This is a genomic window from Chromobacterium sp. CCUG 76385, assembly GCF_059916625.1.
The window spans coordinates 113,106-154,437 of sequence record NZ_JAUCGU010000006.1 but is presented as its reverse complement, the minus strand read 5'-3'; the positions used below and the strand labels follow the sequence as shown (position 1 = coordinate 154,437).

The window sequence follows — 41,332 nt, the reverse complement described above, 5'->3', positions numbered from 1 at the left end:
GACTGGGTATCCATCATCACGCTCCTGGTGAGAGGCTTACTTCAGTGTAGTTACCAACTTGTAATTGGGACATAGCCTTTTGAAAGCCTTCGCACGTGGTAAATAAAAAACCTAGCCAGCTTGATTGGTAAATTCCTGCATTGACTTTGTTATTTTTTGATAGATGCCCATCTTTCCTCCATTTCTCTGAAAGACGAGAATAGTTTTTGAACATTAAGTCGGCCGCGCAATAGTAATGAGCATAAAGCGCAAGGACAGGGTCATGATCACGATGTGGTAGCTGGTTGTTATTGAAAATAATATTCTTGTCAATTTTTAGAGATCGGCTAGCTCCTTTTAAATAGTAAAGAATATAACCGGAATAACTTAATTCACCTGATTCGACAGCAGCCATAAAAACTTTTTCAAGCTCGTTCTCATTTTTAAATCCATATTCAATCATTTTTTTTTGGGCGAAATTGGCAAGTCGCCATATGTCGAATCCCCCAACTTCACCTAGTGAACCAAAGTCGAAATCAACAGATCCCGAGGGCAGGTGCACTGTACATCCGTAGCCATGCTTGAAGTATTTGGTACCGTCTTCAAGCTCGCCGTGTACTGGGATTTTGTATTCAACCCAGTCTTTGTTAGTTAATGGAATTTCTATGCCTGATTTTAATAAAAGAATAACGGCATTTAAAACGCTTTCTTGGTAGTCTGATATTAGCCTTGATAGTTTTTTATCCATAATTATTTAATTTAAGCGAAGTTGTGGAGTGTGCTGTCGGATGTTTAATGTTGTATGCGCTAAAATAAAATAATGAACTATACTATTAGTAGTTAATATGGAGGGTAAGTCAGTGGCAAAAGAATCTTTAGTTGGGCTGGTAGTTTTCGGTCTTTTGTTTGTCGCCTTTGTGATCTACGCAGGCAGCCACCGACAGCAAGACCACCAGCCACTGCGCAAAGCAAAGCGTGCTAGGGAATAGTATCTGAGTAGTATCCTTCGCCGGAATGGCCTATGACAATAGCGTTGCCGGTTGCTCTTGATGCGGGACCTGCCGTGGGTCCGTTTCTGCCATGATCTCGCCAGGCTTAACCCTTGCCACCTCTTCCATCCTTGGTTAGCTTTGAGTACAAGCACTTGGTTGATTTCACGGAGGCACCGATGCCAACAGAGTCCTTGGTAGCGCTTGTGGTGGTCGTTCTCGGCTTTGCTGCTCTAGCCGCCTATGCCGGCCACCAACGTAAAACCCACCACAAGCCCCGTCAGCCCAAGCACTGAGCGCTATGTTTGCAAGTCCGTTCTCCGGTAGAAATACTGCCGGCAGCCGTCTACTGTCGGCCCGGTTATGGGCTGGACGGAGAGCTTTGCAAGCAGCGCCTTCGGTGATGTCTTGGTGTCTCGCGCCAGTGTGCTGAGCGCCACATATTGCCGTTCAAAATCCGCAACGGCTTCGGCCGTGATCCAGAGTTGGGTCTGATTGCGGAGGGTCGATGCCAGCAATTGGCGTTGCACCAGGTGGTATGCCACCTGTTCCTTGATGCCCAACTGTTTTGCCGCCTCTGGAATTGTCAGCAAGCCCGCGTGCTCGATCCGATAGGCCGACGACCAGTCATCCAGAGTTCGCTTGTCGAGGAGGGTGTGCCCGAGCTTGCTTGCTGTAGGATCACCTTCCACAAGCAACACCTCGCGTTTCATGATGGCACGCAGCAGCGCGGTAAAGCACGGCCCGTCAATCCGCATGGTTTTCAGGGCGTTGCTCAGCGTAATGGTTGGCTGGGTTGGTGAAGGCGCAATGCCCCGTATCTGGCAACGCGTCACCAGCACCCGCAGGGAATCCAACGCAAACCGCCAGGTGCTTGCACCGTGGTCGCCAGGGGCAAACTGAGGGAGCAATGCATGTACGGCAACCAGCTGCCAGATTCGGATTTTGCTGAGTCCGAGATATTTGGCGGTCGCTTCCAGGGTAAGGCCTTCGCTTAGCTCCATCCTGACCAGGGGTAACTGTGCTTCGGGAATCGACCAGAATTGTCGTCCGCTTCTGCTGGTGACGATGTTGGCCTGCAACCAGCCGGCAGCATGCAGCCGTTTCAGTTCGGCTGGCGTCACCCGTAGCTTAAGGCAGGCCTCCTGAATGGTGATGCAGTTGCCTTGCCCATGTAGTCCCGTTTGCCAATGATTGCGCAGGGTAATGGGGCCTTCCCAATGCTGTTTCAAGTAGACCTCGAATGCTTCGCGCAGGAAGTCAAACTCGGGCGAGTCCAGTTCCACGTACAGCCAGTGATAGAGGCGGCCGAAGCTGCGCCGTAGGCTGAACGAGCTGGGGGAGGAAGTCTTGATCTTGTCGAGCCAAGGGTGAAAGTTGTCGGGCCAGTTTTCCAGCAAAGAACCGAGCTTGTGGCTGACGGCTGCCAATACCGACACGCGATGCAGCTGCGCCAGTTGCCCGGTTTTCTGTCCTTGTGCCCTCAGTTCGATATTGGCGATAAGCTGGATCAGTCTCGCCCAGCCTTGTGGCGTAATCGACAGGGATATTTGGTTTTCACGCTCGACCGAGCATTGAAACGTGCTTTGAACCATCTTGATGGCTTCGGATGCCTCAAAGACTTTCTCGGTTAGCGACTGTCCGCAGTGGTGGCAGTGACCACTCAGAACTTGTCCGGCAGATAGCACAGCCCCGCATTCCGGGCAGGCATCCAGCAGCAGGTTGCAGTGGTAGGGACAGATGCAGTACAGGCGAATGCTCCAGCGCGCATTCAGATGGGGCTCACTGCGCAAGCAGACGGGACACCATCGGGTCGTGGCGTAATTGATGGCCAGATCGCGCTGACCCGGTGCTTGCGCATCCGCAGGCCGCACACGCATGGGCCAAGGCAAATACAGTCTTTGCCATTCCTCCTGAGACAAATGTAGCAAGGCCCGTAGTCGGGCAGGTTGTTCGGTCAGCGATGTCAGTTGGCGTAGCAGCGGATTGAACGAGTCATAGCCATTGGCCCAGGCAAGGCGAGTCAGGAAGCTGATACCGGATTCACCTGGATAGGGACGCACACGAATCGGCAGGCGGAGTTTCTGGTTTGTCCGACGGTGATTTGGGAACTGTCGCTCAGCCGTGACTTGATAGCGCAACATGCTGATTCTCCTTTGCATCGGTGGTGAATACCTGCTGGGCAAAATGTTCGAGGCTTGAGCGACACAGCAGGCCAAGCCAGCGATCCAGCTCCCGGACCAGTACCGTTGGCGAGCCATCATTACCGGGTAAGTCGGATAAGGTGGCGAAGAGAGGCAGGGCTGGCTGAATGCCGTCGGCCAGCCATTGGTTCAGCAGCTGTAACCGTAGACGGATGTGTTGCTGATCCTGGTCATGTGCATGTCGGCGTTTGAGCCAGGACGGGGATGCTTTCGGCAGAACCGCAGGCAGTGGGCGATGTTGCCATTGGCTCCATAGCCGGCGTAGTTGCTGCTGGTATACCTGAGCCGGGATGGCTGGGTTCAGCGTGATCCGGTCATGATTGAGCGGCGTTGGGCAGCGTAGTAATGGCGTGATATAGCGCGCCATGAGCCGGGTGTGGCCCAGGTCACGCCGAGAGATCCAGCGCGAGATGGCCAGCGGCTTGCTTTCCGAGTTCAGGTAGATGAACGCACCCCTTGGTTGGGCGTAGGTTGCCAGAATGCTGCGTGCCAGCCATTCCCTAAGTTGTGGCAGCGGCTGGGACAGTACTTCCAGATGCAACTGAGGACCACGCGGTTTCTCTTTGGCCCGCTGAAGTCGACTTACCAACTGGCTGGCAAAGTGCAGCCATGCCAGGTATGCGGATAGACGCTCAGGATGTTGCTGGGCGCGTCGGATAATTACCTCGGACAATCGGTAGTTGAGCACGGTAGGTTCCGCCGTGTCGTCATCCAATAGGCTCCGCCGACAAAGGCAGTGCCAGTCCCTGTCCAAGGCTGCCCAATACAGAGCGCGGCCACAGAGGCAGTACTCCCGTAGCCGGGTGCGATGTCGAGGGCAGACCGTCACCCAAGGCAAAGCCCAGTAGCCCGCATGATGGCCTCGCTCAACTAGGCATCGTGGGCAGAGTCGAGGCGATGAGGTACTCCGGCTGCGCCAAGGCTCTGGGATAGCTGATTTGAGCTTGCGCTGAGCTTGCAGCCACGCGGGGTCGCTTGGCAGATCAAAGAACTGACCCATCAGGTCGTCGCGAGCGAGCCGACGCGGGTTGTCGGAAAGCGCCCGTATGAGCCATGGCGGTGTGCGGTGGCCATGAAGGCTAAACAGCCGATGGAGAAAACCGCCGATGCTTTCATCCATGGCTGGCCGAGGGCGAATAGGCAGGGCGGAACGCTTAAACATGAGCCGGTCTCCCCCGTGTCTGGGCTCGGAGCGCGCCCTGTTCAAAGGGCTCGGCCTGACGGTCAAGGCGACGGAAAACGAAGTCGCGACTGAATGGATTGAGCGCGCCTGTGCCTTGCGGCCAAATCTCGGCTTCAAAGGCTTGTGCCAGCTCCTGCTTACGGATTTCGTTCAGGGACTGCTCGAAGGCCAAGCGGATCGCGCTGATCAACAACTTTTTCAGGTAGGCCACGCGGCCATCGGTGGCGAAGTACACCCGGCATGCCAGGCTTTCCCAGCTTTCCGAACCGATGGAAAACGGAATCGGCATGCAGCTGGCCAGGGTGTAGAACAGGTCCAGGCATTCCTGCTCGACGCTTTTATCCGGGTTCTGCCCCAGCTCCATGCGCATCTGCCGGGAAAAGCGGCGGCGCAACTGCTCGTTGACCCGAAGCAGGTTCTCCACGCGAGGCAGTCCCAGCAAGACGGTCGGGACTTGCAGGTTATCCATCAGGCTTTTGATCCAGTCACCGACGAGATACTGGGTTGGCGACTGCCCTCTGTCCTGAATGTGGTTGGCTTCGTCAATCAGCAGCAATTCGACACCAACGCCTTTGGCTAAGCGTGCGACGCGAGCGGTCTTGGCAGAGCCTGTCCCCTGGCCGGGCTGGAGATCGCCCAGCCGGGTCAGCATGGCTTCCGCCACGCCGCCGATGGTGGCCGCTGGAGGAATCGAGACATACAGCACCGGCTGCACATCGCGTTCGGGCAGAACGACACGCGGGTACTTCTGGCAGATGAGCTGACAAAGCGTGGTCTTACCGGTGCCGGATTCCCCGGTAATCAGCAGGTTCTGGATCATTGCGCCGGAGCGATACAGCTGTAGGGCGCGCTCGACTTCCTCGAATGCCGACATGAAGGGTGGGAAGTTCAGGTGTTCCTGACTGAACTGGCTGAGCGCCATGAATTCCTGATGGATCATTTCCAGTCCTTTCGCGATGGGAGCTTGAAGGAAGGAATCAGCTTCGGTGCCAGTGGCGACTCCGGGTTGGCGATAGGCTGCTGCGATTTGAGTTGCCGTTTGGGTTTGGGCGCGGACATGCGAGCTTCAGGCTGGTTGCTGTTTGCTCCCGAGAGCCGGGCGGCACGTTTGCGTTTACCGAGCTTGCGGCTTTGCACCAGCGCATCGACCTCCTGCATCAATTGATGACGTGCTTCCGCCAGCCGCTGGGGATTAGCAGCCTTCTTGCCTTGTTCCCTGAGCATCTTGCGAATGGTCTTGTGCTGGAACTCGGTGAGCCCCTTGGCGTAATCAGGATCGGCAGCACTAATAGTGAGTGGGTGTTCGGCGTTGGGCGGCCAAGCCAGAATGGAGCCTAGGTCACTGGGGTCGTACACCACCCGTATAGGCGTACCACTTCCCCAGGTTCGAAGAATTGGCTCCAGTTCAGGCCCTGCGTAACGGATACCCATCAGGAACAGCCCTTCCTGATTCAGCTTGCGAATTTCAGCTTTGCCTATGCGGGTGCGCAGGTCTTCCAGGGTTCCTGGCAACTGTGGCGTCATGCGTTGCAGACCGTCATGCCATTTGGCCCATGGTGTCGTACCGATGCCCCGATGCACGGTCTGGGCATACACATCCAATAGCCACTTTTCGAAGAGGTGGGTAAATTCACCGAGCGTCAGGACAGCATGCTTCTGTGGGTCGTAGTCCCCGCGCTCGGTGAAGCGCGCCAGACTGGTGCCGGGCATTTGGTGCGTGAAGTAGTAATTGACGGTCTTGAGAAAGCGTTCGATGACGCCTTTGAAACGAGGCTGACGTTTGGGACAAAATTGCAGCCCGATACCAAGGTCCAGCGCGATGGCTTCCAGGGTCGTGCCAAGAAACTCCAGCCCATTGTCGCAGACCAGTTCTTGCATCACTCCATAGCAAGGCCAACGATGTTCGACAAGAACACCTTGGACTACTTGTTTTGCTGGTTTCTTTGGCAGGATGGCATGGCGCAAAGCTCCAACTACCGCCTCCACGGAAGGCGGGCCAAAGCTGATGAAGTATCCGACCGGGAAGCGGCTGTATACATCAATCAGAATGGTCAGGGTTGGGCGACCAAGGGGTAATTGGTAAAAGTCATCGATCAGGAACAAGTCGAGAGGGGTGTGATCCACTTCAACCCGTTGCAGGATGTGCTCTACGACAGGGCCATTTTTGAAGATGCGGAAGCGTCGATCAGCTGCATTCTTGCCATATTTCAGCGCTGTGAGATCGTAGGCATCAATCCTTCTGAACATGCGGTAGATGGTGCGTCGTGAAGGCATGACTAAGCGGTTCTCGTTAAACCGGAGCCGGTTTTCCTGAGCGACCTTCATTTGCAACCGATCATATACATTCCCTCCTGTCGCAGCAGGAGTGGATGCAAAGGCTTCCTGTGCGGCCTCGGAAAAGAGCTCCAGCAGCTTGTCAGGCTGGCGCAGTGCGTGGGTGCCGCGCAGGTCATAACGGGGGATCAGCGCGCGTATATCCTGTGCATTACGAAACCGGCTCAGCCAGCGGTAGACCGCTGAAGGGGAGGGTGGCTTCGGATCACCCAGTTGCTGGGCAATCTGCGTAATCATGGGGGCTAGGCCTTGTGGGGTCAGAACATAGCTGCCCTGTTCTTCCAGGCCTTCCAGATACGCCAGGCGGCGCTTGGCTTCCTGTTGCAGATGAGAGGGTAAGTCCGCCAGAGGGCGACTGTATTTACGTATCGGTTCCTTGGCGGATGCCTGCTCGGGTACGGTGATCTGCCCTTCACCATATGCAGACAACAGTTCATCAAATGCGCAGATGCGGGTATGCCCATCCGTTTCCCTGCGCACGATGGCTTGTTGCTGTGGCGTCAGGCGCTCGATGATGTGGGGGACACCATTCCATTCAAAAGCCATATTTTGGCGCAATGCGAAACCACTCATGATCGCTCTCCATGCTCAGGGTAACCGGGGTGTCGAAATTGATGGGCTCAGACAGGTCGCATTGCAGCCAGCCATCCAGTAACAAGCCGAATGGCTCCACACCATGCATAGTTAGCGCATGGCTTGCTGCATCTAGCGTCATGGGGAAATCGCCGGCCAACGACTCCATCGCGGTGCGGCTTTGCATGAACGACATGACGCGCTTGGAGGCGTGCTGATAAATCCATTTCAGGTTGTCGAGTTGGGGCTGCTGCCGAAGGTCTACTTCACTCAAGACCAGGAAGGCTTGGCCCGTTCGTTCCAGCTCTGCCGCGACACAATCAAGCTTGTGACGCATATCAGGTTGCTGAAGGCTGCGGGTTGGCTTGATTTCAACCAGTACGCGCCGACCGTCGTGAAGGTCGAGGACGAAATCCGGTGTATAGCGCCGAAGCTTGTTACCATCAGGGAAGTAGATGCGCTTGGGCTGCTCCGCGAAGCTTTCAATCAGCGGGGATGTCTCGAACAGGTAGATGGCATCCCGCTCAAGCAAGCCTTCGTAATGCACCAGGCGGCCGGTTTTACGGCTGGGAAACTTGCCGCGCATGATCCCGCCTGTAGAGCGGATCACTTCGCGGGAACGCTGGTGGGCCAGGCCACCAGGGGAACGACTCAGTAACTGCCGTTTGAGTGAAATTGCAGGCATGACTGCTCCTCCTACGTGGGCAAGGGGCTGCAACGGCCACTTACCCACCGGAAAGGGTCGAATATCACCAATTTCGGGCGTACAAATACCCTGCCGCAGCGTTTATCAAGCTGCGGATCGGCATGATGTGTGGGGGTGTGGCTTGACCTAGGCGGGAGGAGTGCAGATACTTTGGGTGTCGAATTCCTGGTATCTACAGATTCCAGACCCTTTGCGAACGGGCCAAGCCGTAAGGTTTGTCCCGTTTACATTTCTGCCTCCTCTCTTTTGCGACGCTTGAGACGCCGCACCGGTTCCGGCATGGGTTCTTCCTGAATCTTCATCGCCAATATTTCCCGAATCACTCGAATCTGCGCGGGTTGTAGCTTGGGCAGGCTTTGCTGCAAGTCGGCAACCAGCTGATACACCTCTTGTGGTGCATCCGTGTCGATAACCAGCTTGCGCTGCGATGCCGTTACAGCGGCAGACAGGCGCGCTTGATCTTCTGGCGGGAGATCTAGCGCCTTGATCAGCTTGGTGATGAATTCAGGTTGGGGAGCCCTTTGATGCCGACCTCAAGCGAAGAAACATAGCTCTGCTCATAGCCGATCAGTTCTGCGAGATCGCCTTGTCGGATGCCATAGCGCATCCGTAATTCATGCAGCATGTGGGCAAAGGGGCTCATTTTTACCGCAGGGGGAAAGAGGAATTTCTAACAGGCTAGATGTGGCTGATAGGGGTGTCAAACATCAGGGGTGCGCGGAAAAACAGAATGAAATCAAAATGGTACCAGCAGATTATCTATCAGGCTGGTCGCGCCGGACTCTCCGGGGGAGGGGGGAGTTTTGCTGTGAATCTGAGTGAAAATGCAACACGCAGACAATGCGTCCTCATCTGACACAACCCAGTACATGACTGTAGTCGATTCGTCTTGCTCTTGACTGTGTTGCAGTGATCCAACGTTTGCTCCATGAGCTAGGTGGTGTGCAGCCAGGTCTGAGAATCAAGCGTGATCATTTTATCAAGTGATATCTTCATGAACTTGACGGGCATGCCTTTGGAATTTAGAATGAATATGCTTCTTAGCTGAGTTCCTAGCTTTAAAGCAATTCTGGAACTCTATGCCGGGTGTATAGCCAGGCTGGTAAAAATTGATATACATTGCGGGCGATTTTAAGCATAAATCGCCTAGCGGCGATTTATGCTTAAAATCGCCAGCACTTGTGTAAGAAGCTCATGACTAACCAAATAAAAAATGCCCCGTCTAAGGCGCTTGAGCAACTTCTGGAAATAGCTCGTCATACTTTCAGAAGTGGCCACTTATATTGGCCTAAAAAGGAACCGCACATTACATTTGTCTGCGGTAAGGCTCCAGACCTTCCTGACTCGTTGCGAACATCTTTCCTTGAGTTTAATCGCACTTTATCTCCACAAGATCAGCTGACACCAATCTTGGCAGAGGCAACATTTAAAAGCCTAATTCAACTGGATAGACAGTCGCCACATAATTTAGCGACTTTGGAAAAGTTAATAGCCGATATTGCTGACAGTGTCATTGTATTCCTTGAGAGCCCTGGGGCTATTGCAGAGCTCGGCTATTTTTCTGCTTTCGAAGAAATTTGCTCAAAAACAATTGTTATCATTGAGGATGCACACCAATGGCCTTCTTTTATTAGCACAGGGCCGGCTGCAACCTGTACAGCATTGACACGTTATCAACCAGGAAAGGTTGTTATTAACAAAACAAATCCGACTCCTGCCTTTCAGCAAGTTCATGCCTTAGTTCAGCCGCACATCAAAGAAAAATCCACACGAACATCATTTGAAGAAATAACAAATTTCAAATCACTGAATACCAGAAGTCAATTTTTTCTTCTTCGTGAGTTAATTTATTGCTTCTCGCCCCTATGCGGGGAAGATATGTATTTTCTTATCAAATCTTTGTTTGGTGTATTTGACAAAACAAAACTTCTTAGATCCTTTGCCGTATTGCAAGCCATAGAAAATGGCATTCAGAAGGATGAGTCCGGGCTTTTTTATATTGCAACCGGCTTTGGAACTCTACTTGATTACGATTCTAACGCACTCAAAGCCACTGTTCTGATGTTTTATGAGAAGCATATGCGTGAAAGATACCCTAGTGGAGGCGCGGCATGAATCTCATAAAGGTAATGGCTGACAAATTTGGATTATCGCCTGATTTTGTTCAAAAAACAATATCGTTTGCCCCTCGATCATATAAGAGATTTGAAATTTCAAAAAAAAATGGACAAAAGAGGACAGTATATCAGCCAGCGAGAAAAGTTAAGCTTTTACAATCTTTTGTATCAGATGAAATAATTAAACGTTTTCCGCTTCACCCTGCCGTGTTCTCTTACAGAGAAGGACTGTCAATACGAGATAACGCGGAACAGCATCGGAGAAACAATTATTTACTTCGCCTTGATTTTAGGAATTTTTTCGAATCAATCGAAATTAAGGACGTAATACAATTTTTCATATGTAACGTAAAGAATGCACCATTCGTGTTATCACATGACGATATTCTTCTTTTATCCCAGCTGTGCTGCTTTAGGGCTGATGATGGTAAATTGAGGGTTGTCATAGGCGCTCCATCTTCCCCCTCAATTGCAAATGCTATACTTTATGATTTTGACGTGGAAGTTTTTGATCACTGCAAAAGTCAGGGGATTATCTACACTAGATATGCCGATGATTTATATTTTTCCACAAATCATCAAAACTTGTTGTCAAAAATTCCTGAGTTTGTCTCTAGAGTTTTGAGCCAGACTTCATCTCCACGACTCATGATTAACGAGAAAAAAACTTACCATACATCGAAAAAACATAGGCGAATTGTTACTGGACTTACGATTACATCCGAAAATAGAATCTCCATTGGAAGAGATCGTAAACGAGAAATCAGAACGTTAGTTTTTAAGTGTATATCCAATTCGATTGATATTGATAAGAAAGAGTATTTGCGAGGGTTGTTGTCGTACGTGTCAAGCGTTGATCCTGATTTTTTCTTTTCTTTGCTAAGAAAATTTGGAGAGGATGCCATCTACTCCATTCAAAAAAATCAGCCCCAGAGCGATAGAAACGTCTTAAGTACTGAGGAGAGTGATTCCGGAGAGTTCCCGTTCTGACGATGCCCCGGATTTACTGAGTGGATCAAGCCGCTCTTGATATGGTTTGATATTTAGCCAGTAGAGCTCACGATCTTGCGTTTTTCAATAGAAATTATGACTGGTAAAATAGCCAAGTAAACACTTGGGCAATTTTCATAATTTTCATAAAACTAGGCGTGCAAGAAACTCTGATTAAATCAGCCGTTACTCTACGCAAAATGGATAGATCGCTTCGGCTAAATAATAGCTTCTCCATCAATCGAAAAAACCCACCGATATGTTCCTCGGTGGGTTTTTCATTATCTGTGTCAGCATTTTTTCACTAACCTGACACAAATTTCACTTTGAGTGTCACCCTACATGTAGGTGGATGAATAACTTGAGAAACCTTAGCCTTTCCAAACAAGGCTTTACGGTCAGCATGGCCGCATAAGATGGGAATACACGACGCGTAAGCTAAGAAATTTTCTCGTAGCCTCTCCAAGAAGTGCCGCGGAGGTAGCAGAAAGTCAGGCCGTCCCATCAGCATGCGTGGTCACCATCTACGGAAAGCCACCCGAAAACTGCCTACTAGATAAGGCGATTTTAGCCTGTTTTCCCTGATGGGAGTAATCAATCTAAGACGATTCAGTATTGCCTGACGGCCGGGAGCGATGAGGTGTTTTGCCATCCTCTACCTGAGGCAAGTTCAGACGCGTACATCACTTCAGTAATTTCGCCAGTTGGGAGGACCGCAGCGCGGGCAAACCCTGACGGGAAGGGCTGAACGAGATAGTGGGGGCCTTCGAAAAACGAAAGAGGCCCCCGCCCGACGTTGGCGGCCCCACCAGCATCAGGCCAGTTGCTGTGCCATCTCTTGGATGATGACATGGACTATTGTACGGACCAGCCGCTCCTCGCCGTTAAGCCGGGCGGACAATTCCGCGCTGCGTTGCCTTAGCTGGGCGTTCTCGGTCATCATCTCATCGTACAGCTGCCTGGCCTGCTCGACGATTTGACCTTGCAGATTGTTCAGCACCGTTTCGGCAACCTTAGTAGGCAAGCCCAACTTCACGCCGGCGGCGACCAACACTCTCCTACTCATCTGCTCGAGCCGCACCACGCCTTCATCCAGCGGCCATGCCATTTCCCGGTATTTCCAATTCGTCCCCCCTCCATCGCGAACCGCAGCGGTCTCGTACACGGCCTCGGACAGCAGGTCGTAGGTCGGCGTCAGGTCAATGCCGGTACTGGTCATGAAAAAACTCAGGTTCTTCAGGTGAGCGTCGGTGTTGCCGACCAGCACGTTGAATACCAGCCACTCGAATAGCTTAAGGCGCGCCTGAGCCATAGAACGACAGCGTCCGGCGAAGGAGTCTAGCCGCTCAAGGCTGCCTTGACTGTATTTGTAGACGGCCGCCAGATTGTCGAGCTGACAGGCATCTATAATGTGCAGACGCTGCCAGACCCCGTTCTTTTCCACGCGGTCGAAGCGCTCAACTAGGTAGACCGGCAACGGCGTGTAGTGTCGGTAGACCGCTGGCACCTTCATTTGAGTGTTGCGCAGCCGGCGTGCCAGACTCATCACGAACCACTCATTGATGACCGAGTGCGGGTAGGCCGGATGCTCGTGGTTCGGTTTGAGGATGTGCGTCGACATGGATGCACCCTCCGGCTCGTACAACACCCCGTCCTCGTACACTACTGCCAACTTGTTCTGGGCGCCGGCCAGCGACATCCGTTTTGGGGCCTCGTGGGTGAGCGGCAGCCGCGGCAAGTCCTCGATGCGCCGCGCCAAATTGACATCGTCCAACAGGCGACGCTCGCCGCCTACCGGGACAGCAGCTCCCATTGGCAACAGCGTCAACGAGCCGGCCGACTCCTCACCGTAGTGTTCGAGCAGGCCGAACGCATCGCCGACCGTCACGTTAGCATCTCTTGCCAGCGCCTCGCGGTGCGCCGCCTCCGGCAGCAGGTTGTCGAAGTACCACTGCACCGGACGGTGAGTCGCGCCATCGAGCAGTTGTTCCTCCTGGAGCGGCAGGTGCGGGCTGAGCGGAAATGCCGAGTCCAGGTGGAGCCAGCTCGGGTCGTACTGGAACGCCCATACATTGCCGGCCTCGACCAAGCGGCCGACCGCCTGGTGGTTGATGTGGACCATCAATTGTCGGGCTTGCAGTTGCATTACGACCCCTTCTTGTGCGGTGTCTTCAAATTCGACTTCGGAAATGTCGGGCCTGCTGCCGTCGCACCGCTAAGCTGGTTCGAGTAGTACTTGTCCCATCCCAGCTCAGGTTCCAAATCCAGAGGGGCGCTCTTCCGGAGTTTGTTGTTTCCTCCAGTATCCGCTTTCAAGTCCAGCGCCAATTTCCGGTCGGTAAACGATTCAAACGTCTTCTTCTGGGACTTCCGGTTTTTTTGCTCGCGCCGGGCCAGTTCCTCCTCGACCCCTTCAGGGAGGTCGACGATGACATTGATACCGAGCGCATTGAGGACCCCGAACAGCTTGCCCCACTGCATGGTGTCCGCACCGTTCTCGAGCCGTCCCATGAAGTTCTCGCTAACACCGAGCATCTCGGCAAGCAGGTCCTGCCGCATAGCTTGGTGTTTGCGGGTCGCGCGCACCAATTCGCCAAGCTGGTTGGGGGAGTCGAGCTTAAATTTCATGAGAGCCTCCCAAGATGTAACTACGAAATTCCTTAACAGACGAAGGATTATATCTACGTGCTGGAGCGTTGCTGATGTTTTCCGTTTCCTGTGAAGGATTATAGCCTAACCCCGTGAGAGGGAGAAAACTTTCCTGAGTCTGTGGAGGATTGCAGGGGGGACGGGATGGAGAAGGAACTTTTCCTGCGTAGGAAGAGGATTTTCCTCCTCAGCAGGTGTGGAGGGAGATTTTCCTTAGTCTATGGCGGATAAGACAGTATGAGGCCATCTACACTACATCTGGTGTTATTGGCTCCGGGAAACAGGCATTCAATATTCTTATGTGCTGTGGATACAATCTGTAGGGTAGTGCTTGAGCGTACACATCGAGCGTGCACGCCCCCGCCCTGAGCCACATCTCGACCATCGGCATCGAGATACCGTCTCATTTCACACTTGGCTTGACCGCCACGGTCAGCCTTTATTCCATTGGCAATGTATCTGACCTGCAAATCATCGCAACAGTCTACCATGCGAAAACTTAGAGCCCACCGCCCACGCCGACTCGTCGTTGTACTGCCGCGGCCAGCACAACTTAGCTTTCGCACGCAGTAATGCTGTACCCCATGGCCCGATACCCAGCCTGTCGCTTGTCCCACATACGGACAAGTACAGGATGCCCGGCATCTACAAAATCAATGATGCGTACATCCGTCTTGGTGGCGTGTTCCCGATGCAGGCGCCCAGCGTACTGCTGCAGCGTGCCCTTCCAAGAGACTGGCATTGCTAGAACCAAGGTATCAAGCGGTGGGTGGTCAAAGCCCTCGCCAACCAGCTTGCCCGTAGCCAGCAGGACACGGGGTGCGTCAGAGGGCAAACCATCTAGCTCTGCCACCATCGCCGTACGCTGTTTGCGCGACATACGCCCGTGGAGCACAAACAGGGACGAAATCTGTGGCTGCAACACCGATTGAAGCAAATCCAGGTGGTCTGTTCGCTCGGTCAATATGAGAACTTTCCGTCCCAGCCTGAAAGACTCGACAACCTCATTGGCAATCAGCTGCGTGCGTCCCACATTGGCTGCCAAATGACGGAATACATCCTGAATACCGGCCTCCAGCGGGACCTCGATTGCCTGGGAAATATACCGAGGACCCACCTCAAGAACATGGGGGGCGCTAGCCGGCCGTTCTGCGGTATAACGTATCGGCCCGCATTGCATAAAAATAATCGGTTGCTGACCATCCCGACGTATCGGTGTCGCGGTAAGACCGAGCACATATTTGGCCCGGACTCGCTTCAAGAGTAAATCGAAGGAGACCGCACCGATGTGATGACACTCGTCGACAATCACCTGTCCATAGTTCTCAATGAGGGCGCTGACCTCACCTTTGCGGGAGAGTGACTGCATCACCGCGATGTCGATTTTGCCGGTTGGCTTGGCTTTGCCACCGCCAATGCATCCAACCAGGCCTTTACTTGCCCCCAAGAAGGCTTGCAACCGCTCTTGCCATTGCTTGAGCAGCTCGGTCCGATGAACCAGTATCAGCGTATTTACCCCTCGCCGGGCAATCATCGCCGCTGCCGTCACTGTTTTCCCAAAGGCCGTCGGGGCGCATAACACGCCCACGTCGTGATGCAGCATCGTGGCAATGGCCGCTTCTTGGTCGAGGCGCAAGGTGCCACCGAAGTCAACACTGATGGCCTCCCCAGGGTAACGCTCATCTTCCGTCACGGGCTTAATGTTGTTGGCCGCCAAGAGTTCAAGCGCCGCATCCAGGCACCCCCTTGGCAGCCCAATGTGCATGGGGAAATTTTCCGCACATCCAATAAGGCGTGGCTTATCCCAAACCGGTAAGCGCATTGCCTGAGCCTTGTAAAACTCCGGGTTCTGAAATGCCGCCAAACGAATGAGCCGGTTCGCCAATGCCTGGGGCAGTTCTTTTTTGTCAAAGTAGACTAGATTCGCCAGCGTCACCCGGAGCGTTTCCGGCATCCGGCCCGGAATCTTCGTCTTACTGGGCGCTGGTTTTTTCCATGGAACGCCGTGGTCTTCTTCCTCGATGACAGTCACATCCAAAGGATGGCCATCACCGGTGGCCGTCACGATGACTGACTCAATGTGCGCAACCGGCATTCGCGTGACCTCGGCCAGAAACGCCCACTGGTCCGGATATGGCTGGAACGCATCATCGACGAAGACGCTTCCGTTGTTTTCCCTCGCCTTCTTCTGCAACGGAAGGGCAATCAGATTGCCAAAGCCACCCTTGGGCATGGTGTCCTGATTGGGAAATAAACGGTCATAGGAGGAGAGCTTCAGCTGCCGGGTACGGGAGCACGTATGGCTCAGAATGGCAGTTCCCAAGCGACGCGCGTCGCGGGCATCGACTTTCTGGGTAAAGAAAATCCACACATGGGCGCCATTGCCAGAGCGAGAAATTTCCATGGCGGCCGGAACACCCAGCAACCTGCAGGATTGCAGAAATGCTTGCGCATCCTCACGCCACTCCTGCTCGTCAAAGTCCACCGCGAGAAAGTGGCAGGTGTCATCCGCCAATAAAGGATAGACGCCGACTGTGAGCGCACCCGACAGGTGAGCGTAGATAACAGAGTCGGTCACCGGCATGAGCAGGCGATGCTCGCACTCGGAGCACTTCACCCTTGGTTTCTGGCAGATACCTGCTTGCCACTCGTTGCCACACGCAGGAGAGTATCCTGACTTACCGGTGGTCTTACTCTCCCACCGCATCGGATAAACATCCGTTCGTCCCTGGAACAAACTGCGGAACAGAGCGACTTTTTCAGCGGTTGAAAAACGAAGCGGGTCGCTCTGTTTTGCCTCGGCGGGAACCGGCTCTGTCGGCCGCACACGCCACTCAATACCATGTGCTTCGAGCAGTGCAATCAGACGGGCATTCTCGACTTGGAGCGCGGCAAGCGCATCCCGTTGGTTATTTGCCATGAGTTGGACGCTATGTGGCCGTAGCCCAATCAGAAAAGGCTATCGACATTAGTTAGCCCGCCCCCCAGAGAACGGGAACAACAAATCTCCCCATCCGGCTAACTCGCCCCAAGGCTAAAGTCCCCCTCGCTGCGCAGGCGCTGGTAAATCGCAGTAATATCCCGGCGCAGGTTCAGTCCCAGCCACGCCACGTTTTCCAACAAGCCATCACAAACCCAGCGCCCTTGTAGCGGAAACAGCCCCGCCTTCATCACTACCCCGGTTTCACCGTTTGCCACCACGCGCAACCGGTCGGTCAAACCCAGTACGCCATAGGCGATGCTACCGTCCTCCGCAATCAGTACCGAATAGCTGCGGGTGTCCTTCAGGTATACCCAGCGACCGATTTTCAGCGCCTCGATAGCATCCAACATCTCGTCATCCGCCTGTGTGAGAGTGGCACGGTAGCGCGCCAGCAAGGTACGGTCTGCTTCGTAGCGCACTCGACCCAGCACCAACCACTGCGAAGGCGGTTTGCCATGTTTTTCCTCATCGCTCACCAGCGTACCTAAGAAAGCCATATAGGTATCGATGAAACGTCCAGCACTGGACGGGTCAATCAGCATAACGCGCTCCCTGCTGATAACTAGAAAATCTAAGTGAATTGAGCTGCGGCTTCTTTGCCATAGGAGGGTAAGTTTAGCAAATCAAGTCCGCCTAGCGCTCAACCTGCTCACCATGGTCTGTTTGGCTGCTGAGGAACGTCAGTCGGGCGAGACCAGGGCAATTCAGTTTCGCCTCAGCTGTCTGATTCCTGCAGGACTGCCTCGTCAAGCCAAGTAGCTCTGTCTGAAAAGTGTTCTATTCCACTCGGAACTGTCTGAAATTTGTCGGATTCTGACTACGGCGCCAAGGAAGGAGTTGGTCAAATATCGGCACGTAGCGGTCAGATAGTCATCCTGGCTTCTTGACTTTGCTGGCCCGCTGACGGGGGGAGGCCGTCCGCGTCAACATGAGGGGATTGATACTCGGGACGGGAGCAATCGTCTCGAACCACGACTCCCGCCCCAAGACGCGAACAACCTGAATAAGCGTTCGTAGCGACGAACCACAGCCGGCCTCCAGATTCCGCAACGTACGCACGCTGATACCCGCACGCTCGGCAAGAGTTGCCTGGTCGAGGTTCCGATGTATGCGAAGGGTCTTCAATCGTTCTCCCAACTCCACCTCCATTTCGCTCACCGTTTGATGCCTTTGCGCGTTGCTCGTCGCCATACATGCCTCCAGAAAACCATCCGCAACAACCGGCAATATTATTCCTCTTATCCTCAGAAATCACCAATAAGAGGCTATTTTTTGCCGGTTATTGCGAAGGGCGGTGAACGTAGCCCATGGCAATGTTCCTGGCACACCGACCTCTTTCACACGGCGTTCCGGGATTCGTATTTCATGCCCTCTACGATGCCTATACTCTGATGCAAGAACCTGCATGCTGCCCGCCGCGCGAAAGCCGCCAGGCAGAAGGGCCGCCCCATCCAGTCGATGGGCTTCGGTGATGTGGCGATTGCCGCCGGCGCGGACGAGGTGCTAACCACCAACGCGACGGGGAAACCGGGCTCTGGGGGGAAGTTCTGAGACGCCCGACGCGCTGGCGAAGACAGAGGCGCGGAACGAAAGTCTGTCGGGCGAGGCCGGCTCCATACCGTAGTACATGGGTGGCGGCTGAGTGAAGGCGCATCCCAGGCAAATCTGCCAGGGAGGGCTGGGCTCAGCCTCTCCACCCGTAGGTAAGCTGAAAAGTGTGCACCTGTTTGTCTGGCTGAGCCCTTCAGGCAGGCAAGAGGATAGAGAAACCATTCAGGTCAGTCAGTGGGGGCTCCGATTTTCGGACGTCCACAATTGGCTCCATGCTCTCATTGAGCCGGGTAGGCGGATACAAACAGGTCCTGGCCAGCCCTTGCACCAATGACCGCAAGCCTTCCCAGGTCAGCAATACGAATCAACCCACCACGGGAAGCCCCATCGGGCAGAGGCCGCGCTCCAACCAGCTCTATACCGGGCAGCAGCTTCGACAACGCCGACGACTTTGTGCCCATGCCGCGCGCCAGGTCCGCCAGAGGAACATAGGTTTGCCGGAACGTCAGCAGCTGGTGCGGCAGCACGACCCGACACGGCCGTCCTCGCAGCAAAATGGACTCGGACTCCAGTAGGCCCTCATCAATCCAGTAAGCAATGCTCTCCCACTTCCAGCCGGTGAACTTCGAAAGCTGCTGAATCGACATCCCCGCTTCGAGCAAGGGGGTTCCGAAATACACGGCCACGTCGCACCGGCGGAATACCATATCGCCGAGCCGACGACCGCACGCAATAGCCTTCACCCTGCCATCAGCAACGGCCTGCATCACGGTCTGGATAGCCTGCTTGTCGCCCATGCGTCTGCTGGTCAGTCCCGCCCACGTGAGCGTTTCGTCCTCGCCGACGGCATCGGACTCCGCCGACTCACGAACGCGGGTGACCAGGTTCGAGATGGAGCAAGACTCTACCAGCCCGCCTTTCAGAAGGTCTTGGCACCAGTTCACATCGGCGCGAATCACACCAGCCGCTATCATGTGCTCAAGCACCGATTCCGGCACACCAGCCAGTTCGCAGGCCTGTGCGCCGCTCACCCATTCGCTGCGTCGTTGCTGGATACGTTCAACCTCGGAGCGGGGAAGTTCATAAACCAAGCCGCGGGTCCCCATGCGACGCGTCCGGTAACCGCATTCCCCAGTCTGGATGGCCTTGTGTAACCGGGAAATACTGACACCAATCGCTTTGGCAGCATCAGGTGCACGCAAGTAGTCTGTCACGTCCTCCGCCATGGTTTTCGCCGAGTCGAGTCCGAGGATGCCATCGAATCGCTCAGCAGCGACTTCGATGATGACCTGGAGGAAGGGCTCGAGTGCCGTACCCTGACAGAGTTTTCTTAGGCCGATGTACCATGGGCCAAGCAATGTATTGAGTGTTCGGGCATCCTGCTTGCCGGCCGCGATTCGACGTTCTACATGTGCCTGGAAACCTGTTGGCCAGTCAGCAAGCAGCGTGTCGAGAGGGGCGAGGAAATCAACCGCTTCAGTAATGGACTTTGGAAGCGCAGCACTTCGATGGAAAGTCGGGTGTGCCAGGTCAGCGGACAAGCAGAGCGTCCCCACAACCTGCCCCAGCGTAATGAGGTCAACCCCGCGCAGTCCAGGCTCGACACTCCCCGCGTGTTTACCCCCGCTGGCAATCAGCGTCGACAGCCAGTGCTGCGCTCGGGTGGATGCCACGCGAGGCAGCATCTGCAGGTCATGACCACATCCACACCGGTCGATATGGTCGCGATGCGGCGACAGCAATTCGCCACAGTCATCGCATTGGTCGACAAGTCGGATACGATGGTAAGAACAGGCGGTGACATAGGCGTGCTCCCAGTCATGCCGCAGATAGGCATCCTCCGCCAGGCAGGCCGGGCAGACAGCGTCGGCCTGGGTCCGATGCAAACGCCCCCAGCTTCGGCAGCCTGCATCCTGCTGGCTCGCAAAATGCGCCCACTCGTTCTCGAGCCCAAGCTGTCCCGCCACAAAATCAGCATGCCCCAGCAACGCACTGCGGCTGCGTTGTACACCAGCAAGCCCGGCCAGCTCGCGCCAACCCGCTAATACGTTAGCGGCAGCAAGCCGCCGGTAATAGCCCAGCCCCGATTCATCTTCCCGGGGTGCATACGTCACAACCAGACTCATTGGACACCTCGGAGCGGTTCAGGGATGAGTGGCACCGCCAGGTCGTTGTCGTTCATCACCTGCACAAAGGCTTGATGGAGAGCGGCTGGCGCGACGTCACCCTGCAAAACCTCGGGGTTCTTGAATGCGGGGAAGTGGCGGGAACCCGCCGCTTCGATGGCATTGGCGGCGGCCTGGCAATCAGCGAAAGTCAGCGACCGCGGCGACTCATACGCCATCTGACTGGCCAGCTCCTGCATCCATCGACTCACCACACCAATCAGGCCACCACTGAGCAGGTAGCACTGATAAGTCAGTACGGGCCCCGGCAGGTCAATCGGATAGCCGGATTCGCGAAACAGGTTGGCATAGGTTGCCACGCAGCTATGAAACGCCTTCATGTGCTCTGGAATGCGGGAGTCGTAAGGCAAAAGCCGACGCGGCGCCGACGTCCGCATACGCAATTGCTCGTTGTGCTCGAACAAACGCTCGAGGCGGGGCACACCGAACAGAAACAGCGTCAGGTTGAGGGCATCGGCCAGCGTCTTGAGCCAGTCACCCGCCGCACGGGGGGGCACGCGAGCACCGGGCTCCACCAAGTGGCTCGCTTCTTCAAAAATGACAACGCGCGTACCCGCCAGTTTCAACTGGTCCAGCATGCGGTTTCCCATGGCGCCCGACGTGATACTGCGCTGCACTGGTAAGCCGAGGGCGGTGAGCACGCAGGAAGGCAGCAGCAGGGGTGAGACTGGGGTGGGCACCGGCACGACCAGCACAGGAACATGGCGACGACCATTTACCTTCGTTTCTGGGAAAGGCCGGCTGAGCGCATTAATGAGCATCGACTTGCCGACGCGCGATGGCCCCACCACCCGCTCGATACGGCTTGCCGCGCCATCCATGGCGTCCTCGATACGCTGCCTGAGCGGCTTGAAATGCTCGAGGAACTGCGGGTGCGGCAGTTCGCAGGTTTCGATAGCGATGCGCAGTTGCTTGGCGGGTGTGGTCATAGCAGTCCTCCACTGTCACGAGCGAGAACCGGCAACAGCTCCACATCGTCAAGCAACGGTACTACCGGCGGTGTGGCGGCGGGCGCTGGCGGGGTGTCTGATGGCCAGTCGGCGCTGCGCGCGGCTACGGTTGGCGGGGGCATAGGGCCTGGCTGCTTGGATGCACGCGTCACGGCACGCGCGTGCTTTTCCCGTTGGGCCGTTTCGCGGTTGCGTTCATGCTTGCTGGTTTTTTTGCGTTTGGGCGCCAGTGAGTCCGCGACCACCTGCTCGTGCAATGCGTCCTCGAACTTCTGGGCCTGCGGGGCGAGCTCGAGGCTAGACTTCTGGAGTTTCAAACGCTCCGTGGCCTCGCGCATCGACCAGGCGGGCGTTTCAGGTCGGACGTGCTCGTTGACCAGCGTGACCAGCGGCCGCTCATCGCCATCATCCACGTAGACGTAACGAAAGTCGTCCGGGTCGTAGAGCACGTGCACCACTTGCCCTTCGCCATGGCGGTGAATCAATGCGGGCAAGCCGTCGCCCTTGTAGTTCATACCCTCCACCGTGATGCCGGTCTTTCGACTCAGCGTGCGTTCCGTGTGTTCGTAGAGTGCCGACAGCCATTCCGCGCGCGACGGCGGCAGGGAAATCGCGTAGCAGGACGATTCGAAATGTTGCCAGCGCTTGGCCGGAGTCTCTCCTTTGACGGCGGATTCCGTGAGGACCACCTCCCAGGTCAAACGGTCGAGTGGCTGGTGAATCCATTTTTCGTACAACCAGCGCACAATCCAGCGCTCGAGCTCCTCGAGCGTCATGAGTCGGTCTCCCAGCGCGATGGGGTCGCGCTGCCCATCTTTTCCTTCGAAGCGCGTGCAGCCCGCTAAGGCCTCCAAAGCGTTCTTGAGCGATAGATTCAGACGATCGATGAAGGGCTTCTCCTGCCCGGCGCGGGCGCGACAATGTCTGACGTCGACCCCGAGCAGCTCCAGCTTTTCGATGCGCCAGGTTTTGGTTTCGGCCCCGTTGTCGAAGACGAGAAGACCGGGTGTGCCGCACGCTGCCCAGATGCAGTCGATACCGAGGGCGGCCAAGTATGTGAGCCTGACGGGCGCCATGTACATCTCCGCACAGGCCAGCGAGTCGGTGTCGGTGGGCGCACCCACAACCAGCCTCCACCCCATGGGATGGCCCGTGCAGCAATCAATCGCATGCACCAGCCAGACCTGGCTGCTGAAACCGCTCGGGGTCTGGATGACAAAGGGCAGATGAAGCGCATCCTGCTCCACCCGCTCAAAGGGCATTTCGACTCGGATGCGCTGTTTCGCAATGGCGGTTCCCGCTATGGCCTGGCTTGGCAGCATCCGGTCGTCGTCGGGGTTCGCTTGGACAAAACGCCGGATGGTGTTCCTGACGAACTTCTGGCTAATCTTTGGACAATCCAGTGGGACAAGACTACCCCGTACCGCCCGATTGACCATGTTGGTCAAGGTTTCGAGTGACCAGCGCGATTGCGGGACCAGATAGTGCAACTCCGCCAGCGTGCAAATCGTGTTGATGACTTCCTGGGAGTAGCGCGGCGAGCGGTTGCCCTTGTTTCGGTCACCGCGCAGCACGGGCAAACCGGCCAACTCGCGTTGGCGGTAGCGGTACATCGTCGACTGCGGAGGAAAGGGCTCCGACTGCGGCCCCGCTTCATCGCGATACGCTTCGGCTGCGTAGTGGTACGCCGCCGCAAAGCTCACGCCTAGCTGCTTCTGGATGCCACGGATACGCCGCATTGCCTCCTTGATGACATGGATTTTGTCGTGAAGCTTCGTGTCACTGTGTTGGGCTGCCTGGCTGAAGCGTGGTTTGCCCGCACGCAACAGCGTGAGCTTGCCTGCGTAGAGGTCCGCCGTGAGCGTTGCCACTTCCACATAGCGGTCCGCACGCTTGGCGGCATCGAAGACTTTGACACAGCCGTCACGCGGGCGCGGGTCGAGCACCTCAAGATAGGCGTCGAGGTTCATCGGAGGCGCCAGCCGGTCATTCTGAAAGAGGGTATGCATCATCGTTCCACCTCCTCCAATAAACACAGATGGCTCAGGTCACCCTGCGCGAGCGAGACCTCGAGCGTGCCGCAGATGGGGAAATGGGCCACGTCCGCCGTCAGCAGACCGCTGACCAGCAAGACCGGCATCAGGCTGGGCAATAGCTGGAGGTCTTCGCACAGGGTACGCACGGTGACCGGCCCCGCTTCACAGCGGTCTCTCACGCGTTCGACCAGCTCAGCGGTAAGGTAGGTATGACGTTGATGCGTTGCCTGCTTGAGGAGCCGCACGTTCATCCTCAGCGGATGGGCGGTGTTCGCCGGCATGACCCAGGTGCGCAGCGGGTAGCTATTGGCCGTGAGAATCGGGCGGGCGCGCTCGATTTTCTCCCAGTACGCTTCGTCCCCCTCAAAGCCTTCCAGCTTGACCTCAACTGCATAGCGCAGCCCGTCTTGCCAGTCGACGCTGAAATCGGGGGTGTAGAGTTTCGGGCCTGGCAGTTCGCGATACGCGTGCCAGGCCGCGCTTCGGGCGGCTTTAGTCAGCAGCAGACGTTCGTCAATCAGGTCGACACAGAAGGGTTGTGGCTGAAAGCCGCGAACGCGTGGGTCAATCTCAAGCAGATGCGAAACGAAACGCTCAGCCTCCAGCTCGACGTTGATGTGCCCGTTCGCCTTCTGGGTGTACGTCCCCAGCTTGGCTTTGCCGTAGGTGGGGGCCTGATGGCGGACGCCCGTGTTGGCATCATTCACCCGGCCGCGACGTCCATAGGACGCGGGTGTGCGGCTCATGATGCACCTCCGCAGGAGGCACGGCATGACAGAACGCTCTGGCCACGAGTCCTGGCATGTGCAATGGCGCTTGCAGAAGAAGGGCCGTGCGGGAAATCTGTAGAGGGGTTTTTGCTCAACATCAGGCTGTCAATAGAACGATAAACCGCGCAGCTTATCTGAGTGTTTTCAGTAAAAATAGAGGCGTTTTTGCCGACGTTACAAGCAATAAAGTGAGAAGTTGTTGATTTAACAGAGGGAGATTCGGCGGAAATTTTTTTCGCGTTACGCGCATGTAACGTTAGCGTTACAAGGTGTAGTGATGGCGTCGCACGGAGTGGAGAACCCATGCTGCAGCACTCGAGACGATGCGTGTTATAGCGGGGAATCGCATGGCAGACCGGCGAGCCAGCAAGACGAACTCTGCCAGGTTTGTCGCGGTGACGAGCAGGGGAATATTCAGCGACCAGGCCCAAGCGCCACGCTTGGCTGTTGGTGACACCTGGCAGTTCAGGACACGCGGCGCTCGCATCTCGCCAGAAAAAAGCGTAAACAACCCCCTCCGGTTTGGACCGGATTTCGCAAGACTGCCGCCTACTGCAGACAACCCGTCCCATGGCCAGCCCCCGCATCGTACCCTCTCATAAATAGGGCACGACCGCGTTGGCGGCTCACATCAGCAAAGACAGGTTCACTCTCAAAACTGCAGGTCAGCGTTGCACTGACGTCTATCAACCGTAGGCGATGGAGTGGGGGTTTTCAAGGTCGGCGGGGAATTGATATACGAATAGGCATTGAGAACCACCACTGTCTCGGTACATTCAGTTGCTGTGACTGCTTGACACCGGCAACAAATGCGCGCACTAAAATTTAACTTAGCGTCAGTAGTGCTTCTATTAGGTCGCAGGACATCAACCAGAAGGACGCACGCGTCCTCGCCAAGCACTGGAAGCAATACATACAACGCCGTAAATAACATAGCGTAGTCAATGCTCGCGCCATCATCGAAGCGGCGTGCTCAGCTTCACGCGGCTGCGGCGTGCCCCTCCGTTGTTCGTCGGGTCAGTACTAGGACTCTTTCCTGCACAAAGCTATAGCGACCTTTTGAACAGCTAAGGCTAGGAGTTCCCCCATAGTTTCATGTTCCCAAATGCGGATTACGCACCAACCTTGCTCGAACAGTAGAGAATCAACACGATGGTCCCTTTCAACGTTTTGCTGAATTTTCCTTGACCAAAAATCACTGTGCAAATTTGGTGGTTTATAGTGCTGCGGACATCCATGCCAAAAACATCCATCGACAAATACTGCTAGCTTGGCTCCGGGAAATAGGATGTCGGGTCTACCGGGAAGCGGTCTATTTGTCTTTAGCCTATAGCGAAACCCCGCCCTCCAAAGTGCGCGTCGCAATCTCAATTCTGGTTCTGTTCCACTTGTCCGCACCGCAGCCATCTGAGCAGACTTTTCTGGAGATTCGGCCTTTGGAGTGCGCATTTACAATAGGCTTTATAGAATAATTATCGGATATTTTTAAGTGGCCTAACCACTGTTTGCGCCAATGAGATGCGTTAGGCTCATCGCTAGCTCAGGTGCCGCAGCAAGTAGTAGATTGGTTTCGCCTTCGCCAGACTTTAGCGCTCTTGTTAGCTCTGGAAGGTTGATGGGTTTAATCCGAAGCAGAGTTTGCTCCCCTTCCGCATCACTCCATATAACTGTTCGAGCAGTTTCAGCGGGTGGTGGGGCATCTGGAGAAACTATCGGGGCAACAATGATTGCATAAGGCGGTCGTGCCATTCGGTATTTGGTCTGAAGTCGGCTTTGGTAAAAAAACAGTTGGTAAAGGTCTTCGTTAGTAACTCTGTCTTTATAAGCAATTCGACCATCCTCTTGTGCCTTCATATAGCGGGGTTTGAACTTTGCATCTATTACTGCAACTGGGCAGTCATTCAGCCAGAGGGTTATATCCGGTTCAATATCTCTGTATGTTTCGCCCTGTCCGTTGATGAACGCCCCAGAGTCGACACTCTTAAATTTTGCAAAAAGGCCAATGGATTCAAGAGGCTTGAGGAGTCGAAGTATTAATTGTTCAAAAAGACCAGGAAGGGAAAACTCGAAATGAACAGTTCTAATGTCCCCAGAAGTAAAAGTATCCGGTAGTCCTACACCTAATACCAGTGCACGAGATAGTGCCACCACTGAGTCGTAGTGCTCTGTAAGCCGGTTTCGGAGACGGGCTGCTAAATTGAAGTCATCTGGCGTCACCTGTCGTGGCGTCACCAGACTCCTCCAGACAAACACTTGATTTTCTATTCGCTCACGAAGGAAAGTTTGTTCGAGTAAGCGCCGCGCTACCACAAGTCCAGCATAAACTATTTGGTTGTGGACAACATCGGTTGTGAGTCTATTGACGCGACAAGTGATACCCTGAGCGGGGTGCTCGCCAAAGGATTTAGTCCAGTGTGCTCGTCCAGCCAAAACGTGGCGACGCTGCTCCTCAATTATATATCCGCGAGAAACATATACTCTAAGAACTCGTTCAGCTTCATCGAGAAGGCTTGCGGCAAGTCCAATTAAGAAGGCATCGGGAGCCGTGTTGTCCCCTTCCGATGAGCCACCAGTATCAGAAAGCACAACTCTTCTATGAAGGTCACCTCCAAGGGCAACATAGAGTAATGAGAGAAATTCGGCTGTTGCCATCGGCGGGGGAGAAATTAGAACCACCCCACGAACAACTGTTCTACCTACTGTAAGCCGGCGATTTCGCCGAACAACTATTCCTTTTTCTGAGTCATCAAGAATATCGGCAAAACGTCCGAGACGCCTCATGTCATCATTGCTAAGGTGAGATAACCTTAATCCGTGGATTAAGACACCTGTGTCCTCCAGAACAACTTGCATCGCTCTGCCTAGCCACCTACGGTTGCACCCGCAACCGTTATTTTCAAGAATTGGCTCAGCCGTAGCAAGAATTCCTCCTTTGTATTCCAGGCAGCCCGACCCGTAGAATCAACTAGAGAACCCAAAATCTTTTGCATCCGCGCACGGTCGAGATAACAGTATTCTTGAACCAGCGGAATAATGTCGAAACGGAATTTCTCTGCTAGGCAGGCAACTTCGTCTTCACTATTGTTAGGTATCCCCAATAGCGCATGACCTATCGCCCGGTCTGGTTCAACCCCCGCCATCAGTAAGCACTGATTCAATTTTTCAAGTAATTCTGATATTTTTATACCGCCCACTTCTTCTTTCCACTTTTCAATCCGACTAAATATTGTATGGTCGGCTGGAAATTCGATGAAGGCGAAACGCCTACGGAGAGCTACATCTAGCAGGCTTACACTTTTGTCTGCCGAGTTCATGCTTCCCAAGAAAAATAAGTTTTCTGGAATTGCGAAGTCGGCTTTTGGTGATTGAGCAAGCCGGCATGGGCGGCCACGCTTGTCTGGTTCAATGTAGGTAATTAGCTCCCCAAAAATACGTGCGACATCTCCGCGATTTATTTCATCAATAACCATTAAGACTGAGCGCCCCTGGTCTCTTATTTTTACTGCTTCGTCTGCGGCGTGAATTAGCGCCCCCTTTTGCAGGGTAAAGGTGCTCGGCGAATCCTCTAAGGGGCGAAAACCTTGGATAAAATCTTCGTATCCAAATGCAGGATGAAAGGTTACCGGAATAACTGAATCAATCCCATTTTGGTTTGCCCATGCATCAGCAATAGAAAATAACGTATGACTTTTTCCTGTCCCTGGGGGGGCATACAGTATGACGTTCTTCCTGTCCAAGAGGGTTGCTAGAACTTCTGACTCAAGGGTTGATAATTCATCAATAGCTGTTCCACCAACAAGAATCCCGCTTACGGCAACAACTGGGACCTCTAACGGCAGGTCTGATGCCATTGGCTGTAAAAAATGATTCCAGTCATTCTCGGGTTCAAATATTTTTGGGTTATCTATAACAAATCTATAGCGACGTTGCAGAACGGGGTCAAGAGAAGAGGATAGTGCAATTGCGTACGCACCGCGACTTGACGAACCGGAAGGCTTGTACTCAAATAGTCCTGTTTGAAAAAAGGCCTTATTTAAAATAGTATTTAAATTGTCGCGCCCAATCTCAAATTCATCTTCCAAGTCCCCAAGCAACGAGCGAGAGGATGTTTCATGCGCCAGACCGGCGGCACGATTAGCCAAAATAGTGCTAAATAACTCAGTTGAACTTTTTTCCCAGTTATTGTCATCGTCAAATAAATGGCATAACTCTAAGTACGATAAGAACCGATTATCTCTAGGAAGGGCAGCTAACGCAGCAAGGAGACCGAGAAGCAGAGTAAAAAAGGAAAAAGATATCCCCTGCTCCTTGGCATATCTGTTTGCTCCAGTATCAGTCCCATTGGGCACAACATATAGCCAAAGTGTTCTCGTGACGAGCCATTGCCAGGCATCTTCTGGGCTCTGTGAATAAAGACTAAGATATCGTTTTCCAACTTCAGTGACTACTGCGAAGTTATTTTCTCTCTTGACGATTCCTGTAAATGACATTAGGTCTCGTATGATGTTGTAGCGTCCGTTGTCCGCAGATTTCAATTGTTGAAGGTCAACATTTTCTAGAAGCGCTGCGTCCAGCACTTCTTTGGCTGCACTGGCGGATTCGGCGGTAGTCTTCTTAAGAAAGTTCCTCCCGACAGTAAACGATTTGAGTAGTTGTCCCACGATTCATACCCCGGCTTTATGAAGTGCTGCGAATACTGCTTCTGCAACGGCAAAGGCCATCCCTGGAGGTACAGCATTCCCAATCTGTCGACGTGTTGCGGCTCTATTGCCTTCAAAAATGAACCAATCTGGAAAACCCTGAAGGCGTGCCCCCTCACGATGAGTAATTGACCGATGACGGAATGGATGGCCAAATTCACCGCGTGTGAAGCTATCAAGCCCTCCAGTTATTGTGCGTGCGGGAAGAAACCAATCCATTCGACCAAACACATCACGATGTCCGCGATAGTCACCCGCATGGCAAGGTAATTGAAGCTTACGCGGGATAGACAACCTGCCTCCCCCCATATCGACATAAGAGATTCGTTGGCGATTCTGTGGGCTCTCAGCTGAAACCATATGGTTTCCTACAACAGTTTCTGACATATTGGTCGATGTCAGGTCTGGTAGCCCCGTAAGCATCTCACCCACCGTCAGCCAACGTTGAGGTGTAATAGGTAGCGGTCCTTCATAGTGCGACGAAACATCAGGAGCGAGGAAAACCATGAGGACTCGGCGCCTCAATTGAGCTGTACCAAAGTCTGCGGCGTTCAATACATGCCTATGCGGAACAAGCCCTAGAGACTCCATTCTAAAGATAAACTGCCGAAGCACCTTGATGCCTCTGGGTAGTTCAAGGTCAGTCACGTTCTCAAGTACAACTGCAACAGGAGGATGTGGCAGATTTTCTATGAAATCTGCGAAGCGAAAGACAAGGTGGTTCCGTGGGTCATCTGCGTTCCCTTTTCGTTGGTGTGAGAACCCCTGACAGGGAGGGCCTCCAACTACTATAAGTTTCTTATTTTTCGCCAAATCGGCCGCATGCGAAGCTAACGACGGGTCCGCCACATCGGCCACGCTTGCTACGGGAAAAATGTTCCGGTTGTAAGTTCGAACAGCGTCCTGCTCAATATCGAACGCGAAGGCAGGACCTAGTCCTGAACGTGTGAAACCGAGAGAGAAACCTCCAGCGCCGCAAAATGCATCAATGACAGCAAACCTTGCGTCCATTTTGGTCGAGTTTACTGTTTCGTCTTTCTGCCATTCGACGGACAAAGTGTGCCTTGAATTCGGTGGATTTAAGTGATTCAAAACGCTTGCTGCAACAAATCGAGCGAAGAGCGGAGGTACGGCTTCCCCAACCTGGCGATACTGCTGTGTGGGCGGTCCGCAAAATACGTAATTGTGTGGGAATCCTTGCAATAGTGCCGCTTCACGGACTGTGATGTTTCTATGTTGTTCGGGGTGCAGAAAGCGGCCAGAACTAGGACTTCTGCTTTTAGCTGTGATGGTAACGCTTGGGGTATCCCAGCGAAGCCGCCCGTACACGTCTGTAAAACCGGGAGTTGGGCTATTATCAAGACGTCGATGCGCAGCAAGCTTCAAAGACTCCGGAATAGCCCGGCGGTCACCACCATCGGCGGGGATTTGGGAAAATAAACTAATTAAACGCTCAGTATGTGCAGGTGCGCGATGATTTTCATCGTCTAGGTCTACCTCGCCAGCCTGCAATGGCGGGAGATGTGAAATCGCTTCCCTGACCGTTCTTGCGGTGGCACTTGAAAAAATAGGGGCGGGCAATTGAATCGCACCATTAAGCGAGCCAAGAATAATTGCTCGCTTACGCCTTTGAGGCACCCCATACATGCTCATGTCAACAATGCTTTCCTCTAGTACATACCCAGCACTCCGAAGGCGCGAAGCGCTTGCTTGGTAGTAATGGGAAAAACGTCCAGACAGTATTTCTGGTACATTTTCCATCACAACCACATCCGGTTGATACTTGAGGACGAGTGAGACAAAGGCGTCAAGCAAGTTGTTGCGCGTATCGTCACGGTCATCGCCTTTTCTTAGTGCGCTGAAACCTTGACACGGAGCGCAGCCGATGAAAAGAAGCGGACGTAATCGAGGACCAGAAAGTTCCGGAAAGGTTAGCTCGAGAATAGTGGTGTCTTGAGGCAATGCACCAATGTCGGCTCGGAGTGTACGGCCACGAATATTTTTTTCATACGTTCTAAGCGCTGCGTCATCTTTATCTACCCCCCCCTAAAACCCTGAAGGCAACATGGCTTTGCCGGGTTGTAGCGAACCCCGCACTCATGCCTCCGCAACCGGAGAAAAAATCTATCACGTCAACAACCTGTGGCTCAGGTAGCTGCTTCTCATACGCCCCGTTTTTGTCACTTTGTGTTTCCAGTGGAACACTGAAAGCTTGTGACGAATCAGCAGCTTCGAAGAGTTCCTTTTGCTCATGTGCGACGGAGGCATTGAGGATGACTTGACTATTCATATGTAATTCAAAGTGATGCAATGATATTTAGTTTAGTGCTTTTTGCTGACGAACCCATTCGTCAATATCAACCTTCTTGAAGCGCCAGAATCGACCTATCTTATGTCCAGGTAGCTGCCTCGAAGACAACCAGGTGTAGATGGTGTCTTTGCTTACGCCCAAGTATGTCGCGATGTCGTCAACCGATTGCCAGCGGTCATCCACCAGTGTGTGCTCTGCTGCCACTATCCAACTCCAAGCCAGGCATTCATTTGGATGGGCAAGTCTAGCACTTGGATTGGGTCATCTCAACGAAGATGGGTCTTGTTAGGCAGGTTTAGGCTGAGTTAGGGCTATTGTTACTTGATTGAGCTGGGCTTAGTTGGGTTGGAGCCGGTTCGACAAGGTAGGGAAGCTCGCAACCGTACGCAGGGTGGAATCGAAAGGTGGCTTCGATTAATAAAACAAGAATCAGCCGTTCCCCGTGGCAGCTCTTCTTCAGATAGGAAAACTGGGGCGCGGCCAGGTGTAGCCCCGTCGGCGTACCTCCTTCTAACAGTGTCCAAAATTGCGCGCGAGTACCATGAAAGCCCTGCTGTCGGGAAATACGCCCCAGCGTTTCTGTCAATACAATAGGCGACCTGAGGGGAAATAGTCCGAGACTAGCAAAGATAAGGGCCTGTAAACAGCTGGGTTTACAGGCCCTCGGAACTCCAGCCACACGTCCTTCTGTGCTACCAATCAATCTAGGCTATCACAGAGTTGTAACTTATAAATTTTTCAATTTATATGTCTCTTTTTCTCAGCTTATGCGTCTATCTACACTACAATTTTAAACATCTATATTGCGTGCGATCAAGGCGTTTCCTTCAATGAACTGCCTGCGCGGCTCCACCTCGTCGCCCATCAGGGTGGTGAACACGTCGTCGGCGCCCATCACGTCTTCGATGCGCACCTTCAAGAGGCGGCGCACGGCCGGGTCCATGGTGGTTTCCCACAGCTGTTCCGGGTTCATCTCGCCCAGGCCTTTGTAGCGCTGGATGTTCATGCCCTTTTTCACTTCGGCCAGCAGCCAGTCCAGCGCTTCGCCAAACTCGTTGACTGGTTTGACGGTTTCGCCGCGCTTGACGTGGGCGCCTTCGCGCAGCAGGCCGCCCAGCAGGCTGCCGGTTTTCTTCAGCTCCGCGTAGTCGCCGCTGTCCAGGAAGTTTTGGTCCAGCACCGTTACCAGCACGTTGCCGTGCAGCTTGCGGATGATCTTGATCAGGTGGCCGTCGTTCTTTTCGTCGCGCAGCAGCTGCAGGTCTATGGTTTCCGCCGGCAGGTGCTTGGAGAGTTCCGCCACGGTGTGGTCGGCTTGCTGTTGGCTTTCAAGCGACAGCGGGCCGGTTTTGAGCATGGCTTCCAGCACCAGCGGGTCGATCACGCGGCTTTCGCGTTCCATCACGGCGCGGGCCAGCAGGAACTGGCGGGCGATTTCGCCTAGGGTTTCGCCGGACAGCGGGGCGGCGCCTTCGGCCGGGATCAGTTCGGCTTTTTCCAGCGCCAGCTGCAGCAGGTATTGGTTCAGTTCGCCGTCGTCTTTCAGATAGCGTTCCTGCTTGCCGTGCTTGGCCTTGTACAGCGGCGGCTGGGCGATGTAGATGTGGCCGCGCTCTACCAGCTCGGTCATCTGGCGGTAGAAGAAGGTGAGCAGCAGGGTGCGGATGTGCGCGCCGTCCACGTCGGCGTCGGTCATGATGATGATGCGGTGGTAGCGCAGCTTGTCCGGGTTGTATTCGTCCTTGCCGATGCCGCAGCCCATGGCGGTGATCAGGGTGGCCACTTCCTGGCTTTGCAGCATTTTGTCGAAGCGGGCGCGTTCCACGTTGAGGATCTTGCCCTTCAGCGGCAGGATGGCCTGGAATTTGCGGTCGCGGCCTTGCTTGGCGGAGCCGCCGGCGGAGTCACCCTCCACCAGGTACAGTTCGCACAGGCTGGGGTCTTTTTCCTGGCAGTCCGCCAGTTTGCCGGGCAGGCCCAGGCCGTCCATCACGCCCTTGCGGCGGGTGATTTCGCGGGCTTTGCGCGCGGCTTCGCGGGCGCGGGCGGCTTCCACGATCTTGCCGCAGATGATCTTGGCGTCGTTGGGGTTTTCCAGCAGATAGGTTTTCAGCGCTTCGCTGATCACTTCGTTGACTACCGGGCCGATTTCGCCGGATACCAGTTTGTCCTTGGTCTGGCTGGAGAACTTGGGGTCCGGCAGCTTGACCGACAGCACGCAGGTGAGGCCTTCGCGCATGTCATCGCCGGTGGTGTCCACCTTGGCCTTCTTGGCCACTTCGCTCTCTTCGATAAACTGGTTCAGCGTGCGCGTCATCACCTGGCGCAGCGCGGTCATGTGGGTGCCGCCGTCGCGCTGGGGGATGTTGTTGGTGAAGCACTGGACGTTTTCCTGGTAGGAGTCGTTCCACTGCATGGCCACTTCCACGCTCATGCCGTCTTTTTCGCCAAAACCGTAAAACACCTTGGGGTGCAGTACGTTCTTGTTGCGGTTCATGTATTCCACAAAGCCGGCCACGCCGCCGGAGAAGGCGAAGTTTTCTTCCTTGCCGGTGCGTTTGTCCAGCAGCTGGATGCCCACGCCCTGGTTCAGGAAGGAGAGTTCGCGGATGCGCTTGGCCAGGATGTCAAAGTGGTATTCGATGTGGCCGAAGGTGTCCACGCTGGCAAAGAAGGTGACTTCCGTGCCGCGATGGCTGGTATGGCCGGTGACGGTGAGCGGGGCCACGGCGTCGCCGCGGCGGAATTCCATCTCGTGCACCTTGCCGTCGCGCCAGATCTTGAGCTTCAGCCAGTCGGACAGCGCGTTGACCACGGATACGCCCACGCCGTGCAGGCCGCCGGAGATCTTGTAGCTGTTGCTGTCGAACTTGCCGCCGGCGTGCAGGATGGTCATGATCACTTCCGCCGCGGAGCGTCCTTCTTCCGGGTGGATGTCGGTGGGGATGCCGCGGCCGTTGTCTTCCACGGAAACGGAGTTGTCCGGATTGATGGTGACCTTGATGGTGTCGGCATGGCCGGCCAGCGCTTCGTCAATGGCGTTGTCCAGCACTTCAAACACCATGTGGTGCAGGCCGGTGCCATCGGAGGTATCGCCAATATACATGCCGGGGCGCTTGCGCACCGCATCCAGGCCTTTAAGCACCTTGATACTGTCCGCGCCGTATTCTTGTTCGCTCATACTCACACTTTCCATATGGCCGCGCCGCCGGGGTGAAACAGGCTGCGTGGCCGGTCATTCTTAAATCCGGGAGGCGGCGTTAGGCCGCCCGCTGACTCCGTTTGCCGCGTCAGATGCGCATCGGCATCACGATGTACTTGAAGTTGCTGACATCCGGGATGGTGAACAACGCGCTGCGGATGGAGTCGCCAAACGCCAGCTGCAGGGTTTCCGCCGGCAGATTGGTCAGTACGTCCAGCAGGTAGTTGATGTTGAAGCCAATCTCCAGGCCGTCGCCTTGGAAGGCGATTTCCAGTTCTTCTTCGGCTTCTTCCTGTTCGCTGTTGGTGCACAGGATGGACATCTTGCCCGGCGCCAGCACCAGGCGCACGCCGCGGAATTTCTCGTTGGCCAGGATGGCGGCGCGTTGCAGCGCGTGCAGGAATTCCAGGCGTTCGATCAGGAAGATCTTGTCGTTGTCCAGCGGGATGACGCGGTTGTAGTCCGGGAACTTGCCGTCCACCACTTTGCTGATGATGACGGTGGCGCCAAAGCTGAAGCGCACCTGGTTGGCCAGCACTTCAATCTTGATTTCGTCGTCGCTGTCCTGCAGCAGCTTGTACAGCTCGATGATGGTCTTGCGCGGCAGGATCACCTCAGCCTTGGGCAGGGTGGCGGTGACGTCGGCGCTGGCAAAGGCCAGGCGGTGGCCGTCGGTGGCCACCAGGCGCACTTGGTTGCCGTCGGTCTGCATCAGCAGGCCGTTGAGGTAGTAACGGATGTCCTGCACGGCCATGGCGTACTGCACCTGAGAGATCAGGCGCTTGAGTTCGCGCTGGGAGAGGCTGAAGCTGGCGTCGGAGGCGGTGCCCACCGACAGCAGCGGGAAGTCTTCCGCCGGCAGGGTTTGCAGGTTGAAACGGCTCTTGCCGGCCTTCAGGGTGAGGCGGCCGCCGTCCAGCTGCTCCAGCGTCACCATGGTATTGCCCGGAATGGCGCGCAGAATGTCCTGCAGCTTCTTGGCGGAGGTGGTGAGGCGGAAGTCTTCGCCCGGCAGCTCGTCGCTGCTGGCGGTGGTGATCTGGATTTCCAGGTCGGTGGCCAGGAATCCAACCTGTCCGCCCTTCTTCTCGATCAGGACGTTGGACAGAATCGGCAGCGTGTGGCGACGCTCGACAATGCCGGTGACTGCCAGCAGGGGCTTGAGCAGGGCATCGCGTTCGGCTTGCAGGATCAGCATGTGGCGGGCTCCCAGTAGATGGTGAAGAGTCGTTTCATGGTTCGATTAATTGCGCAGCATCGCGAGCAGCGCTTCGTAGTCGTGCGCGATGTCGGCGTCGTTTTCGCGCATCTCATTAATGGTTTTGCAGGCGTGCAGCACGGTGGTGTGGTCGCGGCCGCCAAAGGCGTCGCCGATATTGGGCAAGGACAGCTGGGTGAGTTCCTTGGCCAGGGCCATGGCCACCTGGCGCGGCCGGGCGATGTCGCGGCTGCGCTTTTTGCTGTGCATGTCGGACAGCTTGATCTTGTAGTACTCCGCCACCGTTTTCTGGATGGCGTCCACCGTCACCTGGCGGTTGCCGGCGGCCAGAATATCCTTCAGCGCTTCCTTTACCAGTTCCAGCGTGATGTTCTGGTTGGTGAAGCGGGCATACGCCACCACGCGCTTGAGCGCGCCTTCCAGCTCGCGCACGTTGGAGCGCACGTTCTGGGCGATGAAGAAGGCCACGTTGTGCTCCAGCTTGATGCTGTCGGCCTCGGCCTTTTTCATCAGAATGGCCACGCGCATTTCCAGCTCCGGCGGCTGGATTTCCACGGTCAGGCCCCAGGAGAAGCGCGAAATCAGCCGCTCTTCCATCCCTTCAATCTGCTTGGGGTAGCTGTCGCAGGTCATGATGACTTGCTTGCCGCCCTCGATCAGCGCATTGAAGGCATAAAAGAATTCTTCCTGGGTGCGGTTTTTGCCGGCGAAGAACTGGATGTCGTCAATCAGCAACAGGTCCAGCGAGTGGTAGTAACGCTTGAATTCGTCAAACGCCTTGTGCTGGTAGGCGCGCATGATGTCGGCCACGTAGCGTTCGGCGTGGATGTAGCGGATCTTGGCCTGCGGGTTCTTTTGGAACACGTGGTTGCCGATGGCCTGGATCAAGTGAGTCTTGCCCAGGCCCACGCCGCCGTAGACAAACAGCGGGTTGTAAGCCTGGTCGCCCGGATTCTCGGCAATCTGCATGGCGGCGGCGCGCGCCAGCTGGTTGCCCTTGCCGGTCACCAGCGTATCGAAGGTGAAGGAGGGGTTGAGGCGCGTGCTTTCATGGCTGCCGCCAATAGCCTTGACCGCGGCCTGCTTGGCCGGAGACGGCGCGGGCGAAGCGCTGGGCGCGGCTTTGCTCGGCTCCTTGGCCTTGGGCTGGATGCTGGCAGCCGGCTGCAGCGGCCGGGCGGAAGGCGCGCCCAGACGCAGCTCCACCGGGCATTCGCCAATCAGTTCCACGGCCAGTTCCTCAATGCGGGCGAGGAAACGGTCCTTGATGAACTGCATGATGAAGCGGTTGGGCGCGAACAGCGCAATGCCTTCATCGCCGGCTTCGGCGTTGAGCGGCTTGATCCAGGTGTTGAACTGTTGCGAAGACAGTTCGGCCTCCAGTCGGGCGAGGCAGGCAGGCCAGAATTGATCCAGTTCGGTCATTACATACACGCATGTGAAAGCGAAAAACCCGCTGAGCGCGCTCGGCTTGCAACAGCGGGATGGGCCGCTCGCGGCGCGGAAAGGGCGGCGAGCAAGCGGCGGATGTTCGGCATGAAGCGGCCGGCAGGCTGCGGTGTGGCAAACGCGGCGGGCCTGTGTGCCCTGGATGCGTTCATTTGTTGTGCAGCCGGTCGACAGCGATAAACCCCCACATTCTAACGTTTTTTTGCAAAGTTATCCACAGGCCTGCAGAAAATTCCTCGTTGACAAAGCTGCGGATTTCGAGTCAAATCACGCGTTTATTTCCGTTTCGAAACAGGAAACCCATATCATGAAACGCACTTATCAGCCTTCCAATACCCGTCGTAAACGCACTCACGGCTTCCTGGTCCGCATGAAGACCCGTGGCGGCCGCGCTGTCATCGCCGCTCGCCGCGCCAAGGGCCGCAAGAAGCTGGCCGTCTAAGTCCTTGTGGCTTACCGCTTTCGCCGTGCGCACCGGCTGTTAAAAACGGATGAGTTCTCATCCGTTTTTAGTTTGCGGCAACAACGCAGCAATGCCTTCTTTCAGGTGTATGCCCGCCCCAACGGTCTGGACCATGCCCGCGTGGGTTTGGTTGTGGGCAAGAAGGTGGCCAAGCGGGCGGTGCGCCGAAATTACATCAAGCGCTGCGTGCGCGAGTGGTTCCGCCTGAACCAGCAGGAGCTGGGCGGCGTGGACTACGTGGTGCGAGCAAAAACGGCGTTTGCCCGCGAACAGCGCGCCGAGGCCGTCACGGCTTTGTCGGCTCTGTTTGCTAAACTGGCACGATGTCGCGCATCCTCATCCTCCTGATCCGTTTTTACCAGCTGGCTATCAGCCCGTGGCTGGCACCGCGTTGCCGCTTCCAGCCCACCTGTTCCAGCTACGCGATCGAGGCGGTGAGAAAACACGGCGCGCTGAAGGGCGGCTGTCTGGCCGCCAGACGCATTTGCCGTTGCCATCCCTGGGGCGGCAGCGGCTATGACCCGGTTCCCTGAACTTTCCGGTATCGAGAGATGGATTCCAAGCGACTGATTATCTTTGTTGTACTGTCCGTGGGCATCCTGTTTGGGTGGAATGAGTTCTTCATGCCCAAGCACACCCCGCAACAGCAAGTGGCCAAGACCGAGGCCGCGGCCGGCGCTGCCAGCGCCGCGCAGCCTGCCGACGCCAACAAGTTGACCCATGGTCAGCGCATCCGCGTCAAGACCGACCTGGTTGAAGCCGAGATCGATACCGTGGGCGGCGACCTGCGCTCGCTGTCTCTGCTCAAGCACGGCGAGGCCGAAGACCGCAACCAGCCGTTCAAGCTGTTCCAGGACAATGCCAAGCACACTTATGTGGCGCAAACCGGCCTGATCGCAGCCAGCAACCCGGCCCTGCCGACGCATAAAACCGTCTTCACCGCCGACAAGCCCAGCTACGAAATGACCGGCGACAAGCTGGAAGTGAAGCTGACTGCGCCGGACGCCAATGGCGTCAAGGTGAGCAAGGTATACACCTTCACCAAGGGCAGTTACGAGATCGGCGTGCGTTACGACATCGCCAACGGCGGCGCCGCTCCGCTGGCGCCTACCGCCTACTACCGCCTGCTGCGCGACAGCCAGGCGCCGGAAGGCGAAGGCCGTTTTGCCCACACCTACACCGGCCCGGCCGTGTTCACCTCCGAGCACAAGTTCCAGAAGGTGAGCTTCGACGATCTGGCCAAGGGCAAGGGCGACTACGCCAAGACCACCACCGATGGCTGGGTGGCCATGGTGCAGCACTACTTCATGTCCGCCTGGATTCTGCAGCCGCTGGACGGCAAGAGCGTGTGCAAGGACGACAAGTCCTGCCGCTTCGAGCTGACCCAGACCAATGGCCTGAACTCCGCCGCCGCGCTGGTTGACTATGCCGTCATCGCCCCGGGCAAGAGCCTGAGCGTCAACGTGCCGCTGTTTGCCGGCCCGGAAGAGTACGACATCATCTCCAAGGTGGCGGACGGCATGGAGTATGCCAAGGACTTCGGCATCTTCTACATCTTCGCCTCGCCGCTGTTCTGGCTGCTGGTGAAGCTGCATGGCCTGGTGAGCAACTGGGGCTGGGCGATCATCCTGCTGACGCTGACCGTGAAGGCCGTGTTCTACCCGCTGACCGCCGCGTCCTACCGCTCCATGGCCAAGATGAAGGCCCTGGCGCCGCGTCTGGAGCGCATGAAGGAACAATACGGCGACGACCGCATGAAGTTCCAGCAAGCCGTGATGGAGATGTACAAGTCCGAGAAGGTGAATCCGCTGGGCGGCTGCTTGCCCATGCTGATCCAGATCCCGGTGTTCATCGGCCTGTATTGGGCGCTGCTGGCTTCGGTGGAGCTGCGCGAAGCGCCGTGGGTGCTGTGGTATACCGACTTGGCCCGCCCGGACCCGTACTTCATCCTGCCGGCGCTGATGGCGATCACCATGTTCCTGCAGACCTTCCTGAACCCGCCGCCGGCTGATCCGATGCAGGCGAAGATGATGAAGATCATGCCGCTGGCTTTCTCCGCGCTGTTCTTCTTCTTCCCGGCCGGCCTGGTGCTGTACTACGTGGTGAACAACGTGCTGTCCATGGCGCAGCAGTGGTTCATCAACAAGCAGATCGAAAAGAGCAACAAGGCCGCGCTGCAGTCCTGAGCGCCGCAGGCATTGCTGAACAAACCCGGCCACTGGCCGGGTTTTTTGCTGGATAATCTGGGAAAAGATCTCAAAACAATTTGCCACGAACCCCACGAAAGCACACGAACGCGAATCGCCTCCGAGGCTGCGCCGGGACGGCTTCCGGCCTGCGATCATTCTTTCGTGTTCTTTCGTGGATTTCGTGGCTCAAAATCCAAGGAATGGCAATGAACCTCAGCTACACCCCCGCCACCATCTGCGCCATCGCCACCGCCCCCGGCCGCGGCGGCGTCGGCGTGATCCGCGTCTCCGGTAAGGACTTGCTGCCGTTTGCGCAGGCCATCTCCAATGGCAAAACGCCCACGCCGCGCTACGCCACGTACACGGACTTTTATGATGCCCACGGCCAGGCCATAGACAACGGCTTGCTGCTGTTCTTCCCCGGCCCCAACAGCTTCACCGGCGAGGACGTGATCGAGCTGCAGGGCCACGGCGGGCCGGTGGTGATGAAGATGCTGCTGGCGCGCTGCGTGGAGCTGGGCGCGCGGCTGGCCGAGCCGGGCGAGTTCACCAAGCGGGCCTTCCTCAACGACAAGCTGGACCTGGCCCAGGCCGAAAGCGTGGCGGACCTGATCGACGCCAGCAGCGAAACCGCGGCGCGCAGCGCCTTGAAGTCATTGAAGGGCGCGTTCTCGCGCCAGGTGCACGGCCTGGTGGACGAGCTGATCAATCTGCGCATGCTGGTGGAAGCCACGCTGGACTTCCCGGAGGAAGAGATTGATTTCCTGAAGCAGGCCGACGCCATCGGCCGCCTGCGCCGCTTGCGCGCCACCCTGGTGGGCGTGCAGGCCACGGCCAAGCAGGGCGCCATCCTGCGCGAGGGCATGCACGTGGTGCTGGTGGGGCAGCCCAATGTCGGCAAGTCCAGCCTGATGAACGCGCTGGCGGGCGACGACATCGCCATTGTCACCGATATCGCCGGCACCACCCGCGATACGGTGCGCGAGGAAATCGTCATCGACGGCGTGCCGGTGCACATCATCGACACCGCCGGCCTGCGCGAAACCGACGACGTGGTGGAGAAGATAGGCATAGAGCGCACCTGGCAGGCGGTGGAACGCGCCGACCTGGCGCTGGTGCTGACCGACAGCCGTCACGGCCTGACCGAAGAGGTGCAAGCCATCCTGGCGCGCATCCCGGCCGGCCTGCCGCGCGTGCACGTCTTCAACAAGGTGGACCTGACCGAGGAGCCGGCCGGCATCGCCGACGAAGACGGCCACCCGCTGGTGCGACTGTCCGCCAAGACGCATCAGGGCGTGGACCTGTTGAAAGCCAAGCTGCTGGAAATGATAGGCTTCAGCGGCGCCGACGAAGGCGTGTTCCTGGCCCGCCAACGCCACCTGGAGGCCATCGCCCGCGCCGCCGACCACCTGGAACTGGCCGAGGCCGATTGGGAACAAGTGGAAATCTTCGCCGAAGAGCTGCGCATGGCGCAAAACGCCTTGTCCGAAATCACCGGGGCATTCTCCGCCGATGACCTGCTGGGCGTGATCTTCTCGCGCTTTTGCATCGGGAAATAAGGCCGTGGAAGCCCGGCCTGGCCGGGCGTTCCGCCGCTGT

The 41,332-nt window shown here is 55.8% G+C and carries 30 protein-coding genes and 2 pseudogenes; 7 read left to right on the top strand and 25 right to left on the bottom strand.

The features are described 5' to 3' along the window. Positions 1–16 precede the first annotated feature (16 nt). From QUG01_RS06780 to QUG01_RS06745, 8 genes and pseudogenes are all read right to left on the bottom strand, one after another. Complete coding sequence (locus QUG01_RS06780) at positions 17–727, bottom strand: DUF6896 domain-containing protein (RefSeq protein WP_500829457.1); 711 nt, start codon at positions 725–727, stop codon at positions 17–19. A 540-nt stretch (positions 728–1,267) separates the two neighbouring features. Next, entirely contained in the window at positions 1,268–3,112 is a 1,845-nt protein-coding gene (locus QUG01_RS06775; RefSeq protein ID WP_500829456.1) for a TniQ family protein, read from the bottom strand. Further along, positions 3,087–3,887, bottom strand: coding sequence for a hypothetical protein (locus QUG01_RS06770; RefSeq protein WP_500829462.1), 801 nt, complete (start codon positions 3,885–3,887; stop codon positions 3,087–3,089). The genes QUG01_RS06775 and QUG01_RS06770 overlap by 26 nt, the downstream gene beginning before the upstream one ends. 93 nt (positions 3,888–3,980) lie before the next feature. Next, positions 3,981–4,334: pseudogene (locus tag QUG01_RS06765) on the bottom strand (TniQ family protein); the annotation flags it as partial. Beyond that, the gene (locus QUG01_RS06760) at positions 4,327–5,295 is read right to left on the bottom strand and encodes a TniB family NTP-binding protein (protein ID WP_500829455.1); all 969 of its coding nucleotides are present in this window, start codon (positions 5,293–5,295) and stop codon (positions 4,327–4,329) included. The pseudogene QUG01_RS06765 and the gene QUG01_RS06760, both read right to left, overlap by 8 nt. Then, positions 5,292–7,262, bottom strand: coding sequence for a TnsB C-terminal domain-containing protein (locus tag QUG01_RS06755; RefSeq protein WP_500829454.1), 1,971 nt, complete (start codon positions 7,260–7,262; stop codon positions 5,292–5,294). The genes QUG01_RS06760 and QUG01_RS06755 overlap by 4 nt, the downstream gene beginning before the upstream one ends. Next, positions 7,225–7,947, bottom strand: coding sequence for a TnsA endonuclease N-terminal domain-containing protein (locus QUG01_RS06750; RefSeq protein WP_500829453.1), 723 nt, complete (start codon positions 7,945–7,947; stop codon positions 7,225–7,227). Before QUG01_RS06750 ends, QUG01_RS06755 begins: the two co-directional genes overlap by 38 nt. Before the next feature lie 508 nt (positions 7,948–8,455). Further along, positions 8,456–8,611: a helix-turn-helix domain-containing protein gene (locus tag QUG01_RS06745; protein WP_500829452.1), complete on the bottom strand. Its 156-nt coding sequence runs from the start codon at positions 8,609–8,611 to the stop codon at positions 8,456–8,458. Positions 8,612–9,162: 551 nt separating this feature from the next. On the opposite strand from QUG01_RS06745, the gene QUG01_RS06740 reads away from it, so the two are divergent. Beyond that, the gene (locus tag QUG01_RS06740; protein ID WP_203390270.1) at positions 9,163–10,083 is read left to right on the top strand and encodes a retron St85 family effector protein; all 921 of its coding nucleotides are present in this window, start codon (positions 9,163–9,165) and stop codon (positions 10,081–10,083) included. Then, a complete protein-coding gene (locus tag QUG01_RS06735; protein ID WP_500829451.1) occupies positions 10,080–11,075 on the top strand; it encodes a retron St85 family RNA-directed DNA polymerase in 996 nt (331 codons plus the stop codon). The genes QUG01_RS06740 and QUG01_RS06735 overlap by 4 nt, the downstream gene beginning before the upstream one ends. An 814-nt stretch (positions 11,076–11,889) precedes the next feature. Here the strand turns inward: QUG01_RS06735 and QUG01_RS06730 are convergent. The 17 genes and pseudogenes from QUG01_RS06730 to dnaA form a co-directional block, all read right to left on the bottom strand. Next, the gene (locus QUG01_RS06730) at positions 11,890–13,221 is read right to left on the bottom strand and encodes a HipA domain-containing protein (RefSeq protein WP_500829450.1); all 1,332 of its coding nucleotides are present in this window, start codon (positions 13,219–13,221) and stop codon (positions 11,890–11,892) included. Further along, complete coding sequence (locus tag QUG01_RS06725) at positions 13,221–13,703, bottom strand: helix-turn-helix domain-containing protein (RefSeq protein WP_500829449.1); 483 nt, start codon at positions 13,701–13,703, stop codon at positions 13,221–13,223. The genes QUG01_RS06730 and QUG01_RS06725 overlap by 1 nt, the downstream gene beginning before the upstream one ends. Positions 13,704–14,277: 574 nt before the next feature. Beyond that, positions 14,278–16,644, bottom strand: coding sequence for a TOTE conflict system archaeo-eukaryotic primase domain-containing protein (locus tag QUG01_RS06720; RefSeq protein WP_500829448.1), 2,367 nt, complete (start codon positions 16,642–16,644; stop codon positions 14,278–14,280). Positions 16,645–16,742: 98 nt separating this feature from the next. Continuing rightward, on the bottom strand, positions 16,743–17,249 hold the full coding sequence (locus tag QUG01_RS06715; protein ID WP_500829447.1) for a hypothetical protein: 507 nt from the start codon (positions 17,247–17,249) through the stop codon (positions 16,743–16,745). 328 nt (positions 17,250–17,577) lie between these two features. Further along, positions 17,578–17,856, bottom strand: coding sequence for a helix-turn-helix transcriptional regulator (locus tag QUG01_RS06710; RefSeq protein WP_500829461.1), 279 nt, complete (start codon positions 17,854–17,856; stop codon positions 17,578–17,580). A 680-nt stretch (positions 17,857–18,536) separates the two neighbouring features. After that, positions 18,537–20,384: a TniQ family protein gene (locus tag QUG01_RS06705; protein ID WP_500829446.1), complete on the bottom strand. Its 1,848-nt coding sequence runs from the start codon at positions 20,382–20,384 to the stop codon at positions 18,537–18,539. Next, on the bottom strand, positions 20,381–21,373 hold the full coding sequence (locus tag QUG01_RS06700; protein WP_500829445.1) for a TniB family NTP-binding protein: 993 nt from the start codon (positions 21,371–21,373) through the stop codon (positions 20,381–20,383). Before QUG01_RS06700 ends, QUG01_RS06705 begins: the two co-directional genes overlap by 4 nt. Beyond that, positions 21,370–23,406 (bottom strand): TnsB C-terminal domain-containing protein, encoded by a 2,037-nt coding sequence (locus QUG01_RS06695; protein ID WP_500829444.1) that lies wholly within the window; start codon positions 23,404–23,406, stop codon positions 21,370–21,372. Before QUG01_RS06695 ends, QUG01_RS06700 begins: the two co-directional genes overlap by 4 nt. Continuing rightward, positions 23,403–24,176 (bottom strand): hypothetical protein, encoded by a 774-nt coding sequence (locus tag QUG01_RS06690; protein WP_500829443.1) that lies wholly within the window; start codon positions 24,174–24,176, stop codon positions 23,403–23,405. The genes QUG01_RS06695 and QUG01_RS06690 overlap by 4 nt, the downstream gene beginning before the upstream one ends. A gap of 1,047 nt (positions 24,177–25,223) precedes the next feature. Further along, on the bottom strand, positions 25,224–25,649 hold the full coding sequence (locus QUG01_RS06685; protein ID WP_500829442.1) for a very short patch repair endonuclease: 426 nt from the start codon (positions 25,647–25,649) through the stop codon (positions 25,224–25,226). Positions 25,650–25,694: 45 nt separating this feature from the next. Then, a complete protein-coding gene (locus QUG01_RS06680; RefSeq protein WP_500829441.1) occupies positions 25,695–27,053 on the bottom strand; it encodes a 5-methylcytosine restriction system specificity protein McrC in 1,359 nt (452 codons plus the stop codon). An 8-nt stretch (positions 27,054–27,061) separates the two neighbouring features. Then, on the bottom strand, positions 27,062–28,861 hold the full coding sequence (locus QUG01_RS06675) for an McrB family protein (RefSeq protein WP_500829440.1): 1,800 nt from the start codon (positions 28,859–28,861) through the stop codon (positions 27,062–27,064). A gap of 3 nt (positions 28,862–28,864) precedes the next feature. Further along, positions 28,865–30,928, bottom strand: a pseudogene (locus QUG01_RS06670) (DNA cytosine methyltransferase); the annotation flags it as partial. A 289-nt stretch (positions 30,929–31,217) separates the two neighbouring features. Further along, complete coding sequence (gene mads1 / locus QUG01_RS06665) at positions 31,218–31,394, bottom strand: methylation-associated defense system helix-turn-helix domain-containing protein MAD1 (RefSeq protein WP_500829460.1); 177 nt, start codon at positions 31,392–31,394, stop codon at positions 31,218–31,220. 607 nt (positions 31,395–32,001) lie between these two features. Continuing rightward, positions 32,002–34,392 (bottom strand): DNA topoisomerase (ATP-hydrolyzing) subunit B, encoded by a 2,391-nt coding sequence (gene gyrB / locus QUG01_RS06660; RefSeq protein ID WP_199154988.1) that lies wholly within the window; start codon positions 34,390–34,392, stop codon positions 32,002–32,004. A 109-nt stretch (positions 34,393–34,501) separates the two neighbouring features. Further along, positions 34,502–35,611 carry a DNA polymerase III subunit beta gene (gene dnaN / locus QUG01_RS06655; RefSeq protein WP_500829439.1) on the bottom strand — a complete coding sequence of 370 codons (1,110 nt, stop codon included), beginning with the start codon at positions 35,609–35,611 and terminating at the stop codon, positions 34,502–34,504. Positions 35,612–35,656: 45 nt separating this feature from the next. Beyond that, positions 35,657–37,057 carry a chromosomal replication initiator protein DnaA gene (gene dnaA, locus QUG01_RS06650; protein ID WP_043628231.1) on the bottom strand — a complete coding sequence of 467 codons (1,401 nt, stop codon included), beginning with the start codon at positions 37,055–37,057 and terminating at the stop codon, positions 35,657–35,659. A 331-nt stretch (positions 37,058–37,388) separates the two neighbouring features. Here dnaA and rpmH point away from each other — a divergent pair, with 331 nt between their 5' ends. From rpmH to mnmE, 5 genes are all read left to right on the top strand, one after another. Beyond that, complete coding sequence (rpmH, locus tag QUG01_RS06645; protein WP_021477546.1) at positions 37,389–37,523, top strand: 50S ribosomal protein L34; 135 nt, start codon at positions 37,389–37,391, stop codon at positions 37,521–37,523. Positions 37,524–37,529: 6 nt separating this feature from the next. Further along, complete coding sequence (gene rnpA, locus QUG01_RS06640) at positions 37,530–37,892, top strand: ribonuclease P protein component (protein ID WP_043628229.1); 363 nt, start codon at positions 37,530–37,532, stop codon at positions 37,890–37,892. Then, on the top strand, positions 37,868–38,077 hold the full coding sequence (gene yidD, locus QUG01_RS06635) for a membrane protein insertion efficiency factor YidD (RefSeq protein ID WP_103321860.1): 210 nt from the start codon (positions 37,868–37,870) through the stop codon (positions 38,075–38,077). Before rnpA ends, yidD begins: the two co-directional genes overlap by 25 nt. 18 nt (positions 38,078–38,095) lie before the next feature. Next, positions 38,096–39,730 (top strand): membrane protein insertase YidC, encoded by a 1,635-nt coding sequence (gene yidC, locus QUG01_RS06630; protein ID WP_500829438.1) that lies wholly within the window; start codon positions 38,096–38,098, stop codon positions 39,728–39,730. Between the two features lie 209 nt (positions 39,731–39,939). Next, positions 39,940–41,292, top strand: coding sequence for a tRNA uridine-5-carboxymethylaminomethyl(34) synthesis GTPase MnmE (gene mnmE, locus QUG01_RS06625; RefSeq protein ID WP_500829437.1), 1,353 nt, complete (start codon positions 39,940–39,942; stop codon positions 41,290–41,292). Positions 41,293–41,332: the final 40 nt, after the last annotated feature.

Excerpts from the sequence above, each read along its gene's own strand:
- QUG01_RS06780 (WP_500829457.1), bottom strand. The coding sequence starts at position 727 with ATGGATAAAAAACTATCAAGGCTAATATCAGACTACCAAGAAAGCGTT.
- QUG01_RS06775 (WP_500829456.1), bottom strand. The coding sequence starts at position 3,112 with ATGTTGCGCTATCAAGTCACGGCTGAGCGACAGTTCCCAAATCACCGT.
- QUG01_RS06760 (WP_500829455.1), bottom strand. The coding sequence starts at position 5,295 with ATGATCCATCAGGAATTCATGGCGCTCAGCCAGTTCAGTCAGGAACAC.
- QUG01_RS06755 (WP_500829454.1), bottom strand. The coding sequence starts at position 7,262 with ATGAGTGGTTTCGCATTGCGCCAAAATATGGCTTTTGAATGGAATGGT.
- QUG01_RS06750 (WP_500829453.1), bottom strand. The coding sequence starts at position 7,947 with ATGCCTGCAATTTCACTCAAACGGCAGTTACTGAGTCGTTCCCCTGGT.
- QUG01_RS06745 (WP_500829452.1), bottom strand. The coding sequence starts at position 8,611 with ATGAGCCCCTTTGCCCACATGCTGCATGAATTACGGATGCGCTATGGC.
- QUG01_RS06740 (WP_203390270.1), top strand. The coding sequence starts at position 9,163 with ATGACTAACCAAATAAAAAATGCCCCGTCTAAGGCGCTTGAGCAACTT.
- QUG01_RS06735 (WP_500829451.1), top strand. The coding sequence starts at position 10,080 with ATGAATCTCATAAAGGTAATGGCTGACAAATTTGGATTATCGCCTGAT.
- QUG01_RS06730 (WP_500829450.1), bottom strand. The coding sequence starts at position 13,221 with ATGCAACTGCAAGCCCGACAATTGATGGTCCACATCAACCACCAGGCG.
- QUG01_RS06725 (WP_500829449.1), bottom strand. The coding sequence starts at position 13,703 with ATGAAATTTAAGCTCGACTCCCCCAACCAGCTTGGCGAATTGGTGCGC.
- QUG01_RS06720 (WP_500829448.1), bottom strand. The coding sequence starts at position 16,644 with ATGGCAAATAACCAACGGGATGCGCTTGCCGCGCTCCAAGTCGAGAAT.
- QUG01_RS06715 (WP_500829447.1), bottom strand. The coding sequence starts at position 17,249 with ATGCTGATTGACCCGTCCAGTGCTGGACGTTTCATCGATACCTATATG.
- QUG01_RS06710 (WP_500829461.1), bottom strand. The coding sequence starts at position 17,856 with ATGGAGGTGGAGTTGGGAGAACGATTGAAGACCCTTCGCATACATCGG.
- QUG01_RS06705 (WP_500829446.1), bottom strand. The coding sequence starts at position 20,384 with ATGAGTCTGGTTGTGACGTATGCACCCCGGGAAGATGAATCGGGGCTG.
- QUG01_RS06700 (WP_500829445.1), bottom strand. The coding sequence starts at position 21,373 with ATGACCACACCCGCCAAGCAACTGCGCATCGCTATCGAAACCTGCGAA.
- QUG01_RS06695 (WP_500829444.1), bottom strand. The coding sequence starts at position 23,406 with ATGATGCATACCCTCTTTCAGAATGACCGGCTGGCGCCTCCGATGAAC.
- QUG01_RS06690 (WP_500829443.1), bottom strand. The coding sequence starts at position 24,176 with ATGAGCCGCACACCCGCGTCCTATGGACGTCGCGGCCGGGTGAATGAT.
- QUG01_RS06685 (WP_500829442.1), bottom strand. The coding sequence starts at position 25,649 with ATGCGCACTCCAAAGGCCGAATCTCCAGAAAAGTCTGCTCAGATGGCT.
- QUG01_RS06680 (WP_500829441.1), bottom strand. The coding sequence starts at position 27,053 with ATGCAAGTTGTTCTGGAGGACACAGGTGTCTTAATCCACGGATTAAGG.
- gyrB (WP_199154988.1), bottom strand. The coding sequence starts at position 34,392 with ATGAGCGAACAAGAATACGGCGCGGACAGTATCAAGGTGCTTAAAGGC.
- dnaN (WP_500829439.1), bottom strand. The coding sequence starts at position 35,611 with ATGCTGATCCTGCAAGCCGAACGCGATGCCCTGCTCAAGCCCCTGCTG.
- dnaA (WP_043628231.1), bottom strand. The coding sequence starts at position 37,057 with ATGACCGAACTGGATCAATTCTGGCCTGCCTGCCTCGCCCGACTGGAG.
- rpmH (WP_021477546.1), top strand. The coding sequence starts at position 37,389 with ATGAAACGCACTTATCAGCCTTCCAATACCCGTCGTAAACGCACTCAC.
- yidD (WP_103321860.1), top strand. The coding sequence starts at position 37,868 with ATGTCGCGCATCCTCATCCTCCTGATCCGTTTTTACCAGCTGGCTATC.
- yidC (WP_500829438.1), top strand. The coding sequence starts at position 38,096 with ATGGATTCCAAGCGACTGATTATCTTTGTTGTACTGTCCGTGGGCATC.
- mnmE (WP_500829437.1), top strand. The coding sequence starts at position 39,940 with ATGAACCTCAGCTACACCCCCGCCACCATCTGCGCCATCGCCACCGCC.